Source organism: Mycolicibacterium agri, assembly GCF_002553505.1.
Classification (GTDB): Bacteria; Actinomycetota; Actinomycetes; order Mycobacteriales; family Mycobacteriaceae; genus Mycobacterium; species Mycobacterium agri.
Window position 1 is genome coordinate 1 of the sequence record NZ_PDCP01000050.1, and the last position, 40,706, is coordinate 40,706.

33 protein-coding genes and 1 pseudogene are annotated in these 40,706 nt (G+C 64.0%); 13 read left to right on the forward strand and 21 right to left on the reverse strand.

What is annotated here, in order from left to right:
* Positions 1-163: 163 nt before the first annotated feature.
* From CQY20_RS22805 to CQY20_RS22820, 4 genes are read left to right on the forward strand one after another with little or no spacing between them, the layout of a single operon-like run.
* Positions 164-1,210 (forward strand): branched-chain amino acid ABC transporter permease, encoded by a 1,047-nt coding sequence (locus CQY20_RS22805; protein WP_371870981.1) that lies wholly within the window; start codon positions 164-166, stop codon positions 1,208-1,210.
* Positions 1,207-2,376 carry a branched-chain amino acid ABC transporter permease gene (locus CQY20_RS22810; RefSeq protein WP_097942358.1) on the forward strand — a complete coding sequence of 390 codons (1,170 nt, stop codon included), beginning with the start codon at positions 1,207-1,209 and terminating at the stop codon, positions 2,374-2,376. Before CQY20_RS22805 ends, CQY20_RS22810 begins: the two co-directional genes overlap by 4 nt.
* Positions 2,373-3,227: an ABC transporter ATP-binding protein gene (locus CQY20_RS22815; RefSeq protein WP_097942359.1), complete on the forward strand. Its 855-nt coding sequence runs from the start codon at positions 2,373-2,375 to the stop codon at positions 3,225-3,227. The genes CQY20_RS22810 and CQY20_RS22815 overlap by 4 nt, the downstream gene beginning before the upstream one ends.
* Positions 3,211-3,960: an ABC transporter ATP-binding protein gene (locus CQY20_RS22820; protein WP_097942360.1), complete on the forward strand. Its 750-nt coding sequence runs from the start codon at positions 3,211-3,213 to the stop codon at positions 3,958-3,960. Before CQY20_RS22815 ends, CQY20_RS22820 begins: the two co-directional genes overlap by 17 nt.
* A 362-nt stretch (positions 3,961-4,322) precedes the next feature.
* Here CQY20_RS22820 and CQY20_RS22825 read toward each other — a convergent pair whose 3' ends face one another.
* The 4 genes from CQY20_RS22825 to CQY20_RS22840 all read right to left on the reverse strand — a co-directional run bounded on the left by CQY20_RS22825 (position 4,323) and on the right by CQY20_RS22840 (position 7,909).
* Complete coding sequence (locus CQY20_RS22825) at positions 4,323-5,522, reverse strand: lipid-transfer protein (protein ID WP_097942389.1); 1,200 nt, start codon at positions 5,520-5,522, stop codon at positions 4,323-4,325.
* On the reverse strand, positions 5,519-5,977 hold the full coding sequence (locus CQY20_RS22830; RefSeq protein ID WP_097942361.1) for a Zn-ribbon domain-containing OB-fold protein: 459 nt from the start codon (positions 5,975-5,977) through the stop codon (positions 5,519-5,521). The genes CQY20_RS22825 and CQY20_RS22830 overlap by 4 nt, the downstream gene beginning before the upstream one ends.
* 115 nt (positions 5,978-6,092) lie before the next feature.
* A complete protein-coding gene (locus CQY20_RS22835; RefSeq protein ID WP_097942362.1) occupies positions 6,093-6,767 on the reverse strand; it encodes an alpha/beta fold hydrolase in 675 nt (224 codons plus the stop codon).
* Positions 6,764-7,909 (reverse strand): FAD-dependent monooxygenase, encoded by a 1,146-nt coding sequence (locus CQY20_RS22840; protein WP_097942363.1) that lies wholly within the window; start codon positions 7,907-7,909, stop codon positions 6,764-6,766. Before CQY20_RS22840 ends, CQY20_RS22835 begins: the two co-directional genes overlap by 4 nt.
* Positions 7,910-7,979: 70 nt before the next feature.
* Here CQY20_RS22840 and CQY20_RS22845 point away from each other — a divergent pair, with 70 nt between their 5' ends.
* Positions 7,980-8,870, forward strand: coding sequence for a LysR family transcriptional regulator (locus CQY20_RS22845; protein ID WP_097942364.1), 891 nt, complete (start codon positions 7,980-7,982; stop codon positions 8,868-8,870).
* A gap of 9 nt (positions 8,871-8,879) precedes the next feature.
* Positions 8,880-11,597 carry a DNA polymerase I gene (polA, locus tag CQY20_RS22850; RefSeq protein ID WP_097942365.1) on the forward strand — a complete coding sequence of 906 codons (2,718 nt, stop codon included), beginning with the start codon at positions 8,880-8,882 and terminating at the stop codon, positions 11,595-11,597.
* Positions 11,598-11,606: 9 nt separating this feature from the next.
* Here polA and glsA read toward each other — a convergent pair whose 3' ends face one another.
* The 6 genes from glsA to CQY20_RS22880 form a co-directional block, all read right to left on the reverse strand.
* Positions 11,607-12,524, reverse strand: coding sequence for a glutaminase A (gene glsA, locus CQY20_RS22855; RefSeq protein ID WP_097942366.1), 918 nt, complete (start codon positions 12,522-12,524; stop codon positions 11,607-11,609).
* A gap of 9 nt (positions 12,525-12,533) precedes the next feature.
* Complete coding sequence (locus CQY20_RS22860; RefSeq protein ID WP_097942367.1) at positions 12,534-13,904, reverse strand: glutamine synthetase family protein; 1,371 nt, start codon at positions 13,902-13,904, stop codon at positions 12,534-12,536.
* A 56-nt stretch (positions 13,905-13,960) separates the two neighbouring features.
* Positions 13,961-15,517, reverse strand: a complete 1,557-nt coding sequence (locus tag CQY20_RS22865) for a purine-cytosine permease family protein (protein ID WP_234816372.1) — start codon at positions 15,515-15,517, stop codon at positions 13,961-13,963.
* Between the two features lie 151 nt (positions 15,518-15,668).
* Positions 15,669-16,898, reverse strand: a complete 1,230-nt coding sequence (locus CQY20_RS22870; protein ID WP_097942369.1) for an oxamate carbamoyltransferase subunit AllG family protein — start codon at positions 16,896-16,898, stop codon at positions 15,669-15,671.
* 165 nt (positions 16,899-17,063) lie between these two features.
* Positions 17,064-18,053 carry a LacI family DNA-binding transcriptional regulator gene (locus CQY20_RS22875; protein ID WP_234816373.1) on the reverse strand — a complete coding sequence of 330 codons (990 nt, stop codon included), beginning with the start codon at positions 18,051-18,053 and terminating at the stop codon, positions 17,064-17,066.
* A gap of 91 nt (positions 18,054-18,144) precedes the next feature.
* Positions 18,145-19,335, reverse strand: coding sequence for a PrsW family intramembrane metalloprotease (locus CQY20_RS22880; protein WP_371870980.1), 1,191 nt, complete (start codon positions 19,333-19,335; stop codon positions 18,145-18,147).
* A 211-nt stretch (positions 19,336-19,546) separates the two neighbouring features.
* Here CQY20_RS22880 and rpsA point away from each other — a divergent pair, with 211 nt between their 5' ends.
* Positions 19,547-20,989 carry a 30S ribosomal protein S1 gene (gene rpsA / locus CQY20_RS22885; RefSeq protein WP_097942371.1) on the forward strand — a complete coding sequence of 481 codons (1,443 nt, stop codon included), beginning with the start codon at positions 19,547-19,549 and terminating at the stop codon, positions 20,987-20,989.
* Positions 20,990-21,004: 15 nt separating this feature from the next.
* Positions 21,005-22,183 carry a dephospho-CoA kinase gene (coaE, locus tag CQY20_RS22890; protein ID WP_097942372.1) on the forward strand — a complete coding sequence of 393 codons (1,179 nt, stop codon included), beginning with the start codon at positions 21,005-21,007 and terminating at the stop codon, positions 22,181-22,183.
* On the opposite strand, the gene CQY20_RS22895 is transcribed toward coaE, so the two are convergent.
* The 4 genes from CQY20_RS22895 to CQY20_RS22910 all read right to left on the reverse strand — a co-directional run bounded on the left by CQY20_RS22895 (position 22,180) and on the right by CQY20_RS22910 (position 25,394).
* Entirely contained in the window at positions 22,180-22,749 is a 570-nt protein-coding gene (locus CQY20_RS22895) for a hypothetical protein (protein WP_097942373.1), read from the reverse strand. The two genes, coaE and CQY20_RS22895, sit on opposite strands and share 4 nt — an antisense overlap.
* 60 nt (positions 22,750-22,809) lie before the next feature.
* Positions 22,810-23,589, reverse strand: a complete 780-nt coding sequence (locus CQY20_RS22900; protein ID WP_097942374.1) for an Fpg/Nei family DNA glycosylase — start codon at positions 23,587-23,589, stop codon at positions 22,810-22,812.
* Positions 23,582-24,472 carry a non-homologous end-joining DNA ligase gene (gene ligD, locus CQY20_RS22905; protein ID WP_371871078.1) on the reverse strand — a complete coding sequence of 297 codons (891 nt, stop codon included), beginning with the start codon at positions 24,470-24,472 and terminating at the stop codon, positions 23,582-23,584. Before ligD (CQY20_RS22905) ends, CQY20_RS22900 begins: the two co-directional genes overlap by 8 nt.
* A gap of 577 nt (positions 24,473-25,049) precedes the next feature.
* On the reverse strand, positions 25,050-25,394 hold the full coding sequence (locus CQY20_RS22910) for a PASTA domain-containing protein (RefSeq protein WP_163700264.1): 345 nt from the start codon (positions 25,392-25,394) through the stop codon (positions 25,050-25,052).
* 540 nt (positions 25,395-25,934) lie between these two features.
* Between CQY20_RS22910 and CQY20_RS34555 the strand changes: the two genes are divergently transcribed.
* Positions 25,935-26,216 (forward strand): hypothetical protein, encoded by a 282-nt coding sequence (locus tag CQY20_RS34555; RefSeq protein ID WP_133119117.1) that lies wholly within the window; start codon positions 25,935-25,937, stop codon positions 26,214-26,216.
* A 197-nt stretch (positions 26,217-26,413) separates the two neighbouring features.
* Here CQY20_RS34555 and CQY20_RS22920 read toward each other — a convergent pair whose 3' ends face one another.
* The 5 genes from CQY20_RS22920 to ligD (CQY20_RS22950) form a co-directional block, all read right to left on the reverse strand.
* Positions 26,414-26,899: a hypothetical protein gene (locus CQY20_RS22920; RefSeq protein ID WP_133119118.1), complete on the reverse strand. Its 486-nt coding sequence runs from the start codon at positions 26,897-26,899 to the stop codon at positions 26,414-26,416.
* A 340-nt stretch (positions 26,900-27,239) separates the two neighbouring features.
* A complete protein-coding gene (locus CQY20_RS34560) occupies positions 27,240-29,531 on the reverse strand; it encodes an XRE family transcriptional regulator (RefSeq protein ID WP_133119119.1) in 2,292 nt (763 codons plus the stop codon).
* Complete coding sequence (locus tag CQY20_RS22940) at positions 29,528-29,854, reverse strand: helix-turn-helix domain-containing protein (protein ID WP_097942382.1); 327 nt, start codon at positions 29,852-29,854, stop codon at positions 29,528-29,530. Before CQY20_RS22940 ends, CQY20_RS34560 begins: the two co-directional genes overlap by 4 nt.
* Entirely contained in the window at positions 29,851-30,879 is a 1,029-nt protein-coding gene (locus CQY20_RS22945) for a tyrosine-type recombinase/integrase (RefSeq protein WP_097942391.1), read from the reverse strand. The genes CQY20_RS22940 and CQY20_RS22945 overlap by 4 nt, the downstream gene beginning before the upstream one ends.
* Before the next feature lie 147 nt (positions 30,880-31,026).
* Entirely contained in the window at positions 31,027-32,034 is a 1,008-nt protein-coding gene (gene ligD, locus CQY20_RS22950) for a non-homologous end-joining DNA ligase (protein ID WP_097942392.1), read from the reverse strand.
* Between the two features lie 312 nt (positions 32,035-32,346).
* On the opposite strand from ligD (CQY20_RS22950), the gene CQY20_RS22955 reads away from it, so the two are divergent.
* Both CQY20_RS22955 and CQY20_RS22960 read left to right on the forward strand, forming a co-directional pair.
* Positions 32,347-34,557, forward strand: coding sequence for a hypothetical protein (locus CQY20_RS22955; protein ID WP_097942383.1), 2,211 nt, complete (start codon positions 32,347-32,349; stop codon positions 34,555-34,557).
* Positions 34,558-34,614: 57 nt separating this feature from the next.
* Positions 34,615-35,580, forward strand: coding sequence for an IS481 family transposase (locus CQY20_RS22960; protein WP_097942384.1), 966 nt, complete (start codon positions 34,615-34,617; stop codon positions 35,578-35,580).
* Between the two features lie 15 nt (positions 35,581-35,595).
* On the opposite strand, the gene CQY20_RS22965 is transcribed toward CQY20_RS22960, so the two are convergent.
* Positions 35,596-36,756 carry an MFS transporter gene (locus CQY20_RS22965; protein ID WP_133119120.1) on the reverse strand — a complete coding sequence of 387 codons (1,161 nt, stop codon included), beginning with the start codon at positions 36,754-36,756 and terminating at the stop codon, positions 35,596-35,598.
* Positions 36,757-37,513: 757 nt separating this feature from the next.
* Positions 37,514-38,869 carry an MFS transporter gene (locus CQY20_RS22970; protein ID WP_097942386.1) on the reverse strand — a complete coding sequence of 452 codons (1,356 nt, stop codon included), beginning with the start codon at positions 38,867-38,869 and terminating at the stop codon, positions 37,514-37,516.
* Positions 38,870-39,318: 449 nt separating this feature from the next.
* Here CQY20_RS22970 and CQY20_RS22975 point away from each other — a divergent pair, with 449 nt between their 5' ends.
* Both CQY20_RS22975 and CQY20_RS36225 read left to right on the forward strand, forming a co-directional pair.
* Positions 39,319-40,275, forward strand: a complete 957-nt coding sequence (locus CQY20_RS22975; protein ID WP_097942387.1) for a purine-nucleoside phosphorylase — start codon at positions 39,319-39,321, stop codon at positions 40,273-40,275.
* A 159-nt stretch (positions 40,276-40,434) separates the two neighbouring features.
* Positions 40,435-40,635: pseudogene (locus CQY20_RS36225) on the forward strand (IS30 family transposase); the annotation flags it as partial.
* Between the last annotated feature and the right edge of the window lie 71 nt (positions 40,636-40,706).

The following is a 40,706-nucleotide window of genomic DNA, read 5'->3' on the forward strand; positions in this document are numbered from 1 at the left end:
ACCCGGGGTGCCCCCAAACCACCTGGGGCCCCCCCCGGGTCAGCACACCACCAACCTTATCTGTATATTCACGGCCAAAAACCCCTGTCGCCACGCGCGCCCGCGGCCTGCGGCCCGGACGCGCTTCGTTTCAGACTGCTTGCGCGAGGAGCCCGCCACCGGCATGAGCCCGATTCCCCTTGAGTGCGTCGACCAGTACGCCTGTTTGGCAGCCAACATCAACTTCAATTTGGAGAACCTGCGAACCGGCTTCTGGCAGTTGACAATCGACGGCCTGGCATGGGGCGGGATCTATGCGCTGGTCGCGGTCGGGTACACGTTGGTGTACGGCGTGCTGAAGCTGATCAACTTCGCCCACTCCGAAGTGTTCATGTTCGGCATGTTCGGCGCGTATTTCTGCCTCGACTTCATCCTGGGATTCACGCCCAGCGGCAACACCTACAACCTCGGTCTCTCGCTGACCGTGCTGTATCTGCTCATCGCGATGCTCTTCGCGATGCTGGTGTCGGGCGCGACGGCCGCGGGACTGGAGTTCGTCGCCTACCGGCCGCTGCGACGACGCAACGCCGAGCGGCTGTCGTTCCTGATCACCGCTATCGGAATGTCGTTCGTGCTGCAGGAATTCGTGCATTTCATCCTGCCGAAGATCATTCCCGGCTACGGCGGCTCCAACGCCCAACAGCCGATCCGGTTGGTGGAACCCAAGACTCAGTTCCACGTCTTTGATTCGGCCGTTTCCAATATCACGCTGATCATCGTGATATCCGCGCTCTTTTTGGCCTTCATGACTGACCTGGCGATCAACCGCACGAAGTTCGGTCGCGGCATTCGCGCGGTCGCCCAGGATCCCGACACCGCGACGCTGATGGGCGTATCCCGGGAACGCATCATCGTCACCACGTTCGTGATCGGTGGCCTGCTCGCGGGCGCCGCAGCGCTGCTGTACACTCTGAAGGTGCCGCAGGGCATCATCTACTCCGGCGGATTCCTGTTGGGCATCAAGGCTTTCTCCGCCGCGGTGCTCGGCGGCATCGGTAACCTGCGCGGCGCACTGCTCGGCGGTCTGCTGCTGGGCATCATGGAAAACTACGGCCAGGCCGTGTTCGGCACGCAGTGGCGCGACGTGGTCGCGTTCGTGCTGCTCGTCCTCGTGCTGTTGTTCCGGCCGACTGGGATACTCGGAGAGAGCCTCGGGAGGGCACGGGTATGACCAAACGACTCCTCGCGCCCGGCGACTCCATCCGAGAGTGGTGGGACGCCCGATCCCGGGTGCAGAAGTGGGGCTTCGGTGTGCTGATGTTCGGCGTGCTGGCCCTGCTGCCGCTGTACACGCCGCCCTTCCTCGACACGCCAGGCATCAGCTTCGGCGGCACGATGGCGCAGTTCGCGATGATCGCGATCATCGCCATCGGCCTCAACGTGGTGGTGGGGCAGGCGGGCCTCCTCGACCTCGGCTACGTCGGCTTCTACGCCGTCGGGGCCTACACCGTGGCGCTGCTCACCAGCCCCGACAGCCCATGGAACAGGCTCAGCCCGACGGGGTTCTTCAGCACGCCGTGGGCGTGGCTGTCCTGCGTGCCGCTGGCGATGGCGATCACCGCGCTGGCCGGCCTCATCCTCGGCACGCCGACGCTGCGGTTGCGCGGCGACTATCTGGCGATCGTCACGCTGGGATTCGGCGAGATCATTCGCCTGATGGCCGACAATCTCTCCGACATCACCAACGGGCCGCGCGGCCTCAACGAGGTGGCGTTCCCGCGGTTGGGCGAGAGCGAGAAACTGCCCGAAGGCGTGTTCTCCAGCGCCAATTCCGGCGGCGACGCGAATTACGGCACGTGGTGGTTCTGGCTGGGCATTCTGCTCATCGCGGCGATCCTGATGCTCGTCGGCAACCTCGAACGCAGCCGCGTCGGCCGCGCCTGGATCTCGATCCGGGAAGACGAGGACGCCGCGGAAGTCATGGGCGTCAACACCTTCCGGTTCAAGCTTTGGGCGTTCGTGATCGGGGCGGCCATCGGCGGCCTGTCCGGCGCGCTGTACGCGGGCCAGGTGCAGTACGTCGCGCCGCCCACGTTCAACATCATCAACTCGATGCTGTTCCTGTGCGCGGTGGTGCTCGGCGGCCAGGGCAACAAGCTGGGCGTGATCTTCGGCGCGTTCGTCATCGTCTACCTGCCCAACCGGTTGCTCGGCGTGCACTTCCTCGGGATCAACCTCGGCGACTTGAAGTACCTGTTCTTCGGGCTCGCGTTGGTGGTGCTGATGATCTTCCGGCCGCAGGGGCTGTTCCCGGCCCGGGCGCAGCTGCTGGCATACGGAAAGTCGGCCACCGCCCTGTTGCGGGCCGAACCGCGGGAGAAGGAGCCGGCCGCATGACCGCACCGTTGCCGGGCACAGAAGAGTCGATCGAAGAACTGGCGGGTGTCCATCGCGAAATCCACGCCGCCGAAGGCGAAACCCTGCTGCAGACAAAGGATCTGACGGTCAAATTCGGCGGCCTGACGGCGCTGGACTCGGTGACCTTCGACATCCGCCGCGGCGAGATCCTCGGCATGATCGGTCCCAACGGCGCGGGCAAGACCACCTGCTTCAACGCGATAACAGGTGTGTATCGGCCGACTTCGGGTCAGGTGATCTTCGATGGCGCTCCGCTGGGCCGGATCAAGCGCCACCAGATCACCCGCAAGGGCATCGCGCGCACTTTCCAGAACATCCGGTTGTTCGGCGACATGACCGCGCTGGAGAACGTCATGGTCGGCACCGACGCCCGCCACCGCACCTCGGTGCCCGGCGCGCTGGTGCGCACGCCGCGGCACCGCCGCGAGGAGAAGTCGGCGATCGAGCGCGCGACCGCACTGCTGCACTTCGTCGGCATCGCCCACCGCGGCGACGAGAAGGCCAGAAACCTGCCCTATGGCGATCAGCGGCGGTTGGAGATCGCCCGCGCGTTGGCCACCGAACCCAAGCTGCTGTGCCTCGATGAGCCTGCGGCCGGCTTCAACCCGAGCGAGAAGGCCGCGCTGATCGACCTGATCCGCAAGATCCGCGACGACGGCTACACCGTGCTGCTGATCGAGCACGACATGCGGCTGGTGATGGGCGTGACCGACCGGATCGTCGTGCTCGAATTCGGCCGCAAGATCGCCGATGGCCTGCCCGCCGACATCCGCGAAGACCCGAAGGTCATCGCCGCGTATTTGGGAGTGCCCGATGACGAACTCGAGTGACGCCAGCGAGGCGCCCGTCCTGCTGGAGGTCCGCGACATCGTCGTGCACTACGGCCGCATCCGCGCCCTGCACGGCGTATCGCTGCAGGTGCGGCAGGGGGAGTTGGTCACGCTGCTCGGCTCCAACGGGGCGGGTAAGACGACGACCATGCGGGCCATCTCCGGCTTGCGGCCGTTGACGTCGGGTTCGGTGTGGTTCGAGGGCAAGGACATCAGCCGGATGAAGGCGCACCGGCGTGTCGCCGAGGGTCTGATCCAGGCGCCCGAGGGCCGCGGTGTGTTCCCTGGCATGACCGTCACCGAAAACCTCGAAATGGGTTGCTTCGGGCGGCCGTTCGAGTCCAGAGCCGAGCACAAGGAACGCTTCGAATGGGTTTTGGAGACGTTCCCACGGCTCGCCGAACGCAAGAACCAGGTCGGCGGCACGCTGTCCGGCGGCGAACAACAGATGCTGGCGATCGGCCGCGCCCTGATGGCGCGCCCGCGGGTGCTGTTGCTCGACGAGCCGTCGATGGGGTTGGCGCCCATGGTGATATCGCAGATCTTCGGCATCATCGCCGACATCAACGCCCAGGGCACCACGGTGCTCTTGGTCGAGCAGAATGCCCAGCAAGCGCTGACGCGGTCGCACCGCGCCTACATCCTCGAGACCGGCGAGATCACCCGCCACGGCAAGGCGCGAGAGCTGTTGCAGGACGACAGCATTCGCGCCGCCTACCTCGGCGTCGCCTGACCCTCGCTTCGGCACCCCCTCCTTTTTCTTGCGGCGAGCGTGCGTGTCTGCAGGCGACACGCCGATGAAATGCACGCGTTTGCGCACGCTCGCCGAAGCTCTGAGGGGCTGCCCGCCGCGTTTCTGACGGTCTGCCCGCCGCGGTTTGAGGTGCTGCCCGCCGCGTTTCTGACGGTCTGCCTGCCGCGTTCCTGAGGGGCTGCCCGCCGCGGTTCTGAGGTGCTGCCCGCTGCGGTTGGACGAAATGCTCGGCCGGCAGCCTCGCGAGCGTGCGTGAAATCAGGAATTTCTACGGCGTGTCGGCCGCAGACACGCACTCTCGCCGCAGTCATGGAGTGTCGGCCGCAGACACGCACTCTCGCCTAGATGGCGACGATCACTGACGAGCCGTGGCCGAACAGGCCCTGGTTCGCTGTCACACCAACCTTGGCGTTCTCCACCTGCCTGCCGGTGGCCTGGCCCTTCAATTGCCATGTCAGCTCGCAGACTTGAGCGATGGCCTGCGCCGGAATGGCCTCACCGAAGCAGGCCAGCCCGCCGGACGGGTTGACAGGGACCTTGCCGCCGATGGCCGTCGCACCGCTGCGCAGAAACTGCTCGGCCTCGCCCTTCGGACACAGTCTGAGGTGCTCGTACCAGTCCAGCTCCAGCGCCGTTGACAGGTCGTAGACCTCAGCCAGGCTGACGTCCTCGGGCCCGATACCGGCCTCGGCGTAGGCGGCGTCGAGGATCTGGTCCTTGAACACCCGCTCGGGCGCAGGCACCACCGCAGTGGAATCCGTTGCAATATCCGGCAATTCGGGCAGGTGCTGCGGATACTGCGGCGTGACGGTGCTGACCGCCCGTACCGACGGCACACCCTTGACCGAACCCAGGTGTTTCTCGGTGAACGACTTGCTCGCCACGATCAGGGCCGCGGCGCCGTCGGAGGTTGCGCAGATGTCCAGCTGGCGCAGCGGATCGGCGACGACGGGACTGGCCAGCACGTCCTCGACCGTATTCTCCTTGCGGTAGCGGGCATTCGGGTTCTGCAGCCCGTGCCGGGCGTTCTTCACCTTGACCTGGGCGAAGTCCGCCGATGTGGCGCCGTAGAGGTCCATCCGCCGCCGCGCCAGCAGCGCGAAGTACACCGGGTTCATCGCGCCGATCAAGTGGAACCGCTGCCAGTCCGGGTCGTTCTTGCGCTCCCCGCCGACCGGCGCGAACGCCCCCTTGGGCGTGGTGTCGGCGCCGATCACCAGGGCGACGTCGCAGAAACCGGCGAGAATCTGGGCGCGGGCGCTCTGCAGCGCCTGGGATCCGCTGGCGCATGCGGCGTAGCTCGAACTGACCGGGATGCCGTTCCACCCCAACTTCTGGGCGAACGTGGATCCCGCGATGAAGCCGGGATAGCCGTTGCGGATGGTGTCGGCGCCGGCCACCAATTCGATTTGACGCCAATCCAATCCGGCTTCAGCGAGGGCAGCGCGCGCCGCGACCACGCCGTACTCGGTGAAATCGCGGCCCCACTTGCCCCACGGGTGCATACCCGCGCCGAGGATGTACAGCGGTTCTGGACTCATTTCGCGGGTCCTCTCTGGCTCGTCACGGGCCGCCACGCGTGCACGATCCGCTCCACACCGTCGTCGTCGACATACAGCGGCATGGTGGCCAGTTCCATCTCCATGCCGACCTTCAGATCGGCGGCCAGCGTTCCTTCGACGACCTTGCCCAGCACGATCATTCCCTCGTCGGCCAGTTCGACCGCCGCGATCGCGAACGGTTCGAACGGATCCGGCGCCGGATAAGGCGCGGGCGGGGGATATCGGTTCTCGGTGTAGCTCCACAGCGTGCCGCGCCGCGACAGCGGCACCTGGGCGAGCTCATCGCCGTCACAGGCGGGATTGGGGCAGTTGTTCGCCCGCGGCGGGAACACATAGGTGCCGCACTGATGGCACTTGGCGCCGATCAGGTAGGGCGCTCCGGAGCCGTCGGTGGCGAACCAGCCGTCGATCGCAGGTTGCGTAGAAGCTGACACGGGGTCAGCGTACCGAGTCCGCGGCCGAAACTGAAACGTGTTCCAATTCGAGCCGGCGGGCCGCGTAGCGTCTCGGATGATCGCCATCGCCCGGGAGCGCGGCTGCAAGCCGGGTCTAGCGGCGGCCCGCGTCCAGCAGGATGCGCAGCAGGTCGTCGGGGTTGTCGCGCATCAGGTTGTGCCTGCCGCCGAGTTCGTGGACGGTCCAATTCGGATCGCCCTTCACGCGCTCGTAGCACAGCCGCAACGGCGAGTCACCCGGCCAGTTCAGCGCATATACGAAGTCGCGGCGACGAAACCTGTTCAGATCCCCGGTCAGCCGGATCGGCTGCAGCAACGATGCGAGGGGATGCGCGGTCGCACGCGGGTCGAAGAACGGCAGCGGAGGGACGCCGTAGCCGGTGTGGTCGACATTGACATACCACTGCCGCTCCTCGTCGTTGACCAGATGCCAGCAAGATTCCCCGTCGTAGGGCACGAGCGCGTCCAAATACACAAGCGCGTCGACCTTTTCCGGGATTCTGTCGGCGACTCCGGTGATCACCATTCCGCCGTAGCTGTGCCCGACCAGCACCAGATCCTCGGCGTCGGGCTCCACCGCCAGCGCCGCCAGGACGTCGGTGATGTGCGTGTCGAGGTTGACGCCCGCATGGGCCAGATGCGCGCGTTCGGCGACCCCGGTGAGCGTCAAAGCCAGCACCTGGTGACCACGGTCCCGCAGTGCGGCGGCGAGGTCGTCGAAGCACCATGCACCGTGGCAGGCGCCAGGTATCAGGACATAGGTGGTCATGACCGTACTTTGTCCGCAGCCGTTCGGACTCGGTAATCCGCAGTGACACGGGCCAATTCGTCGGGGCGCCTGCTCGCGCCTGCGCGGTGCATCTCGCGGTTGGCTTCGACGACACGCAGGGTTTCAGGTCGGCGTCGGTTTTCGTACCGACGCAGCCCGCAGTTCCAGGAGTCACTGGCGAGCTCCTCGGCGAGCACGGCGGCGTCGACGATCGCCTGCGAACCACCGTTGGCGCCAACGGGATACATCGGATGGGCCGCATCGCCGAGCAACGTCACCCGGCCCTGCCCCCACCACGGCAGCGGGTCGCGATCGACCATCGGATACTCCAGCACCGGGTCGGTGCGGCGCACCAGGTCGGCCGCGTCCAGCCAGCCGAGCCGCCACTGCTCCACATGCCGCAGCACCTCGGCGCGGTCGCCGGGCTTGTTCCACTTCGCGTCGCCCGGTAGCGGTCCCGGATCCGCTTCGGGCAGCATCACCACCCAGTTGATCAGGCCGCCGCCGATCGGGTAGACGACGAGGTCGACGCCGTTGGCGCCCTTGACAATCGACATCATGCGGCCGTCCAGGAACGGTTCGCCTTCCGCGGCGCCGCGGAACATCCGCACTCCCGACCACAGCAGCGGGTCCGGACCCGGGTGAAGCAGCTTACGAACGGTCGAGTGGATGCCGTCGGCGCCGACGAGGACGGCGGCGTCGATGGCACCGGCAGATGTCTGCGCGCGCACCCCGTTCGTGGTGGCGGTGACGGCGGTCAGTTCGGTGTTCGATCGAACAGCGCTGGCGCCCAGCCGATCTCGCAGCGCAGCCAACAACAATGCCTGCAGTCTGCCGCGGTGCACCGAGTACTGCGGGTAGCCGTAACCGCCGTCGATACCGCGCGGTTCGCGGAACAGCAGCGTGCCGTCGGTGTCGTAGTACGCGATCGCTGTCGGCGCCACGGACTGTCGCGCCAACGCGTCGCCCAGCCCCAGCGCGTAGAGCTCACGCACGGCGTGGGGCAGCAGGTTGATGCCCACACCCAGCGGACGCAGGTCGGTGCGTTCGATGACGGTGACGTCGATGCCCTGGCCATGCAGCGCGAGCGCGGCGGTCAAGCCGCCGATGCCGGCTCCGACGATGAGGACGTTTTCGGTCATGGCCCCAGCCTCGGCCGCCAATCGTTATAAGTCCAATACCTAGTTATTCCAGAAACTATAATGAATGCTTATGGAACTTCGGCAGCTGGAGTACTTCGTCGCGGTCGCCGAGGAGGCCAACTTCACCCGCGCCGCCGCGCGTATCCGCGTCGCCCAGCCCGCCGTCAGCGCACAGATTCAGCGGCTGGAACGCGAAGTGGGGCAACAACTCTTGGACAGGTCGCGGCGCAGCGTTCGCCTCACCGCCGCCGGTGCGGCCGCGCTGCCGTACGCGAAGACCGTGCTACAGGCCGTCAGCGACATGCAGGTCGCCGTGGACGACGTCGGCCAACTGATCCGGGGGACGGTCTCCATCGGCACGGTGACGTCGCACAACGTCGACATCCCGCGACTGCTGGCCGACTTCCACGCCGACCATCCCGGCGTCGAGATCACCCTTGGCATGGACAGTTCGGACAACCTCATCGAGAACGTCCGCACCGGCAGGCTGGACGTCGCGATCGCCGCGGTCGGGCCCGACGAGGTGCCGGACGGTGTGGCGGTGGAGACGACCACCGACGAGGCGATCACCGCGGCGGTGGCACGCACCGACCCTCTGGCCACCCGTAAGACCATCCAGGTGACCGATCTGCGTGACAGGGCGGTGATCGCGCTGCCGGTGGGGGCCGGCATCCGTCGTCAGTTCGACCGAGCGTGCGCGCAGGCCGGCGTCACGCCGCGCATCGCGTTCGAGGCCAGCTCGCCGCTGGAGCTCGCCGATATGGCCGAACGCGGTCTCGGTGTGGCCATCGTGCCGGAGTCGGTGCCACGCGGCCGCGACGACCTGCACGCGCTGGCGTTTGTTCCTGAGTTGCGCGGGCGGCTGGTGCTGGCCTGGCGGTCGGCGGGTCCGGTCAGTCCCGCCGCGCGCGTTCTGATCGATCGAGCTCGGCGGTTACTGCGTGTCACCGCGCGTGCATAGAGTAGGGCCGTGACCGCAAGCGCAACCGCAACGGCCGAGAAGAAGGCGACCGAAAAGCCGACACTGATGCTGCTGGACGGCAATTCGCTGGCGTTTCGGGCCTTTTACGCGCTGCCGGCGGAGAACTTCAAGACCCAGGGCGGCCTGACCACCAACGCGGTGTACGGGTTCACCGCGATGCTGATCAACCTGCTACGCGACGAGCAGCCCACCCACATCGCCGCCGCGTTCGACGTGTCCCGCGAGACGTTCCGGCTGGAGAAGTACCCCGAGTACAAGGCGGGCCGGGCCACCACCCCCGACGAGTTCCGCGGCCAGATCGACATCACCAAGGAGGTGCTCACCGCGCTGGGCATCACCGTGCTGGCCGAACCCGGCTACGAGGCCGACGACGTCATCGCCACGTTGGCCACGCAGGCCGAACAAGAGGGCTACCGGGTGCTGGTGGTCACCGGCGACCGGGACTCGCTGCAACTCGTCAGCGACGACGTCACCGTGCTCTATCCGCGCAAAGGCGTCAGCGAGCTGACCCGGTTCACCCCGGAGGCCGTGCTGGAGAAGTACGGCCTGACCCCGGCGCAGTACCCGGACTTCGCGGCGTTGCGCGGCGACCCCAGCGACAACCTGCCCGGCATCCCGGGCGTGGGGGAGAAGACGGCGACGAAATGGATCGCCGAGTACGGCTCGCTGCAGGCCCTCGTCGACCAGGTCGACACGGTGAAGGGCAAGGTCGGCGACGCGCTGCGGGCCAATCTGTCGAACGTCGTGCTCAACCGCGAGCTCACCGATCTCGTCAAGGACGTGCCGCTGGCGCAGACCCCCGACACGCTGCGCATGCAGCCGTGGAACCGCGAACGAATCCACCGATTGTTCGACGACCTGGAGTTCCGGGTGCTGCGCGACCGGCTGTTCGACACGCTGGCGTCGTCCGACCCGGAGGTGGACCAGGGCTTCGATGTGCGCGGCCGCGCGCTGGAGTCCGGTGAACTGGCCGGCTGGCTGGCCCAGCACATCAAGGGCAAGCGGGCCGGGCTCGCGGTCATCGGCACCCACCTCGCGTTCGACGGCGACGCGACCGCGCTGGCGATCGTGGCCGCCGACGGCGAGGGGCGCTACGTCGACACAACCGACCTGGACCCCGACGACGAAGCCGCGCTCGCCGCTTGGCTCGCCGACCCGGCCTCGCCCAAGGCGCTGCACGAGGCCAAGCTGGCCATGCACGACCTTCACGGCCGCGGCTGGACGTTGAACGGCGTCACCTCCGACACTGCGCTGGCGGCCTACCTGGTGCGGCCTGGCCAGCGCAGTTTCGCGCTCGACGATTTGTCGCTGCGCTATCTCAAACGCGAATTGCGTGCGGAAAACCCTGAGCAGCAACAACTTTCGTTGCTCGACGACAGTGAGGGCGTCGACGAGCAGGCGGTGCAGACCTCGATCCTGCGGGCCAGCGCGGTGATGGATCTCGCCGACGCGCTCGACGAAGAACTGGCCCGCATCGAATCCTCGTCGCTGCTCGCCGACATGGAACTGCCGGTGCAGCGGGTGCTGGCCGAGATGGAGACCGCAGGCATCGCCGTCGACCTCGACCAGCTGTCGCAGCTGCAGAGCGAGTTCGCCGACATGATCCGCGACGCCGCGGAGGCCGCCTACTCGGTGATCGGCAAGCAGATCAACCTCGGCTCGCCCAAGCAGCTGCAGGTGGTGCTGTTCGACGAGCTGCAGATGCCGAAGACCAAGCGCACCAAGACCGGTTACACCACCGACGCCGACGCGCTGCAGTCGCTGTTCGACAAGACCGGTCACCCGTTCCTGCAGCATCTGCTGGCCCACCGGGACGCCACCCGGCTCAAGGTGACCGTCGACGGGCTGTTGAACTCGGTGGCCTCCGACGGCCGCATCCACACGACGTTCAACCAGACCATCGCCGCGACGGGCCGCTTGTCGTCGACGGAGCCCAACCTGCAGAACATCCCGATCCGCACCGACGCGGGCAGGCGCATCCGCGACGCGTTCGTCGTCGGCAAGGGCTACGAACAGTTGATGACGGCCGACTACAGCCAGATCGAGATGCGGATCATGGCCCACCTGTCCAAGGACGAGGGCCTGATAGAGGCGTTCCGCACCGGCGAGGACCTGCACTCGTTCGTCGCATCACGCGCGTTCTCGGTGCCGATCGACGAGGTCACGCCCGAACTGCGGCGCCGCGTCAAGGCCATGTCCTACGGCCTGGCTTACGGGTTGAGCGCATACGGCCTGGCGGCGCAGCTGAAGATCTCCACCGAGGAAGCCAAGGTGCAGATGGAGCAGTACTTCAACCGCTTCGGCGGGGTGCGTGACTATCTGCGCGCGGTGGTGGACCAGGCCCGCAAGGACGGCTACACGTCGACGGTGTTCGGCAGGCGTCGATACTTGCCGGAATTGGACAGCAGCAACCGCAACGTGCGCGAGGCCGCGGAACGAGCCGCGCTCAACGCGCCGATCCAGGGCAGCGCCGCCGACATCATCAAGATGGCGATGATCCAGGTCGACAAGGCGCTGAAGGCGGCGGGGTTGAAGTCGCGCATGCTGCTGCAGGTGCACGACGAACTGCTCTTCGAGATCGCCCCGGGTGAGCGTGAGCAGGTCGAGAAGCTCGTCCGCGAGCAGATGGGCAGCGCCTATCCGCTCGACGTGCCGCTGGAGGTCTCGGTCGGGTTCGGGCGCAGCTGGGACGCCGCGGCCCACTGAACCCGCGGGTCAGTCGACGTCGAGCAACTTTGACAGCAGCTGCATCAGCCGAAGGCCCCCGATGCTATTGCCCGATGCATCAAGCGCCGGACCGTAGATCCCGATGCCCTTATGGTGGCGTACTACGCCCATCATCGCCCCGGACACGCCGCATTTGGCTGGGATGCCCACTTCGCAGGCATAGTGGCCAGAGGCCTCGTACATGCCCGTGGACAACATCAGACGACGTACGAGCCGTAGATGCGAAGCGTCGAGCATCTCGCCCATGACGCAAATGTCGGTGCTCTCGGAGAGCATGCGCCCCGCGGTAGCCAGATCGACGACATCGACTTCGATGGCGCACATCTGGCAATACGCCCACAAAAGCTCTTCGACCGTTGTGGAGACGAAATTGTGGCCGCGCAGGTAATAGGCGAGTGCCCGGTTCTGATCTGCGAGCATCAACTCAGATCTCGCCGTACCGAGATCGACACCGATCGCCGGGTTGTTCGCGAGCGCCCGAACGAAATCCAACACGCTCGCCACTCGGTCGTCCGGATCGTGTCCGGGCAACATGTCCACGATGACGAGCGCGCCGGCATTGACGAACGGGTTGACGGGCACACCGGACGTCCTGACAAACGACTCGAGTGAGTTGTACGAGCCCAGAGCCTGATCGCACCCCACGCGTTCGAAGACATAATCCTTGCCGCGGTGGTGCAGCGCCAACAGGAGGGTGAAGACCTTCACCACGCTCTGCAGCGTGAACTTGGCTATGCGGTCTCCCGCGGTGACAACGCCGTCTTCGCCGAAATCGACGGCGACGGCCAGGTCGTCAGGACGAGCCTGGCTCAGCTCCGGCAGGTAGTTCGACACCGCGCCGGAGCCGAGCCAGGGCTTCACCTGTTCGACTAGATCCTTCAGCTGATCTGCTGCGATCACCGTCACCGCTGGGTCCTAGTAGTAGGGAAGATGCTGGGTCCTCTCGGCCTCGCTCACCGGCAGGTGGTCCTGCTCCCATTCGGTCTGCTTTGTGGCGACGTACTCCTTGATGAACTCGTCACCGAAGACCTCGTAGCTGAGCTCGTCCTGTTCGAAGGCTTCAATGGCTTCCAGGAGTGTCCGCGGCAACCGCGCGATCTCCTCGTGCTCCGACGCGAGCTCGGTCATTTCCGGGCCCGGATCGATCTCGTTCTCGATGCCGTCCAGTCCAGCCGCGAGCAGGAAGGCGCCGGCGAGATAGACGTTCGCCGATGCATCGGGGTTGCGAACCTCGATTGCCGGCCGGTTCTCCGGGATGCGCACCATGCAGGAACGGTTGTTGGGTCCATAGGCGATCTTGATCGGAGCCCAGGACACCGATCCGTCGACCAGCCTCGGCGTTAACCGCTTGTAGGAATTGACCAGGGGGTTGGTGATCGCAGTCAACGCGCGTGCATGCTTGAGCAACCCGCCGACGAAATACTTCGATTCTTTCGACCATTCGTCTTCACCACCGACGCTGGACCCGCCGATCCGCAGCACGCTTTCCTCTTCGCCCTCCAACGTGCAGAGCCCGAGGTTGAAGTGCGCACCGGAGCCCCACAAGTTGGCAAAAGGTTTCGGCATGAAGGTCACAGCCAGTCCATGCTGCTTGGCAACCTGGTGCATCATGAGCCGGAACAAGGTGAGCCGGTCGGCCATCTGAAGCAGATCGCGGTAGTAGAAGTCGATCTCGAACTGGTTGACTCCGCCCTCGGCGCCAATCGCGAAGGCCTCGAGGCCGATCTCTTTCATTGTCGAAACGACTTCGTCGAGAAATACCGATACGTCGTACGTCGTCTCGACGTCGTAGGCAGGGCTGGGCTCGACTGCACCCGACGCGGTGAGGTCACCGAAGCCGTTCGACGTCAGGTTCTCTGGCCGGTAAAGGTAGAACTCGGGCTCGATACCCAGCGTGCACCGGTAGCCCTGATCCGCAGCGCGCCGGATCTGGCGCTTCAGGATCGATCGCGGGCACAGCGCGAAGGGTTCGCCTTTGTCGGACCACATGTCGGACGCCATCCACGCAAACCGCCTGTCCCACGGCAGCACGGTAAGCGTGTCGGGGTCGGGGAGGGCGGTGACCTCTTCTTCGACAGGATCCATCCGGCCGATTCCGTTGATGCCGCGAGGGGTGTAGCGGGCGAACCCCGCAAGCAACTCCGAATAGCGCTCCACCGGATGACTCTTGCCCCTCGACCGGCCGAGGATGTCGATCCACGCAGCCGTGACATAGCGAACGCCGGCGTCGGCCAACTCGCGGGTCTTCTTCGCGTGCGCGGGGTCGACCGCGCGGAGTGTATCCATTCTTGTTGTATCTCTTTCTGTTTCGGTTGCGGTACGTACTCAGTAGTGGGGTAGGGTCAGCCGAATCGGAACCTGACTTTCGAGATGTCCATCGGCTGGATAGGCATGAAGTCGCCGTACCGGTCCGGCGGCGCACTGGCGATGCGTGCACCTTTGGGGCCGAACACATATGCCGGTTCTGGATTCCACTTGAGGAACCCGATGTAGACAACGGCGCCGACAAGGGTGGAGACGACAAAGCCCATGTCGGCGCCGTTCAACATTTCTGCGCCAGGGCCGACGTACCAGCCGGTGTTGACGAACAGCATCCCGATGACGACGGCTGCCATCCAGGCGATCACCGCACGGTGGTTAAGACCGATGGAGGACCAGTATCGACCGCCCATTTGGCCGCGGTTGTAAACCTGCAGGGAGTCAGAGTCGTAGTAGCCGCGGTTGTTGAAGTAGCCAATCAGGTTGATGATGCTCCAGGGCGCCCCGAGCACGATGAGAATTGCGAGATAGGAGCTTACGATGGCCGAAAGCTGTTGATAGAACGCCCCGACGAAAACCAGCAAGGTTGAGACGATCGACAGGTAGATGGTGGCTCGGACCCGACTGAGTCGTGGAACGACGGACGAGAAGTCCAGCCCCATGTTGTAGATGTTGATGACCGCTTGGGCGGTACCCGGAACGAACGCCAGATACAGCGCGAAGAACAGGAACCAAAACGGTACGTTGTTGGCGAACTCCGTTGCGTAGGCGTTGAGTGGGTCCTTGAACGTGACCGCCGTATACGCGCCGAACATGAACGCCCCACCCATGCCGAAGAATCCGCCCACCCAGGCCGCCACGACCGAGTGCGAAGGCGGGTATTTCTTGGTTGAAATGTGACGGGTCCAGTCGCCGGCGTACGGACCGTACGAATTGACGGTTCCAGCGCACGCAAGCATGCCGAGAATCCAGGTCGGCCAGAAGCTTCCCAGCAGATACTCGCCACCCGCATACCCGGGATCGAAGTTCGGTGCGGCGACGAAGACATAAAGAAGCATGATGCTGCCCGCAGTGGGCACCATCCATTTGGTGAACGACACCATGTTGGCATGACCAAGCACCGCGATGATTGTCATGACGACGGCGACCAGGGTGTAGGCAAGGACCAGCAGGACGACCGTTGTCGTTTGACTGTCTATTGCGAAGAGCCGAACAACGCTGCGCGCCAGCACTTCTCCCGCCGCCCAGATGCACAAGGCAGCGAAGACGATGTCTGCAGTGATACCGAGGGCCGAGCCGATCATTCGACCGAGGGCGCCGAAGTGCGCGCCGCTGGCCACTGGGTTGTTACTGCCGCTTCTCAGCCCTAGTAACGTCATCGGCGCCATCAGGGTCGCGCCGATCGCCGAGCCGACAACGATGGCGCTGGCGGATGCCCACCACCCCAGGCCCAGCGATACGGGGATCCAACCGATGACGATGATGCCGAACGTCATGCTTCCGCCGAAGAGAATCCACAACAGATTTCGGGGACGGGAATGCCTGTCTTCGTCGGGGATGTACTCGATCCCGTAGCTTTCGACCTTGCCGACGGCATCGACTCTTGCGGGTGGCTGTTCGACTTCGTTGTGCTGTGCCACGTTTTCCATACTGGTAAGTCCTTCGGTGAAACCTATCTGTCCGGATTTGGGATCGACTCTTGCACGTCGACCCCGCGTCACCGTCTGCTGTTGCAAGGACCTGCTTCGGCTGACGGATCGCAGGAGGCGCGGTCTGCTGCGAGGATTTGAGCTATCTGGGGTGCAGCGCATCCCATGCCTTACTGAAGGGCACGAGGGGTGCTTTCGCGACGCCACCTCCGATCTGTCGTTTTGATCGGCCTGCGATGCCGATGTCGAGAAATGGTGTGAGATCGCCTCTGGTTGCGATCTTTTCGACGTCCAATCCAAGCGGTGTGCCCCGATAGTTCAGGACTGGAATAAGGAAATCGGGACTTTCCGTGACGGTGATCTCGTACATCGCAGTGGTGCGCGCGATCATCGTCGATACGTCGCGGCCACTGGACCGATGCAGTGGCAATCCCGCTGCCTGGGCGAGGCCGCCGAGGCCGACCACTTCGGTGATGGTGCTCTCCCCACCCATGAACTCCATGTCGGTTGCGTCGTGACCGGATTCGAGGAGGTAATCGTCGAAGGTCGGAAGCGGACCGGTGAACCAGGTGTCGCCGGTGCCGGACGTCTGAATTCCGAACTCGGCGCAGGAAAAGGCCATGGCGGTGACCACGCTGGAGCCGTCGAAGCCGCGCATTGCATTGGCCATGACCTTGCTCGCGGCCATCGACAGCCGGAGGAAGAAATAGTCGTCGCACAGCGAATCGAGGACCGCCTCTAGTTCTGCGCCGAGCTGTTTGGCGCCGACGAGCAGTCGCCTCAGAAGCAACAGCGTGGCGGCGGCGTTACGGCTGTGCAGCTCATCGCCCATCGCGAGGGCGCGCGCCATGATCGGCTTCAGCCGTAGCGCTTCGGTTTGAGAGTTGATCAGGGTGTTCAGCGCAGGTGCGATGCGAAGACGTAAGTCCTCCAGATTGCTCCTGGTGGCCTCCGTGTAGGTGCCGTAGTTGAGGCGGTCCGCGCTGTCGCCTTCGTAGAGGGTGCAGTAAGCACGTTCGCCGCTGCGGTCGTCGGCCACGACTACAACCGGCATGGACGCAGTGGTGACGCCGGCGAGTGAGCCAACGCAACCGAACTCCTGGCAGCCTCGCACTTGTATGTCCCCGCGTTCGAACGCGGCAACAGCCCCAGCCTCGTCGGACGCCAGCCCTTCGTACAGCGCGCCACCGATGATCGCCGCCCGCTGACCGCCTGTGTAGGAGCCGAACGGCATTGCTGGACCTGAGGTGAGCACCGTCGACTTTGGAAGCCTCATGGCCCTGTCGGCGGTCTCGACCGCGATCAGGACTGGGTCCGACGCAAGGAGTGCCTGGATCGCAGCCGCATTGGCTTTTTCGCGGTCGTGTTGCATAGCTTGCCCCTTTTGCCAAAACGTTTTGGCTTTTATTGTTGTGCCGTTCAGTTGTCTGTCTCAGGGTTTGTGTTGCCGTGTCGGGAGAGCGGTGACCTCAGCCAAATGGTTTTGGCTGAAGTTCGCAGTGACAGTAGTCACAGACACTTGAAGGTGTCAAGGAGTTCACACAGAAGTGGGTGTGGAATCTGCGACCGTCGACGAAGCGCGTGCGACGAACTGCGTCGGAATCAGGCGTGTGTCGTCGGGTGTCGCACCGTTTTCCAGACGGTCGATCAAAAGCTGGGCGGCGGTCGCGCCTGTGCGGAACGGAAACAGGTTGGTGGCCGAGATTTGCGGCGAGGTCAGGGTCAGCGATCTGGCGTCGACAGCCGAAGCGATTGCCAGGTCGTCCGGCACGCTCAATCCGGCCCGCAGTGCCGCGTCGAGTATGGCAAGCGCGAGATCGTCGGAACTCGTATAGACGGCGTCGACATGTTCCTCGCACAGTCTGGCAACGATGCGATCGACTGCGCGTTGATCGTCTAGGGACGCCAGTGTCAGGGTGACGTCTCGTAAGCCTTTGCCGCGCACCCATTCCCGGTAACCCGACATCACATCATTGACGTATGAGCGGTGGGTGTCGTCGGCAACCATTGCCGGGCAGCCGCGTCCGTTTTGCTCGAAGTGATCCAGCACCAACCGAGCGGCCGAGGCGTGGTCGTTATCGACCGCCAGCACGTCATGCGTCTCGCATTGCGCGATCCCAACGGTGACAACGGGAACGCCAGTGGCGAAGATCGGCTCGTCGCCCTGGGGATCGACGATGATTGCACCGTCGATCGCGAAGCCGCCGAAGATGCTGGCTTTGCCGCCGGATGGCGTAACCACTAGCGCGTACCCAGCGCTGTCGGCTGCTGCGGCCGCCCCATTGATGACGTCGAGGAAGTACGCCGAATCTGGGAGCGCCGGGCCTCGTTTGTTCTCGAGGGCAGGCAGCTGGATAGCGATGATTCGGCTTCGGCGCGTGACGAGTTGTTGGGCGTGGACGTTTGCCTGGTAACCCAATTGGGCGGCAGCCTGGAGGACCCGAATGCGTGTCTCCTCGGCTATGCGTCCTCGGTTATTGAGCGCATGCGAGACCGTTGTCAGTGACACGCCGGCGGCCGCGGCCACGTCTCTGATGCTCGCCACCCTGACCTCCCTATCGGAAACGATAGCGACTGACGGGGCTTGTGCGTCGGACCGTGAAGGCCGCAAGAAGAGTTCAGCGGCGCCGCGCGGAGGCGTCGCTGACGCGGAATCCGGAGAGCGCCTGCAGTGCCGGCGCGGCGGCCCGAGCGCCGTAGACCGCGTAGGTCTCCTCGGTCAGCAACGCGTGCACCCGTTCGTCGCCGAAGCCGCGGTCGATGCGGTCGCGGACGAAGGCCAGCTCGACGACCTGGGCGGCGAACTTCTTGACCGAAGCCGCGGCGGGCCGACCGCCGATACGGGCGGCCTGGCCGATCGCGGCCTTTCGCGCCTTGATGGACCCCAGCCATGTCGCCTCGTTGGGCGTCAACAGCCCCGCGGTGACCATGCCGGGCAGTTTCGCGGCGACGACCCGCTGTTCCCTGCGTCGGCTGTGCACGGCCAGCGCGACGGCCAGCGCGAAGATCGGCACCATCCACAGCACGTAGACCGCCAGGTAGGCGCCGACGCCCAGCATCGAGGAGCCGTTCCAGAGGCCGTGCAGCAACACCGCGCCCGCGTAGCCGAGCAGAATACAGCCGGCCTTGGCCCCGGCGCCGCGACGCTGCAGCGCAAACCACACCCCGATGCCGAACGCCGTGGTGAACAGCGAATGGGCGAACGGCGCCATGATCAACCGCATCGCCGCGGTCAGCAGCGAGTCGCCGACTGTGTCGCCGCTGCCGATGTAGAGGATGTCCTCCAGCCAGGCGAAACCCGCGCCGACCAGTCCGGCGTAGACGAGGCAGTCGGTCAACGAGTTCAGTTCATTTCGGCGCCGCCCGGTCAGCATCACCAGCAGAAACAGCCCCTTGGCCGCCTCCTCGGTCAGCGGGGCGCCGACGACGAGCGTGACGGTGCTGACCGATCCGGAGTCGCCCGGGTTGAAGGCGGCTTCGGCGACGACCTGAAGGATTCCCGCGATGACGACAGCCACCGACGCGCCCCACAGGAATGCCAAGATCAGCAGCCGCGGCGGCTCGGGCTCCCAGCGGTCAAGCCACAGGTAGGCCAGCACGACGACCACCATGGCGATGCTGGACAGCACGAACCCGATGGCGGTTCCGACCGGGTTCAACGCGGTCATTCCGATGACGATCAACCCGACGACCACCCCGAGCGCGATCAGCACGCCCAGTGGCGCTCCGACCTTGCGCATCTTCTTCTGGACCGGCGGATAGGACGGGCCATAGGCGAGCGGGTGCGCTGGCGGACCGGCATAGGACACCTGAGCAGGGTATCTGTGACACACTGTCGTGGCCGCACGTGGCTCTGATCACGATTTCGCAGCTTGCGGGGCCGGGTTTGTCCAGCATGTGCCCGGTCGAGTAACCTCGACAGGTACCCGTCTGTGGTTTTGCGATCTCTGCTGCGGGTCACACCAATAACCCGAAAGTCCCAAGTCCCTACGACCAAACCTGTCCGGAGCAACCCACCACATGCCAAGTCCCTCCGTCACCTCGCCGCAAGTAGCCGTCAACGACATCGGCTCGAGCGAGGACTTTCTCGCCGCCATCGACAAGACCATCAAATACTTCAACGATGGCGACATCGTCGAGGGAACCATCGTCAAGGTTGACCGTGACGAGGTTCTGCTCGACATCGGTTACAAGACCGAAGGCGTCATTCCCTCCCGAGAGCTCTCCATCAAGCACGACGTCGACCCCAACGAGGTTGTGTCCGTCGGCGATGAGGTCGAGGCCCTGGTCCTCACCAAGGAGGACAAGGAAGGCCGCCTGATCCTGTCCAAGAAGCGCGCCCAGTACGAGCGCGCCTGGGGCACCATCGAAGAACTCAAAGAAAAGGACGAGGCCGTCAAGGGCACCGTCATCGAGGTCGTCAAGGGCGGCCTGATCCTCGACATCGGCCTGCGCGGCTTCCTGCCGGCGTCGCTGGTCGAGATGCGCCGCGTTCGCGATCTGCAGCCGTACATCGGCAAGGAGATCGAGGCCAAGATCATCGAGCTCGACAAAAACCGCAACAACGTGGTGCTGTCCCGCCGCGCCTGGCTGGAGCAGACCCAGTCCGAGGTGCGCAGCGAGTTCCTCAACCAGCTGCAGAAGGGTGCGATCCGCAAGGGTGTCGTGTCCTCGATCGTCAACTTCGGCGCCTTCGTCGACTTGGGCGGGGTGGACGGCCTGGTGCACGTCTCCGAACTGTCCTGGAAGCACATCGACCATCCGTCCGAGGTGGTTCAGGTCGGTGACGAGGTCACCGTCGAGGTGCTCGACGTCGACATGGATCGCGAGCGGGTTTCGTTGTCGCTCAAGGCAACTCAAGAAGACCCGTGGCGGCACTTCGCCCGCACCCACGCGATCGGCCAGATCGTGCCCGGCAAGGTCACCAAGCTGGTGCCGTTCGGCGCGTTCGTCCGCGTCGAGGAGGGCATCGAGGGCCTGGTGCACATCTCCGAGCTGGCCGAGCGGCACGTCGAGGTGCCCGATCAGGTGGTCGCCGTCGGCGACGACGCGATGGTCAAGGTCATCGACATCGACCTGGAGCGGCGCCGCATCTCGCTGAGCCTCAAGCAGGCCAACGAGGACTACACCGAGGAGTTCGACCCGGCGAAGTACGGCATGGCCGACAGCTACGACGAGCAGGGCAACTACATCTTCCCGGAGGGCTTCGACCCGGAGACCAACGAGTGGCTCGAGGGCTTCGAGGCGCAGCGCGAGGAGTGGGAGGCCCGCTACGCCGAGGCCGAGCGCAGGCACAAGATGCACACCGCGCAGATGGAGAAGTTCGCCGCGGCGGAAGCCGAAGCGGCGGCGTCCTCGGCGGCCAACGGTGCCACGCGCTCCGAGGAGCAGTCGGCAGGCGGCTCGCTGGCCAGCGATGCCCAGCTTGCGGCGCTTCGGGAGAAGCTCGCGGGCAGCGCCTAACCGGCGCCTGACCGCATGCTGCGCATCGGTCTGACCGGCGGTATCGGCGCCGGCAAGTCGACGGTGTCCGCCGCGTTCGCTGAGTGCGGCGGCATCATCGTCGATGGCGACGTCATCGCCAGGGAGGTCGTCGAACCCGGCACCGAAGGTCTCGCTGCGCTCGTCGACGCGTTCGGCCACGACATCCTGCTGCCCAGCGGCGCGCTGAATCGACCCGCGTTGGCGGCCAAGGCCTTTGTCGACGACGAGCAACGCGCCAAGCTCAACGGCATCGTGCACCCTCTGGTGGCGCGGCGCCGTGAGGAGATCATCGCGGCGGTGTCCGAGGATGCCGTGGTGGTCGAGGACATCCCGCTGCTCGTCGAGACGGGCATGGCGCCGATGTTCCCGCTCGTGGTCGTCGTCCACGCCGACGAAGAGACACGCGTCGAGCGGTTGATCAAACGCGGAATGGACGAGGCCGACGCCCGCGCGCGGATCAAGGCTCAGGCGCCCGAAGAGCAGCGCGTCGCGATCGCCGATGTGCTGCTTGACAATTCGGGCACGCCCGGCGAACTCGTCGAACGCGCGCGTGAGGTTTGGTATCAGCGTGTGCTGCCGCTGGCGCACAACATCCGTACTCGCCAGATGGTACGCACCCCACCGAAGGTCGTGCCCTACAACCCGGCATGGCCCGACGACGCGCGCCGCATCATCAGCCGGCTGAAAATGGCATGCGGGCCAAAAGCCCTGCGGGTGGACCACATCGGTTCCACGGCGGTGCCCGGCATGGCCGCCAAGGACGTCATCGATATCCAGGTGACGGTCGAATCACTCGCTGTGGCAGACGAACTCGCCGACTCCTTGACCGCCGTCGGCTATCCGCGCGTCGACGACATCACCCGCGACAGGGTGCACAGCGACGATCCATCGGTGTGGCGCAAGCGATTTCACGGTGCGGCCGATCCCGGTCGCCCGGCCCATGTGCATTTGCGAGTGAACGGCTGGCCCAATCAACAGTTCGCGTTGTTCTTCGTGGACTGGTTGAAGGCCAACCCCGCCGTGCGGGAGGACTATCTGGCGGTCAAGCGCACCGCGTTGACCGCTGCGGACTACGTGGAGGCCAAAGAGCCGTGGTTCCTCGACGCCTACTGGCGCGCCAAGGCATGGGCCGACGCGACCGGTTGGCAGCCGAGCGAACCTGATTCGGGTTAGGCGCTGGCGGGAGCGGCGCCGTCGACCGGGGCACCCTCGACCGGCGGCGGATCTGCGGGCGGGAGCCCACCGCCCGGCGCGGCCGGGTTGGGTATCCCGCTGACCGGCGCCTCGCAGGTCAGGGCGCCGTAGTCGGGATCGTCCTTCACCGGCAGCACGCGGGGTGCGATGAAGTCCTCGGCCTTGGCGACGACCGCGTCGTCCACCAGAATCTCGCAGGTCAAGTTCGCCGAATACGGCCAGTCGATCGACACCCGCATGTTGGCGGTGGCGCTCTCGGGCAACACGGTGTTGGCCTCGAACGTGCGCCCGGGCACCATCGTCGGATTCGCCGTCTGCGTCTGATTGCCCTCGGCCGCGAAAGTGATCGTCGCACCGCGGGATACGCCGTCGACACGGGCGCGGTAGACGATGTTGTGCAGCACATCCTCGCTGCCCTGGGCCGCCGGATCCGCAGGCGGCGGATCTTCGGGATCGGCCAGCGCAGACGCGGGACTTAACTGAGAGCCGGCGACAAATGTCGCCAGCGCAGCGGCGAAGATCCATCCGCGCTCGGCAAGGCTCATGGCTGCGAGATTACGCCACCGCCTCTGGTGGGGTCCAAGAGGTTGCCGGCAGCAAACTAGTCACGCCGGCTGGCAGTTCGGGCACCACACCGACGTCCTACCGGCGACGCGACGGCGGCGAAGCCGTGTCCCGCAGCGGGGGCACGCCGGGTCGGGGGCGTCGCGAACCCGGGTCAGCCAACGCGGAAGGCCGGGAACACAGCCGTGTTTGACCGCGGTCAGCAACGTGCGCTTCATTGCGCCGTGCAGGCGGCGCAGGTCGTCGCGATCGAGGTCGGCGACCGGCCGCGACGGGTTGATGCGGGCGCGCCAGCAGATCTCGTCGGTGAGCAGGTTGCCAAGGCCCGCGATCACCGACTGGTCCATCAGCGTCGATTTCACCGCCCCGCGGCGGCCCTGCAACGCCGCCGCGAACGCGCGCAGGTCGATCGTCAGCGCATCGGGGCCCTGTTCACCCATCACCCGAGCCACGTCATCGTCGTCGGCGGCCAGCCAGACGCCGCGCAGCTTGCGCAGGTCGGCATACCGGAACTCGCCGCGGTCGAGTGTGATCACCAGGCGCTCGTGGCCGATATCGGGGTCACCGGACTGCGCGAAGTACGGGTGGCCGGTCATCCCGCTGTGCACCATGACTGTCGGGCCGTCCGTCGGCAGGATCAGCCACTTGCCGTGGCGGCGTGGCGTGCCGAACCGCCGCCCGACCAACGTCCGCGCCAGATTCCGGGCGCTGGTGTTGCGCAGTACGCCGGGATCGCGCACGTCGACGCGGACCACCCGGCGCCCAGGCAAGGTGTCGGCGAGTTCCCGGCGGAACCCCTCGACGTCGGGCAGTTCAGGCACGGATCTTCGTCAACTGCTGCGCCGGGCGCGCCAATGCGCGGGCGCGCCTGCCGATGTCGCCCCACGGATCGCCGTGTTCGGCCACCCGCTTGGGCACGTCCAGCATCGTGAAGAGGTCGGCGCGCAGGCCGCGGCGGTCGAGCTCGTCCCACTCCAATGGCGTGGCCACCGGCGCGCCGCGGCGGGCGCGCACGGCATACGGCGCGACGGCGGTCTGCGCATAGGCGTTGCGCATGACGTCGATGTACACGCGGTCGCCACGATTGGCCTTGCGCATCTCGACCGTGCGGTGGTCGGGATCGTCAGCGACGGTGACTTCGGCGACGTCGCGGGCGAATTGGCGCACGGTGTCGTAGTCGGCGTCGCCGCGAATCGGTGTGACGACATGCAGGCCGCGCGATCCGGTGGTCTGCACATACGGCACAAGACCGATCTGGGTGAGCAGATCGGCGACGGCGCGGGCGGTCGCCTTCACGACCGCGAAGTCGTCGGCCGACGGGTCGAGGTCGAAGACGATCCGGTCGGGCGTGTGCAACCGGTCGCGCCGCGACAGCCATGCGTGCACCGTCACGCAGTTCTGATTCGCCAGCCACCGCAACGACTCCCGGCTGTCGGCGACGGGGTGCACGACGGTGCCGTTCTCCTTGTCGACCTCGACGCGGCCCATCCAGTCCGGCATCGAATCGGCGAAATCCTGCTGGACGAAACCCTTCTGGTCGATGCCGCGCGGATAGCGCCACAGTGTCAGCGGGCGATCCTTCAAGTGGGGCAGCATGACGTCGGCGACGGTGGAGTAGTAGTCCACCAACTCGGCTTTGGTGATGCCGTCGGCGGGAAACAGCACCCGATCGGGGTGGGTGACTTCAACCTTGGTGGCCATCAGCGGCTTTCCCTCACAACCTCGTCGGGGCTCTTGTCTGTGCGCAGGCCCAGGTAGCGGGGGTGGCGCAGCTTGCCGTCGCGTGTCCAATCTGGTGGAGCGTTCGTATTCCGATCGTGCACAATTCCTCTCGCACCTGATGCCCGGCTTCATGGCCACACCAAACGCCTCGGCCCCGGCCGGTTGCCATGGGCCAGGCTTCTCGGGTCGATATACCGTTGTTGACTGCGAATTCAGCAGTCACCCAGTCGGGCGCCGGCAATCGGTCCCGGATGCTCGCGGCGGGGTTGGCGCGGGATCCAGCGTGAGTACCGCATCTCGTGGACGACAGTGCACGAGCGCTGGGTTCGGCGTGGCGACCGAGCATGCCCTCCGCCGCTGTCGAACGGGATTGTCCTATCGCGGATTCCCGGCCGAGCCGTTGATGGCCGAGGGCGATGACCCAGCCCGCCATGCGTCCCGAGGCGGTTCAAAGCCCGCCGAGTTCTCGCGTGAAAAATCGTTACGTAGGAGCCTGGAATTGCTGGTTACCCGTCGCCATTAGCCTCGATGTTGCTCTTGAACCTCCCGAAATCCATCGCTAATCGCCGAATTGGATGGTGATCCGATCGTCGCTCTTGATGCGCTCGCCAGCGCTCGGTATCTGGCGCATGATTCGATTATGGTTCTCCGGCTCCACGGGTACGTCTGGCCCCCTATCAAGGCTGCCGGTCCATCCTAAACTTCGTAGTTCTTTTTCGGCGTTCATCCAGTATTTGCCCAATAGATTTGGCATCACCATGTCCTGACGGCTATTTAGACTACTAGCCGTCAATGGTGGCGATGTCTGACTATGTGAACAAGCCGCAATACCCGTGGCCATGACAACTGCCGTAAGGATGGCGACGATCAGAGGCCTTCCGTTAGTAGCAATATTCCACACCATCAATGAATGCCTCTTGTATGTCCTTTTCCTTAAGTTGTTGGGTGTCGCGTGATGGACTCGACACCTTGCGGTCCCATCGTAGGAGCTCGCCGCGGCGAGCATTTCCGTAGAGAATTCACAGTGCTGATAGTGAGAGAGTATTCGATGTGGCTTCACCGATAGCGCGGGGAGATGATGCCAAATTAGTCATACACCCCCCGTGATACCACGGGAAGATCAAAGGTCTGGAGCGGCGTGCCGAACGGATAGCAGTTCGCCGGGGTACCGCAGAATGCTGGGCCAGCCCAGACCTTCACTCTGGCGGTGACCGTATACAACTGGCCCTCCAAGTCCCCGCCCACCTTGTGGTTGTTGCTAGTAATGAGCACGGCGGGGTTTGCCCAATTGCTTATCTCGTCGGTCCAGTCGTGCCCGTCGCCTGTGATGTGGAAGGTCACTGAAACATAGAATCTTGCGTTGGGGCACCGTACGTCAGCTGAGGCTTGGACGGTATCTTTTCCATCTTGCCTGGGACCTGCTTCGGGTCCGAGGTTAGTTCCCGTGCATGAAGGTTCTGCCAGGATGGTGGGATCGGCGGTTGCTGTAGCTGGCACGCAAAAGCCTAGAATCGCGATCGCTAACGGAACGCTGAGAAAAGTACGCATTGTGAATCGAGCCCCTATTGCTGATGTGCATCTGCGCACGGTTTATCTTCCGTGGACCACGGTAAGCCTGGAGGCGCGGTTTGCTGTCGGCGACACGCGTAGCGTGGTGAAAAATTGCTTTCTGTTTAATGACGCGATGGTAGATAATTTGCGAATTCCTATCTTGTTGTGCAGCTGACCAAACGTCTTATTGGAATAGTTAGTTACGGAAAGCATCTATCCTCTTGACAGGTTGCCGACCGCGACGAAAGTTTCCGCATGGTTATCGGTGCGCCAAGTCTTACAGGTAAGCCGTGAGGGCGACGATCAGTATTCTGGGTTGTGGCCGCCTATCTGTCTTATGTCAAGGGACGTGGCGCCGAGGGCGTAAATGGGCTATCGTCCCGGATCCGCATAGACGATGAAGCCGTCGTCAACTAGCGGTGCCAAGACTGGTGAGGCGTTCAAGCTGTTGGCGCCCATGACGCGCTCCTCCGCCCGGGTCGCCATCACAAAAAGGTTCCCATCAACTGCAGCAAAGCAGTACCACTGGATTCCGTTGTCGGCGAGGTCGAGCTGCATCAGGTCCTCTGACTGGTACACCGCGATCAAAACCACGGGGTCGGAGGCCTCTTCGTATTTCGCCGAACACAAGGCGCTGTGCACCGATCGTGGCAGGTGGAAAGCGGTATTCGGATACAGATACTGGGCTTTCGCCGGGAAGAGCGCGGTCCAGAAGTTCGCATACGCATGCGGCTTGCACACTGTTGCTATCCACTCGCTGGGCATGCCGGAAACCGCGTGAACGTTCGGAAAGTTCGGGTCGTTGTGGGAGCGCCCGATCATCCTTGGGGTTCCGGCGATAGTCTGCGTTGCGAACACCAGCCAGATTACGGTGAAGAGGGCTGCTAGGGAGGTCCCGCCGACTGTGATAGCTACAATCCACTTCCGTGTCGCGCGAGGGCTAGAACGGGGTGAACGGAGGCCCCCGATGCGGCCGACGAGTCCGCGTCTCACCCTCATATAGCAAAGGCTAACGCCGCCGACCCCGTCGGACAGCCGCAAAGTCACCCCAGCTGGGTGAACTTCGGCAACCCTCAGAGTGCCCAGCGCAAGCGACCACGATGTGCCCGTTCGGTTCCGATCGCGGAGGTAAGCCGGTAGCGCTCCGACTGGGAACGACGGTGGATCTGAATCTTGGTCTGACACGCTGCTGAAGTGTCTACGTGCGCTGGCGCTCGACGGGTCGTGCAGCCAGGTAGGTGGCCCAGCTGGATTGAGCATATTGGGCCCATTTGTGTGCGGTCTGTGGTGCGACGCCGAAGAGATCGCTGACCACGATCGGTTCTAGATCGAGGATGTTGGCGATCATGGCCGAGTTGCGAGCAGTCAACGTCGGTAGTCCGTAGCGGTTCAGGGTTCGGCTCAGGGCTTTGGTGTTGCGAGGTCGGCTCGGTGGTCTGCCGGGGAATAGGTAGGCAGGTATCCCGGGCCCCGAATCTGGACGTCCGGTTGAGTGCCTGTGTGCGATCAGTTCTTCGATGAGCGCCGCGAGCGACGGCGGTAGGACAACCGAGTTCTGCTCAATGACCAAGTAGGCGTCGGTGTCGTCTCGGCTGAACCGGTCGGTGGTCAGTTCGACGATGCGGGCGACCGGGATGGCGTAGAGCCGAACCAGGGCACCGATTATGCGAACTTCCAGCGGTATCTCGGTGGCAGTCAGACATCGCCGGAGCTGGTCGGTTTGGTCGTCTTGGTCCTGGAATCGAAACGGGAGGCCGTCTTTCTTGCGCGGGATCTCGATGCCGTTGATCAGATGTCGTGCCTGCATCCATGCCAGGAATGTGCTCAGAGCCTTCGGATTCGGCGCGCCGGCGGCGAAGTACGTGTCGACGTGGTGCTGGCGCAGATCTGCGACAGAAGCACCCACCTCGGTCAGCCAGGCCAAGAAGGTGACTGCACACCGGATTCGTTGCCGGTTCGATGAATCAGCGCCAGGGCGGAAGGGGCCGCGGGCCGCTCGCTGGCGTGCTCGGCGGACGATGTGCCATTCGGCGTAGGCGCGGATCACGGATTGGTACTCAACGGCAATGGTCGGGATGGTGCGATCGACCCAGAGCTGGAGCTGGGCCAAGGCTTCGTTGCGCTGCGGCAGGACACCCGCCGCGACGAACGCCGCTCGGATATGGAGAGTCTGGGCGTTCTGCGGAAGTCGGTCAATTTCCTCATGGGTGATGTCCCGACCTGATCGAGCCAGTTCGGCCAGCCAGGCCAGCGAGCGCTTTTCGCGCACCCAGGTGTGGACGCTGCCAGGGTTCACCGCGGCGAGCGCGTTGAAGAGTGGTTTCAGTCGCGCATCGCGTATCGATCTCTCCTCGCCGAGGAGCGTATTGACCTTCGCCAGTACCAGGCACCTGTCGCATCTGCCGTCCCGGAATCCCGGTCCCTCCTCGCCGCAGTCCTTGCACGCGAAGTTGAGATCCGCCCCGCCGCATCGGGTGCATACGGCATCGCCGGACTCGTTGACGCAGACCAGAATTCGGGTGTTTAGGCACCCTGCGCACGTCTCGGGACGTTCCAGTCGGGTGCGGTAGCATCTCTGACACACCGGTCCGACGGGCCATACCGCCGTCACCGGGTGCACGCGTTGGCAGATCGAGCACGCTCGCGGTGTTCTCGGGGAGCAGCTGCTGCAGTAGAAAGGGCCGCCGCGGTAGCGCGATCCGCGCCGATGCCGACCGCATTTCACGCATTCACCGGTGTCGCGACTACAACTCTGGCACATGTCCGGGCGGCTACCGCCATCGCCGCGGCGCGTGATCGTGCGGACGTTTCCGCACACGCCGCATTGACGAGGTGGTGCGGTGTGGCAGTTCTTACATAGCGGGCCTTTGGTGGTGTTCGCGCAGACGACCCGGACGCGGCCGCAGTGGACACACGGCTTCTTCGGCCGCGGCCTGCAGCGATTGCACAGCGGCGCACCGTCTTTGGTACGGCTCGTGATTCCGGCCACTCTGCCGCATTGCGAGCATTCGGCGTGCCGGGCCGGGTCTCGCCGGTAGCACTGGCGGCAGATCTTTCCTTCCTCGCGTTGGCCGACGATCCGACCGATCTTGCCGCACCGAGCGCACTGTCGCCGCTCGACTCGTTCCATGCACCGCTCACAACACCGACCTTCCGGCGTCTGGCGTTTCAGAAGTTTGTCGGTGCGACCGCAGCGGACGCATCCAGGTAGGACCACTCGGTCGCCGAAACCATTGTCTGCGAACAGCTTAAACAGTGTCGCCATCGACAGCGGAATATGCGGCGACGGAGCGACAAACGCATCAGGATGGTCGATCAGATAGGTGGCCAGCTGGCGGGCACCGACCGACTCCCAGGCATGCGCCTGCCGCAACACGCGTTCAGCTGTCTCACCGGTCATGTCCGGGCCGCCGACCTCACATAGAACGCTGATCAAGCGTAAGCGGACTTCGGCCAGTGCTTCATCATGTCTGGCCGATGCGGCGGTCATTGACGGCCAGGCCTTCGAATGACGGTCCGGCGCGGCTGGATCGGATCTGAACCTGACTTCCCCCCAGCAGTCTTGCGCACCTGCACGTTGACGACTTCAGGTTCGATCAGATCATTCGGAGTGCAGCCGAGGATGTCGCAGAGCGCAACCAGCACATCCATGCTGAGCCGTTGTGGCGGTTGAGTAACCAGGCGATAAACCTGTTCACGCGATAAGGTGACGCCACGTTCGGCCAGTAGCGGGACCAGATTCGAGGTCTGAAACATCTGTTGGTCGGCCATGAGATCCCGTAGGCGCCATCGGTAGCCCATCTTCTTGATCATCGGATCACATCCCAGTTCTTCCCGAGCCGGCCCTTCAGCGAAGCGACCAGCATCTGATTGCGGAATTCGTTGGATACTCCGGTGTAAATGGCGGTTGTCGAGGCGTGCGAGTGTCCTACCTGTTCTTGGGAAAACCTTGCGGGGTAACCAAACTCGGTCCAGTGCGTCACCGCCGAATGGCGAAGGCAATGGACATCGAGATGCTCGTCCAAGCCAGCGTCTCGCTTCGCGGCGACGAACGCGTCGTTGATGGAGCGCGGCTGCAACCTGCCCACCCGCTCAGTAATCCACAGCGCCGGATGGGGCCCGGGCGAAAAGCGTGGCCGCAACTCGGTGAGCCATTGGTCGAGCACCTCGATGATCCAGTCCATCTCCGGTACCAGCAAGACGCACCGTCGTTTGGGCGCAGCGCCTTTCGATGACTTTCCGAAGCGCACCATGAGGCTGCCGAACCGACCGAACTGAGGCATTTGCGGATTGGCGCGCAGGTCGACTAGGTCGAGCTTGGAAGCCTCGGTACGCCGCAACCCGAACGCGTAGATCAACTTGAGCACCGTCGCGTCGCGAGCTGCACCCAGGCCACCCTTCACGCCCCGGCGCACGATCTTGCTCGGCCGAGCATCGGCGGCGTCGAACAACGCTTGGATCTCGTCGTAGGTAAGCGGGCGCCGACGTGGATCACCCTCGTAATCGCTTCGGTGGACGATGGAGTTGCCGTCATGAAAGATCAGTTGCGGCACTTCGCCAAACCGTTCCTCACAGGCGCTTGCCCACCCGTAGCGAGGATCGAGCAGAAACTCAAGGAAAAGGTTGATGGCGACCTCGTAGCCCCGCACTGTCGACAGCGCACGCGGCTCGTCCAGATTCCTTAGATGGTCGATAAATGCCTCACCATCGGCGGGCGTCCACTGCCACGGGTACAGCCCCGTGAAGTCGACCAGTCGATTGATCAACCGCAGACGCATCAACATGGTCGATGGCCGCAGAAATCGAGCGGATTGCTGGCGACGCCAACCCTCCAGCATCGCCTCGAGAATCGCAGGCTCAGGTTCAAGATGAACAACGTTGTCCACCAGGAAAACACCTGCGGAACCCGGAAGCGGCACGTTCACCGCCCTGTTGTATCAGATGCATCAATGATGCGCAGGCGGAATGGACCAGTCAGCGATCGATCATCCGCGAACGCTCACCGCGCTACCATGCCGTGAGCGGCGCAGACGCCGGATGTTCCACGGAGCGCAATGTTGCATCAGATGCAATTCCACCCATTTCTCGCTGAACGCCACCTGGACCACCAGTGTCGGCCGAACCCAGTGCGCTCCGGCTTGCTTCACCGCACCGACCACCGGGGGGTCGTCCTGCTCGGTCGGTGCAAGCCGCTCGTGCAAGCTGCGAAGGGTCGCGGTGTCGAAACCCGTGCCCACCTTGCCCGCATACCGCAGCACCTCGCCGTCGTGATAGCCGAGCAGCAGTGCGCCCAGGCCGATGCGGCTGCCCTTGGGGGCGGTGTAGCCGACGACGACGAACTCCTGATCCTTGCTGCACTTGAACTTCAGCCAGTTGGCGCTGCGGCGGCCCTCATACGGCGCGTCGGCTCGCTTGGCGATGACGCCCTCGTCGCCGCGCCGGCACGCCTCCTCATAGGCGGCTTCACCGTCCTTGACCCGATGCGTGGTGAAGCGCAGCGGGTCGTCGAACGTGAACGCCTTGCGCAGCAGTCGTTTACGCGATAGCAGCGGAAGATCCCTGGTCGAGTAGCCGTCCAGATGCAAGAGGTCGAACACGTAGTAGAAGACCGGGATACCGGTGGCGCGGGCCTCGTCGGGGTCGGTGAGGCCCGAGCGGCCCTGCAGCCGCGCGAAGCTGGTGCGACGGCCTTCGAACGCAACGATTTCGCCGTCGACGACGAATTTGTCGCATGCCTGCGCCGCGAGGGCGTCGACCACTTCGGGGTAGGTGCCGTTGAGGGTCAGTTGATTGCGTGACAGCAGGCGTACCCGTCGGCCGTCGCGGAACGCCAGGCATCGCACCCCGTCGAGCTTGCGCTCGAAGATCCACGCCGGATCGGAGAAACGTTTTTCGGTCAGCGTCGCGAGGGTCGGGGTGCACCAGGTCGGCACCGATTCGCGGCGCAACAGTCGGGCTTCGGGCTCGGGAAGGCCGTACCGACGAAGCGCCATGTCCGGGGGCATACCCGCATCCTCCGCCATCTACCCAGCACGCGTGCAGCTACCGACAGAATGCAGTCTGCGAGCAAGCGAATTCGCTATCCGGCCAAGTTGATGCATCGGATCATCCTGCAAGGCATTAGCTCGGAACATGTTGTGCAAATTTATCGTAAATGGAGTCTCTCGCGATCACAGCGGAGAAACGAAAATGGCGGACGGAACGCATCGCAAAGGCATTCTGTTTTCCCGTCAATTTTCTGCCGAAATGGCATCTTCGCCAGCGACAATTTGCAGCGTCTATTGCCGCGAGAAGGGACGATCGCCGTGAAAAAGACCACCGACTTGTCGCAATACACGAACATCATCCCCTACGCAAGCGAGATCTTCGGTGTCTACCAGCCGATGCTGGGATGGCGGGCGAAGCGCATGACCCGCCGGTGGGAGCGCGGATTCTCCGCGGACCTTTCCCGCGCCTTCGATTCGCTGTACAAAAAGTTTCGGGCCGACTTCGAATTCAGGCTCGACGAGCGCGGGTCACTGGCCGACATAGCCAAGCTGGCACCGGCGCAATTGATCGACGCGGAGACGCGCGTCGGGCGCAGTTTCGTGATGGAAAGCATCGCCGAAGCATTGCCGCCGCTCGATGAGTACGACCCGTCGGTGTGGGATCAAGCCATTCAGGCCCCGAGGATTCAGGAAGTCTTGCAACGGGTCGTCATTCCCGAAACGCTGAAATGGCATCGGACGGCACTTACTCGCGGAACGGAGCGCCAGCCGACGGGGCGGACCGCCGCCGCGCTCAACGACATGGTCGCCGATCAGCTCAACCGGGAGTCCGCCGCCGCCGGATTCGTCATGTACTTGAAGTCCAACGGCCAGTTCGACGCGCTGCGGAAGCTCTTCTATCAGCCGGACAAGTACCTCGGTCGGCTGCTGTCGCTGCTCAGGTTCCGCGATCCGCTGGACTACATGGACCCGTTCAAGGACCTCGATCGGGTGAGCTTGTCGCCGCTTGGAATCGTTCATCTGTTTCGCCAGTTCTTCTTCGAGTTCGACACGTTTCTCGGTCCGCCCGTCGGACACGTCTGGATGAGCCCAGGCGCGACGGTCGAACTGGTCGAGGTCAGCACGCGCAAGACGCTGACCGAGCGTTACACCGAGACCGCGATCGAGACCGTCGTGAAATCCGAGAAGTCCACCACCGAACAGGATGAGATCTCCGATGCGGTCAAAGAGGACAACAGGTCTGACGTCAAATTCGGTGTGGACACCACGGCGAACCAGAGCTGGATCGGCGGCAGCGCGAGCGCGTCGGCCAGCATCGACATCGGCAAGACGCAGGCCAACGCCAGGGAAGTCACCCACCGGCGCATGCGCGAGCAGACCGAGAAGCTGTCCACCGAGATCCGCAAGAACTACAAGACGACGTTCCGCACGGTCACCGAAACCACCGACACGTCCAGTCGCCGTTACGTTCTCAGCAACACCACCGACGACCTGATCAACTACGAGCTGCGCCGCAAGATGCGACAGGTCGGCGTCCAGGTCCAAGATGTCGGGACCTACTTGTGTTGGCAGACCTACGTCGACGATCCCGGCCGCCAGCTCGGCATCGCCGAGTTGGTGCATCTGGCGAAGGATCCGGAGGTGGGCAACATTCCCGCGCCGGAGGCTCCCGCGATGCCGACGCCGATCGTCACCGAACATCCGATCGAAATCCCGTTCGTGCCGACGACCGAGGACACCATCCCGGCGGACGACATGGACGAGGTGTACAAGGACGGCAAGGAGGTCAACCTCGAAGACACCAATGAGGGCGACCCCGAAAGGATTCAGGCCGACTTCGGGGGCTTCACCGCAATGTGTGGCCAACCCGGATACGAGTTCGGGCCCAACGGCGTCGTCGAGAACGGCATCATCGAATTCGACTATGGCGGCAACGACATTCGGCTCAGGGTCAAAGATCTCGTGGAGAGTCCGTCCGGCAAGATCTCGTTCGGGGTGCACGTCAAACACGTCAACTTCCACAATGTGTCGCCCCTCCACGTGACCGTCAAGGTCACGTGGCACCCGAAGGAAGAGGTCGTCAACGGCATCAACGCCGCGTATGAGGCGGCGATGGACAAGTACAACGAGCAGACCCGTTGGGAGTACGAGAAGGCGTTCGTCGATGCGGCCCGTGACCGGATCAACAAGGCCAGCAACATCGAGCCGCGTTCGTTCGACGAGCTCCGCGAGGAAGAGCGGATTGTGGTGTATCGCAGCCTGATCCAGGAGATGCTGACCAAGGATCTGCCGATGCCGGATGACCGGACGCGGCACGTGGTCGCCGAACTTCTCAACACCATCTTCGACGTCGACAAGATGCTGTACTTCGTGGCGCCGGAGTGGTGGCGGCCGCGGCTGCACCAGAGCCATCAGTCGCTGGGCGGCCTGCGCACACCCGTCGACCTCGGCGCGTCTGGTACGTCGTCAAACGGCCAGCTAGTTGTACTGGGACAGGACGTTGGTAGCAGGCGTGTTGGCTTGATGTGAGGAGAACCTCCGGGTGGGGTGTGGCTTGTCTAGGTCCACCACCGTCCGGAGGTTCTCGTGTCCCACCGTAATGCCCGTACGACGTTTCACGGCCGGCTGCTGATAGTGCGCCGGTATCAGGCTGGCTGGCCCAAGGCCCATATCGCGAAAGCGATGGGGGTTTCGCGTAAATGCGTCCACACCTGGATCAGTCGTTTTGAGACCGAGGGTGAAGACGGTCTTCACGACCGGTCCTCGCGGCCGCATACCAGTCCGACCCGTGTCCGGCCCAGCGTGGAGAACCAGATCGTGGCCTGGCGCAAACGCCACCGGTGCGGTCCTGACGAGATCGCCGCCAAGCTCGGGATCTGCCCGCGAACGGTGTCCCGTGTGCTCAACCGTCGACAGATGCCCCACCTACGCGAGCTGGACCCGATGACCGGTCAGGTGATCCGCGCCTCCAAGACCACCGCTGTCCGTTATGAGCGGTCGCGCCCCGGCGAGCTGGTTCACATGGACGTCAAGAAGCTGGGTCGCATCCCCGCCGGCGGTGGATGGCGCGCGCACGGACGAGGACGTGCACCGGATCGAGATCGCAAGAACGGCCATGGATTCGACTACATTCACTCGTTGGTCGATGACTACTCCCGGCTGGCCTACTCAGAAATCCTGCCCGACGAGAAAGGCGCTACCTGCGCCGGATTCCTACGACGAGCAGCGCATCATTTCCGCGCGCACGGGATCACCACCATCGAAGAGGTGATGACCGACAACGCCTGGGCCTACCGCTACTCGATACGTGACGTGTGCGCAGAGCTGGGCGCCCGCCAGCTATTCATCAAACCGCACTGCCCCTGGCAGAACGGCAAGGTCGAACGGCTCAACCGCACCCTGCAGACCGAATGGGCCTACAAACGAGTCTTCACCTCTAACGCTCAACGTGCCCAAGCACTTGCACCCTGGCTGCACTACTACAACACTCAACGACGCCACAGCGCACTCGGCGGCCTCCCACCGATCAGCCGACTGACACCAACGTCATGACTCGGTACACCTAGCTTAGCTGCGGGTGGGCGCGCGCAACGCTGCGACCGCGGCTACCAGGTTGAGGATCAACAGGATGACTACCGGCCAAATGGCCGACGATTTCTGGGCGATCACTCCCAATCCCGCGCCGAGCAGCGACGTTTCCACAGCGACCGCAACGGCTGAGAAGCCGAACAGCGTCGCCCGCTGGTAATCGGCCGCATAGATGTTCACCCACGCTATTCCCGCGGTGAAGATCGCTTGGCTCGCCACCGTTGCGAGCAGAAAAACGATCCCCTGCGCCCATACCTGTGACCAGCCATGGAAAGCCTGGACGGTCATGCAGATCAGTGCCGCGGTCGAGCCGATCAGTGCGCTGAGCAGCAGCATGCCCCGTACGCCGAATCTCTTTCGGTAGACCCAACGCCACAGGAAGGACCCGAGGAGCAGACCGATGCTGGCAAAGACGACCAGCACATGCAGACTGCCGGCCTTGTCTCCGAACTGCGCCGCCGCGTGCAAACTGTAAAACGTTGTGCCAAGGCTGATGGGAACGAACAAGAGCGAGGTCACGGTGTAGCGGCGGAACCATTGGTCGGCCCGTACCGCGGCCATACCTTCGCGGTAAGTGTCTCGGAAACGACGCGCCGCCCTCTGCGACGCGGAGCGGACCGGTCCAACGAATACGGCGGCCACGCCCGCGGCCGCCAGTGCCGCCGCGCCCAGCCACAACAGATCCACATGACGAGTAAGCGCACCATCACGACGAGTTGCCATGGGCAGGAGTAGAAGCGTCGTGACGATGGCGAGTATGGATCCGAAGGCGCCTTGATTGAGGACCAGATCTGCCCGCCGCGCTTCGGACACCTTGCTCGAGACCACCTCGGAGAATGCGACCTTCGATACCCCTTTGGCAACCCCCGCTACCAATGATGTCGTCAAGAACACTGAGGCGATGAGCAGCGCGGTCTGAGCGGCGATGGCATTACAGACGATCGTTGCCGACGTTGTTGAGGCCGTGGCGGCGAGGACAAGATGCTTACGGCGACGAGACAGGTTCAGGATGAACGACGAGATCGAGTTACCGAAGATAATCCCGATACTGAATGCCGGATACAGAAGCCCCGCGGCCCAATAGATTCCCTGTTGTGCGCATATAAACGGCAGAACAGTAGACACGTTGGCGAGTTGCACGCCGGCCGTGTAGAAGATTCCATGGACCAGCAGCGTCCGGTACCGGCTTGCGTGCCTATGAAGTTGCGCTGCCGCAGCCATTATCTGTGATCGCCGAAGTACAGCGTTGCGGCGATGACGTTTTCGCCTCCGTCAGAATTCCAAGTCATCCTGATCGGCATGAAAACGCCTTCCCTGCTTGACGTTTGGCTGGAACTGCGACTGTATCGCAACGAAGGCATCAGCGCAGGTGAACCGGGGCGCGCAACCTCCTTCGTACACCCGGCAGTCACAACGCCTCATACTAGTATGCGAGTTGCTGTCGATCGCGATACAGGTTCGTCAACCCTGCATTGTCGCTGGACCGGGCTGTCCAGTTCGTAACAGAAGGACGCCAGTTGGAGACGGCACGGTTTGCCCCGCCATCTCCAGACGTGACCCAATCTGCTCGGTGCAGGCGCTGTTCGCTGACATCCCTCGGCTGTCGCGCAGTAAACCGTTGGTCGCGGTCACACCGAGATCGAGATTGAGCCCATCGGACAGGTCATTGCCGAATACCGCGGCGACAACTCGGTGGCATCGTAGGTCAACCGAATTACTGTGCAGCGGCGCGGATTAGGAGCCCAGGGCGCGGCCAAGGCCGCAATCGCCAACCTGACCCTCGTCACCGTATCCGCGGCCACAAGCTCAGCCGGATCGAGGGCTTCACCGAAGCACCTGCGCGCCTTCGAATCAACGGCGACGGACTGAGTTTCGACGGAACTGGGTCGGGTGCTGATCAGCCGCGCCCGATTCGGTTCAGGTCGACATGACGGGTTTCCGGTGCGAGGCGTGCGCACACTAGGCCGATGCCGACCACGATGATGGTGGTGATCGAAATTGGCCACGGATTTCCGTCGGTCGCAACGAGCATCGCGGTGGCAGCGAAAGGCCACGCGCCCACCAGGATGCTGGGGAGCTGGACGGCAGCCGACATACCCGAGTAGCGCACCCGGGTACCGAACAGCTCGGAGAACAAGCTGGACTCCACCGCGTACATAGCGCCCACACCCACGCTGTATATAACGGCTACCGCCATATACAGGCCGACGACCGAGTTCGTGTCGAGGATCCAGAACACCGGGAACGCGAACACGATCCCGATCGCCGCGCCGACCATGAACACCGGACGCCGTCCGATGCGATCCGACAGGCGTCCCAGCAGATAGAAGGTGACCGCACCCAGTGCCGAGGCCACCGTCAAGGCGGCCAGCACGTCCGAACGGCTGAGTTTGGTGTACGACGTGGCATACGTCAGTACGACCGTGAGCACGACGTAGGCGAGGATGCCCTCGCCGAGTCGCATCCCCATCGCGATCAACAGCGGACGTCGCGAGGTGCGCAACAGGGCCGCGAACGGCGAGGTCTCGGTGTGGTGGCCCGCGGCCTGCTGTTCCTCCAGTTCGGCCTGTGCCGCACGGAAAGCCGGCGTCTCGGTCAGCTTGAGCCGGATCAGCAGCCCGACAACGACGAGCACGATGCTTGCCAGGAAGGGCACCCGCCAGCCCCAGGAGAACAGCTGGTCGTCGGGTAGCGCGGAGACCAGGAGCCAGATCCCGGTAGAGGCGAGTTGTCCTATCGTGTTGCCGACGGGCGGGAATGTGCCGTAGGTGCCGCGCTTTCCCTCGGGCGCGTACTCGACGGCGACGAGTGCCGCACCGCCCCACTCGCCGCCCGCAGCGAATCCCTGGAGCAACCGCAGCGCTACCAACAGGATGGGCGCGAGCACACCGACCTGCGCTGCAGTAGGCAGCAGACCGATGGCGAACGTGGCGATGCCCATGATCATCAGTGTCACCACGAGGGTGCGTTTGCGACCGATGCGATCACCCATATGCCCGAACACGATTCCGCCCAGCGGCCGGGCGAAGAAGCCGACACCGAACACAGCGAAGGCAGAAAGCGTCCCGATGAGCGGGGTGTCATCAGGAAAGAACACGGCGCCGAACACAAGCGCCGATGCGGTGCCGAAGAGAAAGTAGTCGTACCACTCAACGGCGGTGCCGACGAGACTCGCCACAGCGGCGCGCTTGGCCATCTGGTGCTTCTCGGCCGGCGAGAAGTTGTCGTGTCGTACTTTGGTGTCTTCCGGCATGGCGATACCTCCTATGCCCGGCGGGGTGTGTTGGCACGGGAGTCCGGTTGGGCTGCCGGCGAAGACGTTGGCCGCACGGTGAACTCGTGTTCGCCGTATCGCTTGCCGCCGTGCTCGTTCTTGACGTAGCCGTCAATGATGTTCGCGTTCTGGCCGATGTGGTCGGAGCGCGGTAGACGAGTCGCTCGTGGGTAGGCAGGTGTGTTTCCCGTCGAATCGTGGCGGCTTCCTATCAACTTAAGCTGTGTCCGGTTGAATCGCAGCAATCTTTTCGTAGTCGTTCGGCGACAACGCCGCTGAGCGACTGCGAGGTCGGGGGAATTGCTGGAACGGCCGGCAGTGCGGCGGTGGGGCGAGAGGGAAATTAACGGCGACAACGAATCCCGCTGCAAGCAGACCGGCATAGGTTCACGCACACGCGAGAGAGCAAAGTCCCCTAATCTGTCGAAATGACCAGACGGTTCTGCAAATTTGCTGTCGCACTCGGGTTGACCGCTGTGGCGGTGGCCCCCGGATGCGCCAGCGGACAAGACGATCCCGACAGAATCGATGTTGGGGTACTGGTCATCACCATGTTCCCTCCGGAGAACGAGGTGTGGCTGCAGCGCGAGCAGCTGCCCACCACGGTGGACGTGCCTGGCGCGTACAAGCCGGTGCGGTGCAACTCGGACAGGTTATGCGTCGCCGAAACCGGTGAGGGCAAATCCAATGCGGCCACCACGATGATGGCCATCCTCGGCAGCGATAGGTTCGACTTCTCCAACGCCTACTTCCTCACCGCGGGTACTGCCGGCACCCCGCCCGACCAGGGCACCCTCGGCTCCGCGATCTGGGCTGACTGGGTGGTGGACTTCGACCTCGGCAATCACCTCGATCCGAGCGAGGCCCCCGAGGTGCCCTTTGCCTACCGGCCCGTCGAGAATTACAACACCGACGCCTACTACCTCGATGAAGCCTTGGTGGACAGGGCATTTCAGCTGACCCGCGAGGCCAGGCTGGCCGACAGCCCCGAAGCCGCCGCCGAGCGGGCGCTTTACCCCGACCAGCAGGGCCGCACGCCGGCAGTCATGAAGTGCGGCACCATGACCGGCGACGACTACTTCTCCGGCAAGATGCCGTCGGATCAAGCCCGCTACATCATGGAGATCCGTACCGAAGGCAAGGGCGTCTACTGCACCACCCAGATGGAGGACAACGCGGTCGCCACGGCTCTCAATGCGCACGGCTACCTGAACCGTTATCTGTCGCTGCGCACAGTCAGGAACTTCGATCAGCCGTATCCGGGGCAGACGGTGGTCCAGCACCTTGAGCAGCGGTCCGCGGGATTCAACCTGGCGCTGGAGAACATCTACACCGTCGGTCGGCCTGTCGTCGCCGATCTGCTGAAGAATCCACCCTCGAACTGAGCCGGGGCGGTATTCAACTGCCACGCGCAGCCGGCTGGTTCAGATTTTCCTGCGCGAGCAGACGTAAATGTCCGCATTGTCCTGGGGCGATTTCTGGGGGTGATTGCAACAGCCACCTTGTTGGAGGTTGTTGTGTATCTGAAGGCTTATCCCTGGATTATGCGTCAGTTCTGGGATCGCGTTCGGGATGGGATGTCTGCTGGCGAGGCTGGGTTAGCCGTCGGCGTGTCGGTCCACAGCGGACGCCGGTGGTTTGCTGATGCTGGCGGGGTGAGACCTAAATTTCTTGACGAGGGGCCGCGGAAGCGGCCGCGGTTGACTCTGGGTGAGCGTGTAGTGATCGATGTGGGCGTGTGTCGCCTGCCATGAGGATGGGACCAGTGTGACCTGATTTTTGCCAGGGTGATGGGACCACCTGGATTGCCAGTTAT

Coding starts and splice junctions, on each gene's coding strand:
- CQY20_RS22940 (WP_097942382.1), bottom strand. CDS start 29,854: ATGATCAAGAAGATGGGCTACCGATGGCGCCTACGGGATCTCATGGCC.
- CQY20_RS22860 (WP_097942367.1), bottom strand. CDS start 13,904: ATGGATACACTCCGCGCGGTCGACCCCGCGCACGCGAAGAAGACCCGC.
- CQY20_RS22970 (WP_097942386.1), bottom strand. CDS start 38,869: ATGCCGGAAGACACCAAAGTACGACACGACAACTTCTCGCCGGCCGAG.
- CQY20_RS22835 (WP_097942362.1), bottom strand. CDS start 6,767: ATGACCACCTATGTCCTGATACCTGGCGCCTGCCACGGTGCATGGTGC.
- CQY20_RS22895 (WP_097942373.1), bottom strand. CDS start 22,749: ATGAGCCTTGCCGAGCGCGGATGGATCTTCGCCGCTGCGCTGGCGACA.
- CQY20_RS22840 (WP_097942363.1), bottom strand. CDS start 7,909: ATGACCGAAAACGTCCTCATCGTCGGAGCCGGCATCGGCGGCTTGACC.
- rpsA (WP_097942371.1), top strand. CDS start 19,547: ATGCCAAGTCCCTCCGTCACCTCGCCGCAAGTAGCCGTCAACGACATC.
- CQY20_RS22810 (WP_097942358.1), top strand. CDS start 1,207: ATGACCAAACGACTCCTCGCGCCCGGCGACTCCATCCGAGAGTGGTGG.
- CQY20_RS22910 (WP_163700264.1), bottom strand. CDS start 25,394: ATGGTGTGGAATATTGCTACTAACGGAAGGCCTCTGATCGTCGCCATC.
- CQY20_RS22870 (WP_097942369.1), bottom strand. CDS start 16,898: ATGCAACACGACCGCGAAAAAGCCAATGCGGCTGCGATCCAGGCACTC.
- CQY20_RS34560 (WP_133119119.1), bottom strand. CDS start 29,531: ATGACCGCCGCATCGGCCAGACATGATGAAGCACTGGCCGAAGTCCGC.
- ligD (WP_097942392.1), bottom strand. CDS start 32,034: ATGGCGCTTCGTCGGTACGGCCTTCCCGAGCCCGAAGCCCGACTGTTG.
- CQY20_RS22945 (WP_097942391.1), bottom strand. CDS start 30,879: ATGCTGGAGGGTTGGCGTCGCCAGCAATCCGCTCGATTTCTGCGGCCA.
- coaE (WP_097942372.1), top strand. CDS start 21,005: ATGCTGCGCATCGGTCTGACCGGCGGTATCGGCGCCGGCAAGTCGACG.
- CQY20_RS22845 (WP_097942364.1), top strand. CDS start 7,980: ATGGAACTTCGGCAGCTGGAGTACTTCGTCGCGGTCGCCGAGGAGGCC.
- CQY20_RS22975 (WP_097942387.1), top strand. CDS start 39,319: ATGACCAGACGGTTCTGCAAATTTGCTGTCGCACTCGGGTTGACCGCT.
- CQY20_RS22815 (WP_097942359.1), top strand. CDS start 2,373: ATGACCGCACCGTTGCCGGGCACAGAAGAGTCGATCGAAGAACTGGCG.
- CQY20_RS22825 (WP_097942389.1), bottom strand. CDS start 5,522: ATGAGTCCAGAACCGCTGTACATCCTCGGCGCGGGTATGCACCCGTGG.
- CQY20_RS22820 (WP_097942360.1), top strand. CDS start 3,211: ATGACGAACTCGAGTGACGCCAGCGAGGCGCCCGTCCTGCTGGAGGTC.
- CQY20_RS22805 (WP_371870981.1), top strand. CDS start 164: ATGAGCCCGATTCCCCTTGAGTGCGTCGACCAGTACGCCTGTTTGGCA.